At 49.9% G+C, this 57671-nt stretch carries 43 protein-coding genes (2 of these 43 cut by a window edge); 14 read left to right on the top strand and 29 right to left on the bottom strand.

The window, feature by feature from the left end; translation table 11 throughout:
• Together ligD and HPT30_RS24530 are read left to right on the top strand one after the other, a co-directional pair.
• A protein-coding gene (gene ligD, locus HPT30_RS24535; RefSeq protein ID WP_175373931.1) for a non-homologous end-joining DNA ligase crosses the window boundary here: on the top strand, positions 1 to 399 show its end. Its footprint begins 486 nt before the window's first position; the window shows 399 of its 885 coding nt (coding positions 487-885); the start codon falls outside the window, past its left edge; its stop codon occupies positions 397 to 399.
• A 190-nt stretch (positions 400 to 589) separates the two neighbouring features.
• Positions 590 to 2995 (top strand): S-layer homology domain-containing protein, encoded by a 2406-nt coding sequence (locus HPT30_RS24530; RefSeq protein ID WP_175373930.1) that lies wholly within the window; start codon positions 590 to 592, stop codon positions 2993 to 2995.
• A gap of 204 nt (positions 2996 to 3199) precedes the next feature.
• On the opposite strand, the gene HPT30_RS24525 is transcribed toward HPT30_RS24530, so the two are convergent.
• A complete protein-coding gene (locus tag HPT30_RS24525) occupies positions 3200 to 4102 on the bottom strand; it encodes a YitT family protein (protein ID WP_066377412.1) in 903 nt (300 codons plus the stop codon).
• Between the two features lie 162 nt (positions 4103 to 4264).
• Positions 4265 to 5695 carry a cardiolipin synthase gene (gene cls, locus HPT30_RS24520; protein WP_175373929.1) on the bottom strand — a complete coding sequence of 477 codons (1431 nt, stop codon included), beginning with the start codon at positions 5693 to 5695 and terminating at the stop codon, positions 4265 to 4267.
• A gap of 199 nt (positions 5696 to 5894) precedes the next feature.
• Between cls and HPT30_RS30500 the strand changes: the two genes are divergently transcribed.
• Together HPT30_RS30500 and HPT30_RS24510 are read left to right on the top strand one after the other, a co-directional pair.
• The gene (locus HPT30_RS30500) at positions 5895 to 7196 is read left to right on the top strand and encodes a M23 family metallopeptidase (RefSeq protein ID WP_281364533.1); all 1302 of its coding nucleotides are present in this window, start codon (positions 5895 to 5897) and stop codon (positions 7194 to 7196) included.
• 39 nt (positions 7197 to 7235) lie between these two features.
• Positions 7236 to 7682: a bactofilin family protein gene (locus HPT30_RS24510; protein ID WP_175373928.1), complete on the top strand. Its 447-nt coding sequence runs from the start codon at positions 7236 to 7238 to the stop codon at positions 7680 to 7682.
• Positions 7683 to 7692: 10 nt separating this feature from the next.
• Here HPT30_RS24510 and HPT30_RS24505 read toward each other — a convergent pair whose 3' ends face one another.
• From HPT30_RS24505 to HPT30_RS24485, 5 genes are all read right to left on the bottom strand, one after another.
• Positions 7693 to 8481 (bottom strand): ABC transporter permease, encoded by a 789-nt coding sequence (locus HPT30_RS24505; protein WP_175373927.1) that lies wholly within the window; start codon positions 8479 to 8481, stop codon positions 7693 to 7695.
• Positions 8474 to 9397: an ABC transporter ATP-binding protein gene (locus tag HPT30_RS24500; RefSeq protein ID WP_175373926.1), complete on the bottom strand. Its 924-nt coding sequence runs from the start codon at positions 9395 to 9397 to the stop codon at positions 8474 to 8476. Before HPT30_RS24500 ends, HPT30_RS24505 begins: the two co-directional genes overlap by 8 nt.
• A gap of 202 nt (positions 9398 to 9599) precedes the next feature.
• Complete coding sequence (gene gltB / locus HPT30_RS24495; RefSeq protein WP_175373925.1) at positions 9600 to 14195, bottom strand: glutamate synthase large subunit; 4596 nt, start codon at positions 14193 to 14195, stop codon at positions 9600 to 9602.
• A 374-nt stretch (positions 14196 to 14569) separates the two neighbouring features.
• Entirely contained in the window at positions 14570 to 16924 is a 2355-nt protein-coding gene (locus tag HPT30_RS24490; RefSeq protein WP_175373924.1) for a YhgE/Pip family protein, read from the bottom strand.
• A gap of 266 nt (positions 16925 to 17190) precedes the next feature.
• On the bottom strand, positions 17191 to 17766 hold the full coding sequence (locus HPT30_RS24485; protein WP_175373923.1) for a TetR/AcrR family transcriptional regulator: 576 nt from the start codon (positions 17764 to 17766) through the stop codon (positions 17191 to 17193).
• A gap of 272 nt (positions 17767 to 18038) precedes the next feature.
• Between HPT30_RS24485 and HPT30_RS24480 the strand changes: the two genes are divergently transcribed.
• The gene (locus tag HPT30_RS24480) at positions 18039 to 19226 is read left to right on the top strand and encodes an MGDG synthase family glycosyltransferase (protein ID WP_175373922.1); all 1188 of its coding nucleotides are present in this window, start codon (positions 18039 to 18041) and stop codon (positions 19224 to 19226) included.
• A gap of 122 nt (positions 19227 to 19348) precedes the next feature.
• Here the strand turns inward: HPT30_RS24480 and HPT30_RS24475 are convergent, their stop codons facing one another.
• From HPT30_RS24475 to thpR, 3 genes are all read right to left on the bottom strand, one after another.
• Positions 19349 to 20032: a metal-dependent hydrolase gene (locus HPT30_RS24475; protein WP_175373921.1), complete on the bottom strand. Its 684-nt coding sequence runs from the start codon at positions 20030 to 20032 to the stop codon at positions 19349 to 19351.
• A 74-nt stretch (positions 20033 to 20106) separates the two neighbouring features.
• A complete protein-coding gene (locus HPT30_RS24470) occupies positions 20107 to 21024 on the bottom strand; it encodes a cell wall hydrolase (RefSeq protein WP_175373920.1) in 918 nt (305 codons plus the stop codon).
• 82 nt (positions 21025 to 21106) lie between these two features.
• Complete coding sequence (gene thpR / locus HPT30_RS24465; protein ID WP_175373919.1) at positions 21107 to 21712, bottom strand: RNA 2',3'-cyclic phosphodiesterase; 606 nt, start codon at positions 21710 to 21712, stop codon at positions 21107 to 21109.
• Positions 21713 to 21796: 84 nt separating this feature from the next.
• Between thpR and HPT30_RS24460 the strand changes: the two genes are divergently transcribed.
• Positions 21797 to 22753: a D-2-hydroxyacid dehydrogenase gene (locus HPT30_RS24460; RefSeq protein WP_175373918.1), complete on the top strand. Its 957-nt coding sequence runs from the start codon at positions 21797 to 21799 to the stop codon at positions 22751 to 22753.
• 77 nt (positions 22754 to 22830) lie between these two features.
• On the opposite strand, the gene HPT30_RS24455 is transcribed toward HPT30_RS24460, so the two are convergent.
• The 3 genes from HPT30_RS24455 to HPT30_RS24445 all read right to left on the bottom strand — a co-directional run bounded on the left by HPT30_RS24455 (position 22831) and on the right by HPT30_RS24445 (position 27147).
• Complete coding sequence (locus HPT30_RS24455) at positions 22831 to 24618, bottom strand: methyl-accepting chemotaxis protein (protein WP_175373917.1); 1788 nt, start codon at positions 24616 to 24618, stop codon at positions 22831 to 22833.
• Positions 24619 to 24741: 123 nt separating this feature from the next.
• Positions 24742 to 25704, bottom strand: coding sequence for an MsnO8 family LLM class oxidoreductase (locus HPT30_RS24450; RefSeq protein ID WP_175373916.1), 963 nt, complete (start codon positions 25702 to 25704; stop codon positions 24742 to 24744).
• A 33-nt stretch (positions 25705 to 25737) separates the two neighbouring features.
• Positions 25738 to 27147: a deoxyguanosinetriphosphate triphosphohydrolase family protein gene (locus HPT30_RS24445; protein ID WP_175373915.1), complete on the bottom strand. Its 1410-nt coding sequence runs from the start codon at positions 27145 to 27147 to the stop codon at positions 25738 to 25740.
• 212 nt (positions 27148 to 27359) lie between these two features.
• Here HPT30_RS24445 and HPT30_RS24440 point away from each other — a divergent pair, with 212 nt between their 5' ends.
• From HPT30_RS24440 to HPT30_RS24420, 5 genes are all read left to right on the top strand, one after another.
• Positions 27360 to 27674, top strand: a complete 315-nt coding sequence (locus HPT30_RS24440) for a hypothetical protein (protein ID WP_175374050.1) — start codon at positions 27360 to 27362, stop codon at positions 27672 to 27674.
• A gap of 65 nt (positions 27675 to 27739) precedes the next feature.
• A complete protein-coding gene (locus HPT30_RS24435; RefSeq protein WP_175373914.1) occupies positions 27740 to 28363 on the top strand; it encodes a class F sortase in 624 nt (207 codons plus the stop codon).
• Positions 28360 to 29487, top strand: coding sequence for an amidase domain-containing protein (locus HPT30_RS24430; RefSeq protein ID WP_175373913.1), 1128 nt, complete (start codon positions 28360 to 28362; stop codon positions 29485 to 29487). The genes HPT30_RS24435 and HPT30_RS24430 overlap by 4 nt, the downstream gene beginning before the upstream one ends.
• A gap of 78 nt (positions 29488 to 29565) precedes the next feature.
• Positions 29566 to 31053: an oligosaccharide flippase family protein gene (locus tag HPT30_RS30730; protein ID WP_312876367.1), complete on the top strand. Its 1488-nt coding sequence runs from the start codon at positions 29566 to 29568 to the stop codon at positions 31051 to 31053.
• A 100-nt stretch (positions 31054 to 31153) separates the two neighbouring features.
• Positions 31154 to 31921: a polysaccharide deacetylase family protein gene (locus HPT30_RS24420; RefSeq protein ID WP_175373912.1), complete on the top strand. Its 768-nt coding sequence runs from the start codon at positions 31154 to 31156 to the stop codon at positions 31919 to 31921.
• A 94-nt stretch (positions 31922 to 32015) separates the two neighbouring features.
• On the opposite strand, the gene nikC is transcribed toward HPT30_RS24420, so the two are convergent.
• From nikC to HPT30_RS24380, 8 genes are all read right to left on the bottom strand, one after another.
• Positions 32016 to 32912 carry a nickel transporter permease gene (gene nikC, locus HPT30_RS24415; RefSeq protein ID WP_175373911.1) on the bottom strand — a complete coding sequence of 299 codons (897 nt, stop codon included), beginning with the start codon at positions 32910 to 32912 and terminating at the stop codon, positions 32016 to 32018.
• Positions 32913 to 32922: 10 nt separating this feature from the next.
• Positions 32923 to 33927 carry an ABC transporter permease gene (locus HPT30_RS24410; protein ID WP_175373910.1) on the bottom strand — a complete coding sequence of 335 codons (1005 nt, stop codon included), beginning with the start codon at positions 33925 to 33927 and terminating at the stop codon, positions 32923 to 32925.
• Positions 33928 to 33997: 70 nt separating this feature from the next.
• Positions 33998 to 35665, bottom strand: coding sequence for an ABC transporter substrate-binding protein (locus HPT30_RS24405; RefSeq protein ID WP_175373909.1), 1668 nt, complete (start codon positions 35663 to 35665; stop codon positions 33998 to 34000).
• A gap of 104 nt (positions 35666 to 35769) precedes the next feature.
• Positions 35770 to 36762 carry an ABC transporter ATP-binding protein gene (locus HPT30_RS24400; RefSeq protein ID WP_175373908.1) on the bottom strand — a complete coding sequence of 331 codons (993 nt, stop codon included), beginning with the start codon at positions 36760 to 36762 and terminating at the stop codon, positions 35770 to 35772.
• On the bottom strand, positions 36759 to 37748 hold the full coding sequence (locus HPT30_RS24395) for an ABC transporter ATP-binding protein (RefSeq protein WP_175373907.1): 990 nt from the start codon (positions 37746 to 37748) through the stop codon (positions 36759 to 36761). Before HPT30_RS24395 ends, HPT30_RS24400 begins: the two co-directional genes overlap by 4 nt.
• 249 nt (positions 37749 to 37997) lie before the next feature.
• Positions 37998 to 38963 (bottom strand): helix-turn-helix transcriptional regulator, encoded by a 966-nt coding sequence (locus HPT30_RS24390; protein ID WP_175373906.1) that lies wholly within the window; start codon positions 38961 to 38963, stop codon positions 37998 to 38000.
• Between the two features lie 219 nt (positions 38964 to 39182).
• Positions 39183 to 39875: a hypothetical protein gene (locus HPT30_RS24385; protein ID WP_175373905.1), complete on the bottom strand. Its 693-nt coding sequence runs from the start codon at positions 39873 to 39875 to the stop codon at positions 39183 to 39185.
• Between the two features lie 191 nt (positions 39876 to 40066).
• A complete protein-coding gene (locus HPT30_RS24380) occupies positions 40067 to 40750 on the bottom strand; it encodes a M50 family metallopeptidase (protein WP_175374048.1) in 684 nt (227 codons plus the stop codon).
• A gap of 199 nt (positions 40751 to 40949) precedes the next feature.
• On the opposite strand from HPT30_RS24380, the gene HPT30_RS24375 reads away from it, so the two are divergent.
• Positions 40950 to 41417, top strand: coding sequence for a hypothetical protein (locus HPT30_RS24375; RefSeq protein ID WP_175373904.1), 468 nt, complete (start codon positions 40950 to 40952; stop codon positions 41415 to 41417).
• A 53-nt stretch (positions 41418 to 41470) separates the two neighbouring features.
• Complete coding sequence (locus HPT30_RS24370; protein WP_175373903.1) at positions 41471 to 42175, top strand: AIM24 family protein; 705 nt, start codon at positions 41471 to 41473, stop codon at positions 42173 to 42175.
• A gap of 52 nt (positions 42176 to 42227) precedes the next feature.
• Here the strand turns inward: HPT30_RS24370 and HPT30_RS24365 are convergent, their stop codons facing one another.
• From HPT30_RS24365 to HPT30_RS24340, 6 genes are all read right to left on the bottom strand, one after another.
• Positions 42228 to 43142: a methyl-accepting chemotaxis protein gene (locus HPT30_RS24365; RefSeq protein ID WP_175373902.1), complete on the bottom strand. Its 915-nt coding sequence runs from the start codon at positions 43140 to 43142 to the stop codon at positions 42228 to 42230.
• Between the two features lie 40 nt (positions 43143 to 43182).
• On the bottom strand, positions 43183 to 45651 hold the full coding sequence (locus tag HPT30_RS24360; protein WP_175373901.1) for an EAL domain-containing protein: 2469 nt from the start codon (positions 45649 to 45651) through the stop codon (positions 43183 to 43185).
• 130 nt (positions 45652 to 45781) lie between these two features.
• Complete coding sequence (locus HPT30_RS24355) at positions 45782 to 46927, bottom strand: response regulator (RefSeq protein WP_175373900.1); 1146 nt, start codon at positions 46925 to 46927, stop codon at positions 45782 to 45784.
• Positions 46905 to 49994, bottom strand: a complete 3090-nt coding sequence (locus tag HPT30_RS24350; protein ID WP_175373899.1) for a histidine kinase — start codon at positions 49992 to 49994, stop codon at positions 46905 to 46907. The genes HPT30_RS24355 and HPT30_RS24350 overlap by 23 nt, the downstream gene beginning before the upstream one ends.
• 341 nt (positions 49995 to 50335) lie before the next feature.
• Complete coding sequence (locus tag HPT30_RS24345; RefSeq protein ID WP_175373898.1) at positions 50336 to 50791, bottom strand: Dps family protein; 456 nt, start codon at positions 50789 to 50791, stop codon at positions 50336 to 50338.
• Between the two features lie 238 nt (positions 50792 to 51029).
• Positions 51030 to 52502, bottom strand: coding sequence for a potassium/proton antiporter (locus HPT30_RS24340; protein WP_175374047.1), 1473 nt, complete (start codon positions 52500 to 52502; stop codon positions 51030 to 51032).
• A gap of 194 nt (positions 52503 to 52696) precedes the next feature.
• On the opposite strand from HPT30_RS24340, the gene HPT30_RS24335 reads away from it, so the two are divergent.
• Positions 52697 to 53869, top strand: a complete 1173-nt coding sequence (locus HPT30_RS24335) for a GNAT family N-acetyltransferase (RefSeq protein ID WP_175373897.1) — start codon at positions 52697 to 52699, stop codon at positions 53867 to 53869.
• Positions 53870 to 54491: 622 nt separating this feature from the next.
• Here HPT30_RS24335 and HPT30_RS24330 read toward each other — a convergent pair.
• Together HPT30_RS24330 and HPT30_RS24325 are read right to left on the bottom strand one after the other, a co-directional pair.
• Positions 54492 to 57038 (bottom strand): discoidin domain-containing protein, encoded by a 2547-nt coding sequence (locus tag HPT30_RS24330; RefSeq protein WP_175374046.1) that lies wholly within the window; start codon positions 57036 to 57038, stop codon positions 54492 to 54494.
• A 183-nt stretch (positions 57039 to 57221) separates the two neighbouring features.
• Positions 57222 to 57671, bottom strand: the end of a protein-coding gene (locus tag HPT30_RS24325; RefSeq protein ID WP_175373896.1) for a glycosyl hydrolase. It continues 1059 nt past the right edge of the window; the window shows 450 of its 1509 coding nt (coding positions 1060-1509); its start codon lies off the right edge, out of view; its stop codon occupies positions 57222 to 57224.

Raw genomic sequence — 57671 nt, 5'->3', positions numbered from 1 at the left:
AAAACTTCCGGGGCAACCGGCGTTCAGGTTATCGTTCCGATTACCCCGGGCGTAACCTTTGACGACCTTCGAAGGGTAGGACATTTTGTCGGACGTTTTGTGACCGAGAAGCACCCGGAGCTGTTCACACTGGAGCGGCTGAAGAAGCATCGTGGAGACCGGATTTATTTTGACTATCTTCAACATTACAGCGGCAAAACCCTTGCGGCACCCTATACCCCCCGGGCTCGTCCGCTCGCAACCGTCTCAACACCTTTAACCTGGGAAGAAGTTGAACGGAACGTCTCTGTTACGGATTATCATCTGCTCAATATTGAAGAACGCCTTACCCGGACAGGTGACCTGATTACCAGCGTACCCCCGCAGCCGGTGGAAGTCATTGCCCGGCAGCTTTCCTAAAAAGATAAAAATTTAAGAAGTCCTCCTTAAAAAGAGGGCTTTTTTGCGTTTCATCTTACGTCAAAATAACTTTCCTACCAGGGATTGTCCAGAATACGTTCAGCAGCGAGTTGTACAATTAGCCGTGCAGATATTGTCGACTTTTCGAGGGAATTGTCGCATGTAGCAATTTTAAGGGGGAAAGAAGGCTATGAGTAAGAAACAATCGTTAAAGAAGAAATCAATAACCATGTTATCTACCACTGTGCTGCTTGGTACTTTAGTACCTCACACATTTGCTTCGGCATCGTTTACTGATATCTCTAATTCTTACGCGAAAGATGCCATCTTAGAATTAATGGACAAAGGGATTATAAATGGAACAACGGATAGCAAATTTAATCCGACTGGCTTAATTTCCAGACAAGACTTCGCCATTATTCTGGCAAAAACACTGAATCTCGATCTGACTTCCCCGCCTGCATTAGCTACATTTAGTGATGTACCAAGTAATTCATACGCTTTCAATGCCGTGGAAGCTGCTGTGAAGGCAGGGCTCGTGAAAGGCATTGGCGGAGAGCTGTTTGGAGGTGCGAATACGCTGACCCGTGAACAAATGGCTGTTATTTTTATGAATGCCTTAGCTGTTGACATCACCGGAAAAGGCAGAGACTTAACCTTCAGTGACACATCTTCCATCTCTGCTTGGGCTAAGGATTCCGTCGCCGCTGCACTGGAATTAAACTTAATGAGAGGTAATCCTGACGGTTCCTTCCGGCCGAAGAGCAGCGCACTTCGTCAGGAAGTTGCTCTAGTCGCTTCTAAATTCCTCGTCGAAAAATCTAAACAGGATGCCGAGAACCCGAGCCAGCCAGCAACACCGGAACCGGTATTAGGGGTGGTCGTTCCACAATCCACACCAACTACCACCAGCACTAACAGCAGCAATTGGACTTCGCCAACGCCGGTGGCACCTGAGCCGACGCTGACGCCAACTCCAACATCGACTCCGACACCAACATCGGCACCGGAGCCAACGCCGACACCGACACCAATACCAACACCAACACCGACACCGACTCCAACGCCGACACCGACTCCAACGCCGACTCCAACGCCGATACCAACGCCGATACCGACACCGACACCAACGCCAACACCAACACCGACGCCAACGCCGACTCCGGCGCCGATCTACGAGACATCGTCTGCGTTTGCACTTAGTAAAAGAATCTACAATAGCAACTTTACGGAACAGCCAAAGACATTTACCGTTAGCGACGGTGTAAATACAGCTACGATCACAGCGGATCAAAACTATGAGGACATGAGAGATTTTGTGCGTGTCTTAAATGCGGCTTTGACCGAAGGTCATGTGAACGCCAAGGCATCGGTCGTTGATTTATTTAGCTTTAAAATTGTCTCAGATGTGACGGGACCAGAGGCTGTACTTTACATCGGAGGTGAAGATGCGTCATATGCGTTTAGGAAAGAGGAGTATCGCGGCTCAAATCTATCCGGCGTAAATGAAGCTCCGACCATTCAGGATTTGCAGATTATTTCACGAGATGAGCCTGCTGTGGGAGATCAACTCCTTGCTGATTTTGACTATATTGACACAGAGAACGATGAGGTTGATTCCTTGAATTATCAATGGTATCGCTCTGAATCCCTAGAGGCTTCCAACAAAACAGCCATCCCCGGAGCCACCAATCAATTTTATCAATTGACCGACGAAGATCTCGGGAGCTATCTCACACTTGAAGTTACGCCTATAGCCAAAACGGGAACGAAAACAGGAACCACCGCTACCAAAACACTGGATCAGATCATCAAATCAAATGTGCCAACGGTCGATATCTCACAATTTGAAGTGATTGATAACTACAAGGGTGAACAGGATCAAATTAAAGGCTCGGCTGGCGCGGTTAGTGAACCAGACGCTGTAGTAAAAGCTTATCGTTGGGAGGATCTTAACGAGAATGGCATCGTGGATGAAGAGGATCGCTTGGGAAGCCCGCTTAATCTCGGCTTAAGTCAGGCGGACGGATCACTCCCTGCCGCCAATATCGGAGATCTGGATGCAGGTGGATACAGCTATATCCTTACCTCCACGAATGATGATGGTAAAGAGTCTCCACTCGATGCTGAACATGCCTTTACATTCACTTTGCAAAAAGGAGCTCGTCCAGCCGTACCAACACTGCCTTCAACTTATTATGGGTTTCCTGACCCAGCCGCGTTCGTACCCTCCAAGTCATTTTTAGCAGGATCTCTTCCATTCTTGATCCGCTTTGACTATGTTATGGGGGAAGCTTATTCGAATGGAACCTTGGAAGTTACATTGGAAGGACTGACGTTCACCACAAATGATCTTATATTCGTGAACGGGTGGAGGAATATAGCCTCGGATCAATTAAGTAATGATGGGCACACCCTCACTATTAAAAACATAACAGGCCCTTCACAGGACATCGCCTTCGAACTGCATGATAAACGAATTCCGTCTGCCGGGGATTATCTTATTCGCTTTAGAGCAGATGCCGATGGCACAGGAACCCAGAAGTCTTTTTCCGAAGAACAACAGATTACATTGAAATCGGTACAACCGTCATAACAACACTATAACAATACAAAAAAGCGCAAGCCCCAGGATGCAGTATCCCTTTCAGCTTGCGCTTTTTCTCATGCCTTTAATAAAAAATCTAGAAGGTATTCTATATAAGAATACGGCACATAAAGATGGTTCCGCCGTATTTATTGAGCGATCGTTCGTAAATATACCTTCTTTCAGTGAGTTAAAGCCCGCACCCGAGCTTCGCTAATGGATGGATTTTTTCTTAAAGCGTCCACCCTTGACATCATGGATATTACCGATCGCAACGAATGCGTCAGAATCCCAATCCTCTACAATGGCTTTCAGCTTAGCTTCTTCCAGACGAGTAATAACAACAAAGATCACTTTCTTGTTCTCGCCGGAGAAACCGCCTTCTCCATCCAAATAAGTAACACCACGCCCAAGGCGCTCTGTCAGCGCTTCTCCGATATCACGGAATTTCTCGCTGATAATCCATACCGACTTCGACTGATCTAGACCTTCAAGTGTAATATCAATCAATTTGAACGCTATATAATAGGCAATAAGTGAGAACATTGCATTATTCCAGCCGAACACAAAGCCTGCACCCGATAGAATAAACAAGTTAAAGAACATTACAACTTCGCCTACAGAAAACGGTAATCTCTTGGCAACCAGAATCGCCACTATTTCCGTACCATCAAGCGATCCACCGTAACGGACAACCAGCCCGACGCCTACGCCCAGAATGATACCGCCAAAGACGGCAGCCAGTAGTGGATCCGAGGTGAAAGGTTTCACAGGATGCAGCAGCTGGGTTCCTATGGACATCAGGACTACGGCAAATAAAGTGGACAAAGCGAACGTTTTACCGATTTGCTTATAGCCGATCACCAGAAATGGGAGGTTAAGCAGCGTCAACAGAATACCGAGGGGAATATCAAAGATATGCGACAGCATGATCGAGATCCCTGTAATACCACCGTCAATCATCTGATTCGGTACAAGGAATATCTCCAGTGCAACCGACATCATCGCTGCCCCTATGGCCAGCATAACAACTCGTTGCGCGAGCTTCGCCGTCTTGATTGCTCCGGACTTTTGTGGTCTGCCTTCTTTCGCAAACAGTTCTTGACTCACATTCATAGAACTCCCCCTACAATTACAGTATAATTTTGAAACATAAGTTATGAGATTCATCTCTTACATTTCTGATTTGTACACTTTATTATATCATAAATAAACGTTCCATAATGAATGCTTCATGTAAAAAACGTTCAAGAATTTTGTTGTTTGTCACTTTTCCTGTCATAGAAGTGGTGATAACAACTGACAAATACCCTCACCCAGCTTGACAAGCCGGCCTCTCTCTCTAAATTGCTCCGGATTTATGAACTCACTGTGCTTCAAATCCCGCTGAAATCCATCTGCAACCGCTGATATAGCTTTAAGATCCAGCAGCACTGCTGTCAGCTCAAAATTGGAGTAGAAGCTCCGCATATCAAGGTTTACGCTGCCCACCGCAGCCAGCAATTCGTCGGCTACCATGATTTTGGCATGCATGAACCCCTTGGTATAGCGGTAGAATTTCACGCCTGCATCCTGCAGATTCTCCAAATAAGACAAGGATGCATAATAAACTACCCAGTTGTCTGGCTTCGCCGGGATAACAATCCTGACATCAACCCCTTTGAGCACTGCACTCTTCAGCGCCCGGCAAATGGCGGGATCGGGAATAAAGTATGGCGTGGAAATCCAAATCCGGCTCTTCGCAGCGCACAGGGCTCCAAAATACATCTCTTGCGAGGCATCCATTTGACCATCTGGTCCACTCGGCACAATCTTCACCGACTCCTCCCCCGCGCAGGCATGAACCGGAAACAGACGGGGATGGCTTACTCCTTCACCGGAGGCCAGCTTCCAGTCCTTTAAGAAGACGTATTGTATAAAATAAACAGCGTCCCCCTCCAGACGCAGCTGTGTGTCGCGCCAGTAGCCTATTTTGGGATCCCGGCCGAGATACTCGTCCCCCACATTCATCCCGCCGGTAAACCCCACTAATCCATCTATGATCAAGAGTTTACGGTGGTTGCGATAATTGAAGCGTCCTTCCAGCAGCGAAAGCAGTGGCGGCAAAAAGAAATGCACCTCGACACCGGCCCTGCGCAGCGTCTGGATATATCTGCGGCTTAGGGCATGACTGCCCATCCCATCACACAGCAGGCGCACCTTAACCCCTTGCCGGGCTTTGCGAATCATCACATCCTGGAACCGATCCCCGATCTCATCGTCCCGAAAGATATAGAATTCCATATGAATATGCTCACGGGCTTCTTCCATCGCTTCCAGCATGGAGGTATATGCTTCCTCTGTGCTGGAAAGCAGCCGAGTGGTATTACAGCCCGTAATTGGGCTTTTCGACAGTCCAGAAAGCAGAGATAACAGCTCTCTTTGCTGGGCGAACTCCGGGTTCCCGCATTCCTCCAGCTTTTTGACTACACGGCTTTTGCCGGAGACATGAGCGTGTATTTCAGGCTGCCGGGTAATGCACTTCCGGCTCAATGAGCTTTTTCTCCGAAAATCGCGCCCTAACGCATAATAGAAAAGCAACCCTAACGGGGGGCAGCAAAAAGTGAGGAACATCCAGGCTACTGCCCGCTGCGGGCGCCTAAATTCAAGCAGCAGAATTACAGCCAGCTGAACAATAAAGAGAACTAGAATTATGGCAAGCACCTTCATACAGCCGACTCCCCCTCAGTAATTAGAGCATAGCCAATGCGGCCAAAGCTCTTCTTTTTTTCAACAAACCATTGTCATGTTCCCGAAAGATATGGAATACATAGAGTAATAGGACAAATCGGATAGAACTGCGGAACGTTCCATTGCCTGCCCGCAGCAATACAGGAGCGGCTGCCTAAAGCCGCAGGAAGGAGACGCTATGAAAAGTCAGCCAGATAAGAGCGGGATTACACTGCTCGTTGTCCGGGATGCCGGGCGTCCGGTCCGACAGCTTCAGCTATCCAGGCCGATGGCGTTGGCCCTGCCGGCTGCAGCCGCTCTATCTATCTCCAGTCTGGTCACCTCCATGCATTTTCATGCATCGAAGTCGATTGCCGAACTGGAAGCAGAAGCTGCTGCGCTGTCCTTGAACAATCTTCGTATGGAAATGCAGGTCGCGGACAAAGACCAGACATTACTCCACCTGCGCAGTCAGGTCGCGGAATTGTCGGAGGAAGCTGAGAATATCAGGGACCGGTTAAAGAATGTAAGTGAACTGGAGAAGCAACTGCAGTCCCTTCTGGACAAAGAGAAAACTACGCCAGCTGGTGCACCGTCCGCAGCAGCCTCAGGGAGTCGTTCTGGGATGAATAAGGATAATTCTGTTGCTTCCAATGCGAATTCTTCCTCTGCTGCTACTGCGAGCAAAGGAAGCTCTGCCTCAGCTGCAGTTAATCTCAGCTCTGCATCCAAGGCTACTGCCAACTCGGTCAGTAAGACAGCGGGCAGTCGGCAAGAGGATTCATCCACTACTACAGCATCCTCTGTAATTTTCGTACCGGAGCCTGCTAATTCACCCGCTTCCACCGCTATCCGTTTCCGGATCGGAGCCATGAGCGGCATCATTGGCGATACGGTAACCCCACAGGTAGGCGGTGAATATATCGCCGTGCACCAGAATGATCCTTTTCAGCTGATAGAGGATACCAAGGATGATTTCGAGGAAATTCACAGTATCCTGGATGAAATGCTGGGCCGGATCTCCAATACCATTCATCAGGCTAAAGAAGCCAGTACCCAAGCCGCTCAGAAACAAGCCAAACAAGTGGAGGCCCAGAAGCAAAAACTGGATTCTGGGGTAACGTGGCCGACGCTCTCCAAAGTCATCTCCTCAAATTTCGGCTACCGCTCTGATCCTTTCAAAAGTGTATCTGCCTTCCATTCCGGGATCGACATCGCGGCTAAAACCGGAGATCCCGTCTTTGCAGCCCTCTCCGGCGAAGTTGTTGCGGTGGATCAGCAGAGCGCCAGAGGCAAATATATTGTCGTCAAACACCCGAACGGATTGGAAACATGGTATATGCATCTTAGCGGAATGAACGTCTCTCCTGGAGAGAAAGTAGCCAAGGGACAAAAAATCGGACTGGTAGGCAGTACCGGACGCAGCACCGGTCCCCACCTTCACTTTCAAGTAGTCAAACAGAACAGCCCGGTGAACCCGCTGACCTATGTAAAACCTTAAAACTGTGTATTCAGGCCATATGGAATGGGAGGAAATAAAATGTGGAACAAACGAGGAAAAGCTACACCCATCAAGGCTACGGATTCATTGATCGGGCACGGAGGCACCCTGGAAGGAAAGGTACATTGCGACACCAATTTACGGATTGAAGGGACCTTCAGCGGAGAGATTGAGTGCAGCGGTACAGTCACTGTGGGCGAACAGGGAACTGTTCGCTCCAGCATTACTGCGGAGGAGGTTATTATTGCCGGAAAAGTATACGGTGATGTCACCGCGAACCGCAGGCTCATCATGACGGGCAGTGGCCAGCTGCATGGCAATATTTCAGCCGCCACGCTTAACATTATGGAAGGCAGCCTCTTGAACGGCTCGGTAGACATGAAACAGCCCGCCCCGGAATCAGCGGGCGGGCAAGAACAGCAGGCAAAGCCGGACAAGGCCGCCGCACGTGCTGCCAAAGCGCAGAATGCACGTGAAGCTGGATGATCGCTTGGGCCTAAGCCGCTACATCCCGCTTGCGGAACACAATCCAGGAGATCAGCAGGAACAGCAAATAATACGCAGCCAGCACGGCAATCGAGAAGCCTAGTGTGACTCCTCCGGGACCAGTATCCGAAGACAGATATACCCGCAGGTCCATGTGGGTAAACAGCAGATACTTCGCCCACTCATATCGGTCTGGGTTGAAGATGATCACAATCAGATTTTTGGCAAATATAATAAACAACGATAGACCGATAGCCAGGCCGCTGGCCCGGAATACACTGGATACCATAAAGGCCAGCGTCGCGGTCAAGAACAGCTCAACATAACGGAACAACAAATCCATAAAGGAATAGGCTGAAGGACTCCAGCCCGTCAGGGAAGTCATAACGTCTCCCGTTTGAGAAGAGAACAGGTATGCAGAGCCCAGACCAAACGCAATCAGCACCACTGTACTTAGCAGACTGAATAACACCATGGAAATGTATTTGGATAGCAGTATTTTAGAACGGCTCCACGGGCGAATCAATAACAGCTTGATGGTCCCCCAGGAGAATTCGCCCGCTATGGAGTCTGAGGCCACAACAACTGTAAATATTGTATTCAGGAAAAAGGCCACACTCACAGTCATTTGGAAGGTCTCCCAAAGCCCCATGAGATGACTCTTGTCACTAGCTGAGAAGTAGAACAACACTGGCATCAGCGCACTCATGACTGCCAGAATCAACAGCATCACCCAGGTACGTGCTCTGCTGTAGATTTTGATATTCTCATTATGTATGAGCCCCGAGAATTTACCCAATGCCTTCACCTCCGGTCATTTCCAAGAATTGATCTTCCAGCGAACGGGACAAGGCCCTGATCCCGTACACCTTAACCCCACCGTTGACCAGCAGCTCGTTCAAGGCCGGAATTTCCTCGCGTGTTACTTCCAGCACAAGGCCTCCCTCCTTCACAATCCCCCGGCCAATCAAGGCCATTGCAGTTTCCGCCTGATCCACTTCGAACAAGGTTTCCGCCGCCGCTACCACTGTATCGCCTATATTCTTCAGCTGTCTAACATCCACCAGCCGGCCATTTTGAATAATGGCCACACTATCACACATCAGCTCCATCTCGGAGAGCAAATGGCTCGATACGAAAACCGTCGTCCCCTCCTGCTGGCATAACCGGCGAAGGTAATCCCGCAGCTCGCGGATGCCCTGAGGATCTAGTCCGTTAGTAGGCTCGTCCAAAATCAGCAGTTTCGGCCGATGCAGCAGCGCCTGAGCCACACCCAGCCGTTGCCGCATTCCCAGGGAGTAAGTTTTCACCTTATCATGAATTCGGTTATCCAGCCCTACCAGCTTTATTACCTCATCAATCCGCTGCTTCGTTACGCCGCTTACCATTCTCGCATATTGGCGGAGGTTCTGATATCCGGTCAGGAACTTGTACATCTCTGGATTCTCAACGATAGCACCGACATGGGACACCGCTTCTTCAAAATGATCTTTAATGCTCCGGCCGCAGATCAAAATATCTCCCCGGCTGATCGAAATTAAGCCTACCATCATGCGAATCGTAGTGGTTTTACCAGCGCCATTCGGCCCCAGAAAACCGAAAATCTGGCCTGCCGGGATATCCAGTGTCAGATCGCTTACCAGCGTCTTAGAGCCGATTTTTTTGGTCACACCCTGTAGCCTGGCAACCGGTTCGGCAAGTTCTGTCGTCAGCATAGTCTCACTTCCTCTCTCGTATAGAAATACCTTTTCTTTTCTAATTAACCATTCCAGTGTACCACATATCCCATTTTTCCTAAAAATGTAATATGATATGAAATTATAAAAAAAGGGATTTGGCCCCTCCTGCACTGCGGAGCAGGACCAAATCCCTCTATTATTTATTTCATCATTGCAGTTGCAGTGACCTGCATTCCCCTTAACCGCCTACACGGGCAAGCTCACGCATATTGGCTTCAAAAGCGGCCATCAGAGCAGCTTCCCCGGACAAGCCGGTCTGCTCCACCTTGCGAATCTGTTGCATCATCCGTTTGTAATCCTTCGGAATGACACGAACAAACTGCGGCAGATTGTCATTCCATTGCTCAAGAACCCGTGCACCAATCGCACTACCTGTCAGCTCATTATGACGGGAGATCAGATTGAACAATTCCTCAGCTTCCTCAGGCTCTTCTACCCGTTCCAGCAGAACCATCTCCAGGTTGCAGCGCTGGATGAAGCTATTGTCCGGATCGTAGACATAGGCAATACCGCCCGACATTCCAGCAGCGAAGTTGCGTCCAGTCTCACCCAGGACAACTACACGCCCGCCGGTCATGTATTCACAACCATGGTCACCTACGCCTTCAACCACTACATTCGCTCCGGAGTTACGGACCGCGAAGCGTTCACCGGCGATTCCGTTGATATAGGCTTCCCCGCTAGTAGCTCCGTACAATGCCGTATTTCCGATGATGATATTATCCTCAGCTGCAAAGGTAGCTTGCGGTGACGGCTTGATGATCAGCTTACCACCGGACAATCCCTTGCCGACATAGTCATTGGAGTCCCCTTCAACAGTAATCGTGATCCCCTTCGGCACAAACGCTCCCAAACTTTGACCGGCAGAACCGGAGAAGTGAAGACGAATCGTATCTTCCGGCAGACCCGCCGCTCCGTATTTACGGGTCAGCTCACTACCCAGGATCGTACCTACTGCACGGTTCACGTTCGTAATCGGCAAGGAGGCTTCAACTACAGTACCATTCTCGAGTGCCGGAGCTGCCAGTTCAAGCAGCTTGGAGACATCGAGTGTTTCATCCAGGCCATGGTTCTGATACTGGCTGCGGAAGCGCGTGCTGCCTTCTGGAAGCTCTGGTGTATGAAGCAGGCTGCTAAGGTCAACACCCTTCTTCTTCCAGTGGTACGAAGCCTTCACAGCATCGAGACAATCGGTACGTCCCACCATCTCTTCAATGGTACGGAAACCAAGCTCAGCCATGATTTCACGCAGATCCTGTGCTACGAAATTCATGAAGTTAACCACATGATGCGGGTCACCTGTGAAATTCTTACGCAGATCAGGGTTCTGGGTGGCTACACCTACCGGGCAAGTATCCATTTGGCATACACGCATCATGATACAGCCAACAGCCACCAGAGGCGCTGTCGAGAAGCCGTACTCTTCTGCACCTAGCAGAACCGCTACAGCAAGGTCACGTCCGCTAAGCATTTTGCCGTCCGTCTCCAGCACTACACGGTCACGCAGATTGTTCAGAATCAGCGTCTGGTGCGTTTCAGCAAGACCAAGCTCCCATGGGAGACCGGCATGACGGATCGAGTTCATCGGCGAAGCGCCTGTACCGCCATCATAACCGCTGACCAGAATAATATCGGCCCGGCCTTTGGCTACTCCAGCTGCAATCGTTCCTACGCCCACTTCGGAGACCAGCTTCACGTTGATATTTGCACGTGGATTAGCATTCTTCAGATCGTAGATCAGCTCCGCCAAATCCTCGATAGAGTAGATGTCATGGTGAGGCGGCGGCGAGATCAAACCTACACCTGCAGTGGAGCCACGAACCTCGGCAACCCAAGGATACACCTTGCGCCCCGGAAGCTGTCCGCCTTCACCCGGCTTCGCGCCTTGCGCCATCTTGATCTGAATCTCATCGGCATTCACCAGATAGTTCGAGGTAACCCCGAAGCGTCCTGAAGCGACCTGCTTAATCGCACTACGACGGGAATCACCGTTGCTGTCAGGAATGTAACGTGCCGGGTCTTCACCGCCCTCACCGGTGTTGCTCTTGCCGCCAATGCGGTTCATCGCGATAGCCAAAGTCTCATGCGCTTCCTTACTGATCGAACCGAAGGACATCGCACCCGTCTTAAAGCGTTTCATGATCGATTCTACGGATTCGACCTCTTCCAGCGGAACCGGCTCATAAGGGGAGTTGAACTCCAGCAGAGACCGGAGGGTCAAATGCTTCTCACTCTCGCCTTGAACAAGCGCAGCATATTTCTTGTACATCTTATAGTCACCACTACGCACAGAGTGCTGGAGAAGGTGAATAGTCTGCGGGTTGAACAAATGCTCTTCCCCGTCGCTGCGCCATTGGTAGTCACCGCCGGAATCCAGCACCTTGTCATTCCCGTCCTTCTCAGTGAAGGCCCGGTGATGATGAGCCAGTGCTTCCGCGGCCACTTCCTCAAGGCCAATACCGCCGATGCGGGAAGGCGTCCAGGTGAAGTAACGATCCACGAAATCGGAATTCAGACCGACAGCTTCAAAGATTTGCGCGCCACGGTAAGACTGGATGGTCGAAATCCCCATCTTGGACAGTATTTTAACTACGCTCTTCGTCGCAGCTTTGATATAGTTCTTCACGGCCTTAGCATGCGAGATGCCGCGCAGCAAGCCTTGGCTGATCATATCGTCCAGACTCTCGAACGCCAGATAAGGGTTCACCGCACTGACGCCATAGCCGAGCAACAGTGCATAATGGTGCACTTCACGCGGCTCACCGGATTCCAGCAGGATGCTAACCTTGGTCCGGGTGCCTTGGCGGATCAGATGGTGATGCAGACTTGCTACGGCCAGCAGGGCCGGAATCGCTGCATTCTCACGGTCCACACCGCGGTCGGACAGAATCAGAATGTTGTGGCCCTTGGCGATAACGCGGTCTGCCGCCTCAGCCAGCCGGTCAATCGCGATACGCATGCCTTCGGCGCCCAGCTCCGCCGGGAACAGAATCGGAATGGTCATCGACTTGAAGCCTGCACGGCGAACATGGCGAACCTTGGCAAAGTCTTCATTGGACAAGATCGGTGTCTCCAGGGAGATTTGCCGACAGCTTTCCGGTTCCGGCTTCAGCAAGTTGCGCTCAGGACCGATCGTAGTCGTCGTGGAAGTGACCAGCTCTTCACGAATCGCATCAATCGGCGGATTCGTTACTTGGGCAAACATTTGCTTGAAGTAATTGTACAGACGCTGTGGTCGGTCAGACAGCACCGCAAGCGGAGCATCGTAACCCATAGAGGTAACAGCTTCTGCGCCGGTGGATGCCATTGGCTCAAGCACCTTACGCAGATCCTCAAACGTATAGCCGAACGACTGCTGCAATTGGAGTACATTGTCATGCTTCGGATTAGGAAGCTCCGGCGCATCCGGAAGCTCATCGAGGCTAATCAGATGCTCATCCAGCCATTCACGATAAGGGCGTTCAGAGACGATGGCTGCCTTCACTTCCTCATCGGAAATGATGCGGCCTTCCCTCGTATCCACGAGCAGCATGCGGCCTGGCTTCAGACGATCCTTGTACAGCACGTTCTCTGCCGGGATATCCAGTACGCCGGCTTCAGAAGACAGGATAATCTTATCGTCTTTTGTAACGTAGTAACGCGCAGGACGCAATCCGTTACGGTCAAGCATAGCACCGATCTGCACACCGTCAGTGAAGCCCATTGCAGCCGGTCCGTCCCAAGGCTCCATCAGGGTGCTATGGTATTGATAGAATGCTTTCTTCTGCTCATCCATGGTGTCATGGTTGTTCCAAGGCTCAGGTACCATCATCATGGCTACCTGCGGCAACGAGCGGCCGCTCAGGTACAGGAACTCAAATGTGTTATCGAACATCCCAGTATCGGAACCATCCGGATTGATGACCGGCTTGATCTTATCGAGGGATTCGCCGAACACATCACTCTTGAACAGTGATTGGCGGGCATGCATCCAGTTCACGTTTCCGCGCAGCGTATTAATCTCACCGTTATGAATCATGAAGCGGTACGGGTGAGCGCGTTCCCAGCTCGGGAACGTATTGGTGCTGAAACGGGAGTGAAGCAGCGCGATTGCCGATTCCAGATTCTCATCCTGCAGATCAAGGTAGAATTGTCCCACCTGCTCTGTGGTCAACATTCCTTTATAAACGATTTTGCGACAAGATAAGCTTGGCAGATAGAAGGATTCTCCCTCTTCTGCACCGCTGTAACGGATAGCCAGCTCAGCCCGTCTGCGGATGACGTATAGTTTCCGCTCGAAGGCCAGCTCGTCGGATACCGCTGCGGAACGGCCGATAAAGACCTGACGCACATAAGGCTTGGCGGCTTTAGCCGTCTTACCCAGCATCTCGTCAAAAGTAGGTACGTCGCGGTAGCCGAGCACCTTTTGGCCTTCTTCGGCAATAATCTCGCTTAAGAGAGCCTCATGGCGGGCTCTGATCTCCTCGTTATGAGACAGAAAGATCATACCCACGCCATAATGGCCTTGCTCAGGCAGTTCAAAGCCAAGCTTCTTGGCTTCTAAGGCAAAGAAACGATGCGGGATTTGCAGCATAATGCCGGCTCCGTCACCGGAGTTCGGCTCGCTTCCCTGGCCTCCCCGATGCTCCATGTTAATGAGCATGGTCAAAGCATTGCTTACGATTTCATGGGACGGTACGCCTTTAATATGGGCGACAAATCCCATGCCGCAAGCATCTTTTTCGAACTGGGGATCATACAGGCCCTGTTTGCGGGGCAGTTCAGTGTGTCTCATCTTACGCAACCTTTCTATAATAAAGTGGGGCGGTATCTCGAGAAAATTCAACATATTAAAAATCTAAATAATTATTCCGCGGTGATTTGGTTTTACTAGTGTATCACCGGGGTTTATGCTGGGCAAATTATAGTTTTTTATGATGTTGATAACTATAGTTTTTGCTGTACAGCTTTACTTAACCAAAGATTTATTTGCATTTCCATGTAGAGTAATACATATTCTTTGCATTATTTTTTTCGCACTGAAAAATGTTTCATAAATTTTTCTAAACTAGCTCTTTTTTAACGAAAAATGTCACTTCTGAATGCGCAAGAAGCGCTCCACATGGGAGCGCTTCTTGTTGTATAGGCCAAACCTAAACAGCTTACCAATTATACAGTTAATACTTTTTCATTCTTCAAAGCCATTTCATTATCCTGGCTGCGTGTCATGAAGTAAGCGAGGGTAAGCAGCATGAAGATCACGCCATAGATAGCAAGTCTTCCCATATCGCCCCACATTGCACTGTAATCTCCGGTAGAGATCACTGCCTTTAATCCAGCGACACTGTATGTCATTGGCAGTATCGGGTTAAAGAACTGCATCCAGTCTGGAATCAATTCCAGCGGGAAGGTACCGGCGCTTGTTGTCAATTGGAAGATCAGAATGACAATGACAATGAAACGACCCGGGTTAGCCAGCCAGGTTACAAGCGCCTGGATAATCATCATGTAGGCAAGACTTGTGATGAAAGTGAACAGATAGAACAGAGGTACACTCTGTACTTCCAGACCCAGGCCATACAGGACAATCATAGCCGCCATCAACGACTGAAGCAGACTCATCATCGAGAATGTCAGTGTGCGGCTGATAAAACGGTTGAACCGGGTTGCTTCTGCAACCTCCGATTCACGCGTAGGAATAACCAGCGTGCAGATTAGTGCCCCTACGAAAAGACCAAGCGACAGGAAGTATGGTGCAAAACCTGTACCATAGTTAGGTACTTTGTTGATTGCATGATCTTCGATAACTACAGGCTCAGCAAACATTTGAACCATAGCATCTGTTTTGCTCACGGCACTTGTCTTCTCCGCAGCATCATCCAGTTTGGTAGCCAGTTCATTGGAACCGGATTTCAGATCAGCCATCCCGTTCTTAAGTTCCCCGGCACCGTCGGCCAGCTTCTTGGAGCCATCTGCTACAGCGCTGATGCCGTTACCCAGCTCGCCAACTCCGTTCAGAAGCTTCGAAGTACCTGCGCCCAGCGCTTTGCCGCCATCGGCCAGCTTGCTGCCGCCGGCTGCTGCTTCACTCAGCTTCTCGCCAAACTGCTTCATACCAGCGGTCAGCTTATCGCCGCCCGCTGCCAGCGCAGAAGCGCCTTGCGCCAGCTTCTGCTGTCCTTGCAGCAGCTGTGTGCTGCCTGCGTTCAGCTGCTTGGCACCGTCATGCAGTTGGCTTACGCCGCCTGCCAGCTGCTGCGAGCCCGCGTTCAGCTGCGCCGCACCTTGGGCGAGCTGTTCTTGGCCGCTGTGCAGGGCGCTTGCGCCCTGTGCCAGCTGCTGCTGGCTTTGCTGAAGCTGTGCGTTGCCGTCAGCGACCGCTTTACTAGCGGCGAGCAGCTTTTGCACTGCCGGATTCTCCGCAAGCTGCGGATTCGACTGGGCCAGCTGTTGCAGGCCGTCAGATACTGCTTTTGCGCCTTCAGTGACTTTGGCGCTGCCTTCTGCGGAAGCCTTCAGACCGGCTTCCAACTGCGCGCTGCCTTCTGTAGAGGAGTTCAATCCCGCCTGCAGCTTGCTGCTGCCGTCAACCAGGGATTGTGCGCCTGCTTGCAGCTTGCTTGTGCCGTCTACAGCGGCCTTTGTTCCTTCTTGCAACTTCGTTGTACCAGTAACGGCCTGCTGGAGACCGGTGCTGAGTTGCTTGCTACCGGACGAGCTTTGGTTCAAGCCGTCTTGAAGCTGCTTCTGTGCAGCGGACAGCTGCTGCAATCCGCCAGCCAATGTGCTTGTGCCTGATTCCAGGGCAGCTGCACCAGTGTTCAGATCAGTGACGCCTTTAGTCAGAGGCTCTACGCCATCTTTCAATTTGCCTGTGCCATCGGTCAGCACCAGCAGGTTCTCTTTCAATTTTAGCGCGCCGTCATCCAGCTTGCCTGCGCCGTCGGCAATCTTGCCCGCTCCCTCTCCTGCGTCACCAAGACCGCTGGAGATTTCAGTGATTTTATCAAAGACGGATTCAGTATAAGCTTCGGTAATCTTAGCAGATACTTTCGCCTTGATTTCCTTCACGGCCGTTCCCCCGATTTGTCCAGCCAGGAAGTTGTAGCCTTCATTCGGCTCATAAATAATTTTGGCCGGCTGCGGATTTTTATCCAGCAGCGTTGTTGCCTTTTCGGAGAAATCCTCAGGTACGATAATGGACATGTAGTACTTGTTGTTCTTAAGACCGGCGTCAGCTTCTTCACGACTTACAAAATTCCACTGAAAGCCATCCGTCTCCTTAAGTACTTCTATCATGTCACTGCCGGCTGTCAATTTTTTTCCTTCATAATTGGCGCCCTTATCTTGATTCACCACGGCGACCGGCAGTTCATTCATTTTGCCGTACGGGTCCCAGAATGCCTTCAGGAACAATCCGCTATACATCACCGGAATGAAGAGGACAACTATGATCGGGATCAGCAACTTAGGATTTCTAAGAGCCGCACCAAGGTCCTTGATAAACACGGATAATGATTTCATTCTGGTTCTCTCCTTTTGAACATATGCTCTTTTTAAATGTGTTTGTTGTGTTTCTTTAATGCTGTACGTATGAAATATTGCTGTAACACCAAGTGACTGTTTTCCCCATTCAGTCACTCAAAGCCATAAAAAAAGCACCATCTCGGTGTGCTTGCGACGAAGCAGGAAACCTTTTTGCAAAAAAATTATGAACATACAAGGTATGAGGAAATAGATGATAGGGAAAGCAGATATGAGGAGTGCCATCCCTATGCCGATTCTAAACATTACTGTGCCAGCCCTTCAGCGAGAAACAAACGAAAGTAGTCCTTAATTTGCTCTTTGTCCAAAGGCGTGTGCGTTTTGTTCAGCTCGGCAGTCAGCACAATGTACAGCCTGAACATTACCACCGATACAATTTTAGGGTCGCAGGGCTTGATCTCACCCTGTCGGATTGCGAGTTCCACCTCCCGTTCGATATATTCCAATACTACGCTCTCGATCTTATCGAGTCCTTCTTGAGCCTGCGGCGTTCCGAATTCGCGATTTTCCTGGGAAAGCTTGATGAATAGCTCGTGTTCGCTTCGAAATTCCAACAAGGCATCCAGCACGCGGTGCAGGTTATCAAAGAAGGGCTTGTCGCGCCTGATCTCCCGCTCGGCAATCATCTTCATCTCAGTCATCATGTCACGCAGGATTTCATCAAACAGCTGTTCCTTGTTCGTAAAAAAGGTGTAGATGGTTCCTTTGCCGACATTCGCTATCTTGGCCACCTGATCCATCGTGGTCGCTTTATAGCCGAATAATGAAAATGATTTGGTCGCGGCCTGAAGCACCTGCTGCCTTCGATCTACCACAGCCACCCGTACACATCCCTTCTCAAGAAATAATGGTTACCATTGAACTTCTGACCATTTTACTAATACGGTCAATTGGTCATTTCCTACTTTAGCACTTTGCCTATATATTTGCAATACCTTAAGGCTAAACATTTTATTTTTTTATTTTATTGCAGTGTTTTAACTTTCTATTTACGTCTTATTTGTATAATGTGAAAAGAGTGAGGATTTGCCACGTATATATTATAGATAGATTGCCGCAATTCTACTCATGAAGGAAAGTAGCAGGTGAACTTATGCGAAAGAAAAGAGTACTGCTGTTTTCGGAAGGCTTTGGAACAGGCCATACAGGGGCAGCCTATGCTCTGGCCGAAGGAATAAAGCTGCTGAATCCGGATGTGCAATGCCGGGTAATCGAGCTGGGCAGATTTCTTAACCCAACGGTCGCTCCTTGGATTCTTTCCGCTTACCGAAGAACCGTCAGCAGCCAGCCCAAACTGGTCGGCATGATGTATAAGACCCAATACAACAAATCACTGAACCGGTTGACCAAACTAGCCCTTCACCGGATTTTTTATACTCACGCTGCACAGGTCATTGAGCAGCTCAAGCCTGACCTGATTATCTGTACCCACCCCATTCCGGCTGCCGTCATCTCCCGCCTGAAGCGACAAGGTCTTAATGTGCCACTGTATACGTTGATTACGGATTATGATGCGCATGGAAGCTGGGTGAACGACGAGGTAGACCGCTATCTGGTGTCCACTGCCCGTGTTAAGGCCATTCTTACCGGCCGCGGCATTCCTGCCGAGTATGTGACCGTGACTGGCATTCCGGTGCATCCCAAGTTCTGGGAAAGATCGAATAAGACCCAGCTTCGCAAAGAACTCGGCCTCGCTGACATCCCCACCGTACTGATTATGGGCGGCGGCTGGGGTCTAATGTTCGGCAAGGATGTCATGACCTCGCTCACCTCACGGATGAACGAGATTCAGCTTATCTTTTGTATGGGCAGTAATGACAAGCTCGTGTCCAAAATGCAGAGCAACCCGCTGCTGAGTCACCCTAATGTCAAGATTATCGGCTACAGCAAAGAGATCAACAAGCTGATGGACGCGTCCGATCTGCTGATCACTAAGCCCGGTGGCATGACCTGCACGGAAGGCCAGGCCAAAGGCATCCCTATGCTGTTCTACAAAGCGATTCCTGGTCAGGAGGAAAAGAACTGCCAATACTTCGTGGAACTGGGGCTAGCGGAGGTCCTGGACGCCGCAGTCGTGGACAAATGGTTCACCCGCATGATCCGGGAGAGAGGCTCGCTGGAGGAGCAGCGGAAGCGCCGGCTGGCTCCTGACCGGCACCAGCCGCGTCACTGTGCGGCCACGGTCCTGGAGATGCTCGGCAAGCCGGCAATCGGCCTGTCAGAGAGCCGGGGATCACGATCACAGTCTAGAAGCGAGGAGGCCGTTCTGCTGACGCCCTGAGCGGAAGCAGCTACTGCCTGCTCGACTTGGCTGTCTCGCATATTATAGAAACGAAACAATAAGAGGGTGTCCGGCAAGCCATTGGCTGCCGGCACCCTCTTATTGTTGTGCAGAAGCTGAAATTATATATCGACACTCTCTCCCGGTTTAAGCGGAAAGCCTGTGATCCCTTCCTGGCGCAGCCGATTGCAGAAATCGTCGCCGTCCTGGGCAATGGCAGGAAACGTATTGTAATGAAGTGGAATAACTTTATCTGCCCGCAGCCAACCAGCGGCCAGCAGCGCATCGTCAGGACCCATGGTCAGCATATCCCCAATTGGCAATGCAGCCAAATCAATGTGATTGCGCTCCCCAATCAGGCGCATATCGCTAAATAGTGCGGTATCCCCGGAATGAAACAGCGTCTTGGCGTCAGTGGTCAGCAGGATTCCTGCCGCTTCACCTCCGTATATCCATGAATCCCCCTCTGCAATCGAGGAAGAATGAATGGCCTGGGTGTACTTGACGGTAAACCCGCCGTACGTATGACTGCCGCCAATGTTCATATGCTTAACCTCTGCTCCCTTGGAACGGCAATACTCCGCCAGCTCATATACAGCAAAGATAGGACATTGATTACGCGCAGCAATAGCGAGCGCATCGCCAAAATGGTCGGAATGGGCATGGGTAAGTAAAACTGCATCTACCGTAATTTCATCGGGAGAGATACCGGAGTTTGGATTCCCTGACAGAAAGGGATCAAAAATAACTTTGCAGCTTTCGGACTCTACCAGCAAGGCTGAATGTCCATAATAAGTGATTTTCATGACAACAGTTCTACCTCCAGGTTCATAATAGACTACTTACCCTATAATGAGCCGAGGTTCCCAAAAAAATCAAATTATTTATAAAAAGTATGATTGCCGATTGTTTTGACATACTTCTGGGTATGATGTACCGTCAAATCTTGCGCAAGTTTTAGCGACAAAAAGAAGTAGGTGTCGTCTGCAACCTCCTTGATTCCCGATAGTGCGGCGTTAACAGCCTTGATACAATCCTCATTAGGCTTCACGCGATTAAGACGACCGTTCGCCACTGGACTGAACTGTCTCTTCTGATAGATTACTTTATGCATCGTGTCGGGGAATTTGGCTGACCGTAGCCGGTTCAGAACAACGTTGGCAACTGCCACTTTGCCCTTGTACGGTTCGCCTTCCGCCTCTGCCATGACGATTTTTTGCAGCAGAAGCAGGTCTTCTCCGGAAACTGTGTAGCGCCAGGTTGCTTTATCTTTCTGTTCCTGGCTTAGTAGCTCCGTCCGGGAGAAGTACAATATGATGGGGGGATGTTGCTGAGTTGCCGCGACCTTCTTTGCTTCGGTCTGACTCCCCTTTGATGCCGTTGCCGTTTTTTGCAGCGTATGTTGCACCGCTGGTGTGACTGGTACAGCTGCAGCCTTTGTTTTGACGGCGGCTTCCTTGACCACAGCAGTTTTAACCGTGTCTGCTGCGGCAATGGTTTGTCGGTTTAACCACTCAGCCTTCTGCTGAAGGCTCCACTCTGGCTTGGGTTGTATCACAGCACTGCTGATCACCGGATGTATCGTGCTTTGTATCTGTATCCTCGTATGGTTAGAATCTGTTGTCTTTGGTGCCAGCTCCAGCGCCGAGGTCACTGGGGGCGCACTCAGTTTGCCCTGGACTTTAGTTAACTTCCCTTCTGTCGTTGGTTCGGGATGCAGCAAGTTTATCGCTGAGAAACTCACCAGTATCACGCCAATAAGCAGCGCAATATAGCGGTTTTGTTTATAAATAACCATAATTCTCCTCCTATATCACGGCACATTCCTATTCTATGTAACCGAAAATGGAAGATTTGAAAACTGTCCTTTGTCGAATTTTTTAGAAGAATGTCATGTTTTCAACATTTTCATACATAGGAATGGCACACATTCTGGTAGCATACAACACAAGGCTATCTACCGTCCAGTGTCGAATAGAGGACAAATGTTCCCGTTTTTGCCGTAAAACCTCCGAAAATTCGACAAATTCGGCCTTATAAGGGATGTCACCGCGATATTTCCGGGCTAACGTCAAATGCGGCTTATAGGATCTGTCCTCTGCCACAAAGCCTAAAGGCACTGTAGCGGTAGTTACCGCGCTCTGTAGAGCATTAAGTTTCTCTAATTCACCGCTGAGGCCCGCCCATAATACACGTGGTGAAGCCGGGAGGCCAAAAGTATCAAAGCCCTCCAGAGAAAGTTCAAACGGGGTCCCTGCAGCGGCAACTTTTTTAAGGGCTGCAATCAAACCCGGGATGTCCTGCTTCGCTGTATCTCCCAGAAATTGCAACGTAATATGATAATCTTCGGGGTGTGTCCATTTGGCAAATGACACTTCCGTAGCAAGCGACTGACACAGACTCCCGAGAGATTCGCGAATCGCCGGGGGCACAGGAACTGCAACGAACAGGCGCTCTTTATCGTGGCTTTCCTTCTCATTCTTCATGGTCATTTCACCTTTCGTGGTAGATTTGTTATCCTTAAACATATCTATTCGTTCAACCATAGAGCATAACGGGAGGGAACCAACATGACTAAATCCATTGTATGTCTTCAGCCCCTGACACCTAGCCAGCAGGCAAAAATCAGAGAGGCCGCCCCGGGCTATACACTTGAATTGGGAAGCGCCAAGGAACCAGACCTTCAGCAGCTCGCGGGCGCCGAAATCGTTATTGGCTGGGCTAAGGGAATCGGAGAGGCTCTGCTTGACGGAGAATCGCAGCTGCGCTGGGTACAAAGCTGGTCTGCCGGCATCGATAAAATGCCGCTACCACGCCTGCAGGAACGCGGTGTCCTTCTAACCACAGCTAGTGGCGTACATGCCGAACCTATCGCAGCCGTGATCTTCGGCTTCATCTTGAGCTTCACCCGAAACCTGCACAAGGCTGTGCTTAACCAGAGCAAGCGTGAGTGGCATTCCTATGGAAATGAAACCGAATTGTCCGGCAAGACAGCAGTCATCTTCGGCACCGGAGCGATCGGAGGCGAAACGGCGCGAATCGCCAAAGCCTTCCGTATGAAGACCATCGGTGTCAGCCGTACAGGCAAGCCGGCAGCAGATTTTGATGAGGTCTTCCAGATCAGCCAATGGCAGGAGGCAGTTAGCCAAGGCGATTTTGTGATCAACACATTGCCGCTTACAGACGATACACATCATTTATTCAACGCTGCCCTCTTCTCGGCCTTCAAGGAAGGTTCCTATTATATCAATATCGGCCGCGGAGGCACCACACATACCGGCGATCTGATCGAAGCCCTACAATCGGGTCATATCCGCGGTGCCGGTCTGGATGTATTCGAGACTGAACCGCTGCCGCAGGATCATCCGCTGTGGGGAATGGAGCAGGTGATCATTACACCGCATTCTGCCGGCAATACGGATCGCTATGCCGACCGCATTGTTGATATTATCACCGAGAATCTGAAATCCTATATTGCTACAGGTTCACCTTCTCTCAATAAAGTTGACTATAGTCAACAATACTAGGTCTGCATGCTCAATTAAGCCTCCGCATTACTCTTTACAGACTTCGTAAAGGGTGCGGAGGCGTTTTTTAATACTAATTACACTTGAAATCTGGAGACAGACTCCTTCAACTCACTAGACAAAGATTTGAGATATTCAACACCGGCAGCGACCTCGCTTGTGGCGCTTACCTGCTGCTGGGCTGAAGCCGAAGTCTCTTCCACCGAAGCAGCCGATTCCTGTGACAGCGCCGAAATATGCTGGCTAAATTCATGCATCGTCTCACTGGACTGCTTCATCTGCCTCAAATCGTTTCCGATTTCCTCCATCGTTTCAGCCATTACCTGAACCGATTGATTAATGTCTGACAACGCAGCCCCGGTCTCCACAATTTGCACATTGCCTTCTTCGGTCTTTACCACCCCGTCCTGCAAATATCTCACTACTTCCTTGGAGTCATGCTGAATCCCTTTCGTAATGCCGGTAATCTCCGTTACCGTCCGCTGTACATCCTCAGACAGCTTACGCACCTCTGTGGCAACCACTGCAAAGCCGCGTCCACTCTCACCAGCTCTTGCTGCTTCAATAGCTGCATTAATGGCCAGCAGATGGGTCTGCTCAGCGATATCACGGATCGAACCCACAAGCCGGAAAATCCCCTCATTTTTCCTATTGAGTTCTTCCAGGGTAGCCATAGACTGCAATACTGCCTCTGTGATCTGTCTCATATATGTAACAGAGCTTTCCATCAGAACTTTGCCACGTTCGCCTTTATGTAGTACTTCCAGTGAATATAGTCCCAGCTCATGACTTTTCCCAGTAAAATCTTCAATCAGCTTGTTCAGGTTCTCAATCGCTTTGGAAGCATCCACTGCGGCCTCAGCCTGACTTCCGGAAGCCGTTGCAAGTTCCTCCATCGTAACGGCAATCTGCATGCCGCCCTCTTTAGTCTCGGTGATGGAGCGAACCAGCGTTTCGCTCTGATCACCAATGATCTGGGATACACTACGGATTCTTTTAACAATATCAAACAACGCATGATTCATTTCATTCACGGTATTCGCCAGCACGCCGATTTCATCCTCGTTGCCAATCAAAGTGTCCTCGACCTGCAAATCTCCGGTAGCAATTCGTTTCAAATGCACCGTCACTTTCTTCAGAGGAACAATCATCGCCCGGTTGATGACCAGATTAATGATCCCGATCACTACAAGCACAAGCAGCATGGTTATGATCGTCACCATAACGGAGCCCTGGAAAATGTTTGCCGAAATCTTATCCTTGGTGTTACCTTCTTCCACGCTGTGTTTTACAAGGGCTTCCATATCCTCTTGCATGTTATTAAAAGCAGAAATACCCTTCCGGGACACTTCCAGCGCTAACTGGTCATCGTTCCCCTGACTTAGTTTCAGTACCTGGTCATTCATCATCATATATTCCGTCCATTTGCTGCTTAGGGACTCGAAGCGTTTGGTCTGCTCCTCACCTTGGAGCTTGCTCTGATAGCTCTTCATGGCAGTAGCTACTTTACGGATATACGCGTCGCGTTCCTCCTCCAGCTTGCTCATCTCTGTCTTGTCAGAGCTTTGGATATGCTGCAAAGTAAGCGACATAATATGCTCCGTATAATAATTGATGCTGTGAATCTCGTTTAATTCGGGGATTAGACCTCTTATGATTTCACTGCTATTTGACTGCATCCGGTTCATTTGAAAAAGAGAGAGTACCCCACTGATCACCACCAGCAGTGCCAGAGCCACATAAGCCGAGGTGAATTTAAAGCTGATGCTTCGTTTGCCGTTGGATATGATTGTCTTGAGTCTGCCTGCCGGCAAGCGGGAAGCCGAGTTTTTAATTGTATCCTTGAATCCTGAAGCTTTGTCCATACCCTTGAGCCCCCTCATCTTTTTTCAACATTTTACATTCTGTTTACAATACTTTCTTTTCATTTCAAAAATGACGAAAAAAAACGCCCCTCCCTATATTTTCGGCAGGTGGCGTGCATTAATTTATATGGTTTTACCCGGGGATAGTACACTTTCTGCAAGCAGGCGATAAGAAGCCCGCCGCTTCTCATAGTCTTGGAGTGGTGTGAAAATCAGCAGCTCACCAGTGCCGCACCGATGGGCCATCTGCTCCAGATTCTCCTTAAGCTGCTGCGGTGTACCGCTTAGCAATGGCGGTCCCGATTTGTCTTCGCCAGTGCCAGCTCCTCTGTCACCCTGCTCCGCATGATCTGGCCATCTGCTCTCTTCAGCCAGCAGCGCAGCTTCCTCCGCGCTACTTGCACATATCACAGCCACCGCAACCATGCTACGCGGCTCTGGCATCAGCAGCGAAGGCTCAAAATTACGCCGGTATTGTTCCAGTACCGGCTCAGCTTCTTTGTCGCTCATGTAGCTGCCAAAAACATAGCCCGTCCCAAACCGGGCAGCATATTCCCCGCTGCGCACACCTGTGCCGAGCAGCCATGGCACAGGTGGCACGGCTGGCAGCGGCCGGGCGGTAACGGGCTGCCCCTCATAAGCGTAGCCGTCCTGAAGCAATTCCATGACCGCCCTGATCGTCTCGGGCAGCTCAGCTACTGCTTTCAGGAAATTGCCGCTCAGCGCCATCGATGCATGCGGCGGCCCACCCGGTGCCCGACCGAGACCAAGCTCGATTCTGCCCGGGCACAGCGCTGATAGCAGGTGGAACGATTCCACGACCTTCAGCGGGCTGTAATGGGGCAGGAGCAGCGCGCCGGAGCCAAGCTGAATCCGGGAGGTCAAGGCGCCAATATGCCCCAGCAGCACTTCAGGCGATGGACAGGCCAATCCCTGAATATCATGATGCTCCGCTACCCAATAGCGATGATAGCCCCAGGCTTCTGCTGACTGAGCCAGCAGCAACGCCTCTCGCAATGCTGTTTCCGCGCTAATCCCAGACAAACGCGGAGCCAAATCCAGCACGCCCAGCCGCAGTGATTCCATAACTGCCTCTCCTTTCAAATTCCTGTACCTCTCCTAATCAAGATCATAAATCGAGCCGACCTTAAGACCGTACAATTCGTTGTATATTTTCTCGGCAAATGCATCTGTCATGCCGGCGATATAATCAATGACCATATGCTCCCAGGTCCAGATCGGCTTCGCCTGCCGCTGGTCCTTCTCGAAGCGCTGCAACCAGTCGGATGGAATTATCGCTTTAGAGGTATCCGGGTCCAGGAAGGCTCCCCAGAGCCGGCGAAGAATCCATTCACTTCTTTTTTGAAGCCGCTGCACCCGCAAATCGCGAATCATGGTGACCCATGCGAAACTTTTCAGGACACTGACTGTACGCAGCATATCCGTATCCTCCTGCCCCTCTTTAATGAAGGTAACCTTCTTCCAGTCTCCATCCGTGATCACGCCAAGACTGGCCACAAAGGTGCTTACCCAGTAGGCCTTTACTTCCCGGCGGGTTCTGGAATAATCATTCTCACAGGTCGGCAGCTTCTCCTTCCAGACACGGAGGAATGCACTGAGAACCTCCTCCACCTTAGCCCGAATGCTCTCGGTCTCCCAGCCCTGCCAGAAGAAATCCTCCAGCGTAGTGATCTTCTCGACAATCAGACGCTGGATATAGTCATCATGCATGAAGTGTTCATGTACTTCGATCTTACCAGCCTTAATGCCATCCTCAAGATCATGTGCAGAGTAGGCTATGTCGTCACAGAGATCCATGAGCTGGGCCTCCAGTGTTTTCTTACCAGCAGGAATTCCCCAATCGCTGCGGATTTCAGAGATGTATTCCCATTCATGCAAATACAGGCCTTTCTTCAATACTGTACCTGGAAAAGGATATTTATTAATGCCCAGCAGTACAGCATCGGACAAGTTTAAACCGTCAATGTTCTCCCGCTTTTCCAAGAACATAATCAGACGGAAATTATGAGCATTCCCTTCAAAATGCTCGTAGCGCTGCTTCATCTCATCCTGAATAAACAGCTTCTCTGCAGGATCAGCACCTGCCAGACGGGCTGCTTCATTCGTTTTATTCTCGATCAACTGCTGCAGAATGCTATCCAGCACCTCTTCTCCTTTATGTCCAAAGGGCGGATGGCCAAAATCATGAGCAATCGCCGCGCACTCTACCACCTCCGGATCAATCACCAGACCGGGATTGTCAGCCTGTCCGGTCTCCACTTCCGGATAGGATCGCAGCAGGCTTTTAGCGGCCTCGCGAGCAATCTGGGCGACTTCCAGCGAATGGGTCAAGCGTGTACGGTAATAATCACCAGTGCCTGCGCCGAAGACCTGGGATTTGCCCTGGAGCCTTCGAAACGTCGGCGAATGAATCAGGCGGGAATAATCTCGCTCATAAGCAGCACGCGACGTCTCCAGGCGTGTAATCTCCGGATACTGCCGGTGTTCTCTTTTATCAATCAGTGTCATGTTCCCCACCCTATCCTGTAATCTTTATTTAGTAATTTATTATAGAACATATTACCCCGAACTTTCACCTATATAAGCCAAAGATAAAAAAGTAACAAGAAGCGAGATGGTTAGGAATTAACAACTGGAAACAATTTAACAATCTAATAACTATGCGGTCTGGAAATATTACTGTGCAGGGGAAAAACACATTTTGAGGAGGAAATACATTGATGAAGAAATTAGCTGTTGCCGCCATTTCTGCCTGCTTGTTGATGTCCGCTGTATCAGCTGCTAGTGCGGCTCCGGTTGAGCCTACGAAACATGAGAAGAAAGCACATGCTCAAACCAAACACAAAGCTAAGGCACACCATAAAGCTCATGCCAAAGGAACACATGCGAAGAGTCTAAAAGCCAAAAGCTTGGGACACAAAACTTTAAAAATCAAGAGCCTGAAAGCCAAGAGCATTAAGACAAAAGGCATTAGCACCAAAGCCACTAAATTGCCGAAAACAGGCTTCGGCGGCGCGAGCGAACAAACGGAGTAAGGAGGACGAAAGGGGGAGGACAACTCCCTCTTTCTCTTATAATTATGAAAAGATGGATCCTTGTCTTGCTACTCACCAGTATCGCCTTCTATGGCTGTGGTTGCGCAGCAACAACGCCCGCACCTGCACCTAAAGAAAATCTTCATACAAAATCACAGACGAATACAACCGAAAATGACATCACAGTTGAACCAACCAAAGAACCCATACCGGTCCATTCCGCTCCTCCACTACCTGAAAAACCTTTTATGCCGACCCGGCTTTCCATTCCCGTTATAGAAGTCGCTGCAGAAATTGAACCGGTGTCTGTTTTACCAAGCGGGCAAATGGGCGTGCCAGAATCAACTGATCTGGTTGGGATTTCTTATCCAGGCGTCCTTCCGGGATCAAAGGGCAATGTGGTATTGGATGGACATGTGGACAGCTATACCGGTCCTGCCGTTTTTTTTAAATTAAAAAAATTAAAGCCAGGCGATAGCATTATTGTCTCAAACAACACACACAGGCTTACTTACACAGTCGAATCTGTTGAGATTTACCCCACCGAACAGGCCCCATTAGAACGAATATTCGGGGATACCGCGGAACACCGGTTAACCCTTATCACCTGTACAGGGAAATATAGCAGAAAGAAAAAAGAACATGAGAAAAGGCTGGTCGTTTTCACGAAGCAGAAAGGTGAGTTATGATTGTGCTTAAAAAAACCAGGATCCTGTCCCTCATCCTTATTCTTCTGACCTCCTTTTCTTTGCCCTCTGCTATGGTGAATGCAGAGGAAAGCAAAGAAAATCAAGAGGTAGATGCCGCATTAAAGCAAATCTTCGCAGATCGCGCACAGACGCTGACCGACCAGCAAACGGAACGGTTAAAGGACGTTTATCTGACACAACAGACATTAAGCAAAAATGCCTACCATAACGAGAGCAACCGAACCGCTTATATTAACGCATGGGCCGCGAAAAGGTCCGTTAAGCTGGTCAAAGCCAATAGTAGCATTCGAATCATACGCCGGAATGTAAACGGAGATACGGCCAAGGTGTCCCTGGTGCAATCACTCAAGCTCAGTTATGTGTATTTAAATGAAGTGATTCCGCCACAGTCCTTTGGCATCGGCACACGACATTTTATGACCCTGAAGAAAATCAATGGAAGCTGGAAAATCGCCCGCGAATGGTATTTGGACCCGCTGGACGAGAATCCAGATACGATTGCCGACAGTCCAGACGGGTTGGCCCCTTCTGTAAAACCTGCGTCAGCCGCATCGGGTAAAAGTCGCTATAATCGTTCTCGTGCCGTAGCTTACGCGGATAAATATGCAGGAACCGCATGGGGGGCCGGCAATCATCATCGGTATAACCGCAAATATCTCGACTATACAGGTAAAGGCGGCGATTGCACTAACTTTGCCTCTCAGGCGGTTGGTGATCCTGAGGAAGGCGGAGGATTGCCGATGAAGTTGGGCTGGCGATATTTCTATCAGACCGGGGGGACGCAAACTTGGGTGCAGACTGATGCCTTCCGCAACTTCCTGCTACGCTCCGGCTATGGCACTATGGTCGCCAAGGGTACCTATAAGGAAATAGTAGCCCCTTCCAGAAAACATGCTCATGGTGCCATCTCCCAGCTGCAAGCCGGTGATCTGATCGGCTATATTCTGAAGCATAATGATACGGATCATTTTTCAGTTATCACAGGCTTTGATGAATATGGGTATCCCCTGGTCAACTCTCATACGGCAGACCGTTACCGTGTTCCTTTCGACCTTGGATGGGACAAGTACACCAAATATGAGCTGATCCATATCAGAGATTAAGCTTGTCAGCATAACGCCATTTCAATGTCATACAATTAAAGATCACGACATTGAATACGTTACGCTGGAGGTAGCGCTGTGCCCCATCTATTCAAGCAATCTGCCATCCGGGCGGCTGCCATGGTTGCGGTCAAGCTGTTCGGGCTGGCGGGACGAATCATCCTCACCAGAATTGCTGGCGCGGAAGGAATCGGGCTGTATCAGATTGCCTACTCCTTCTACGGCTTTATATTGATGCTGGCCGGAGGGCTGCCCACCGCGCTCGCTCTGGAAACCGCCAGAAAACCCGCACAGGGCTGGCAGTTTCTAAAGATTGTTGCTGTGCTTCTGATGTTTGGAGGCGGAGCCGCTAGTCTGGTCGTTTTCCGGTACTCGCCATCCCTCTCCACTTTGCTTGGTAATCCCGGTCTGGAGCATGCGCTGCACAGCCTGGCCCCTGCCCTGTTTGCTGCTCCATTGCTCGGATTACTGCGAGGTTATTTGCAGGGACTGGGACGTATTAGCATCATTGCTTTATCAGAAGTCACTGAGCAAGCTGTTCGCGTAACCTGCATGGTGCTAATCACAGCACAGCTCCTGCCGCTCGGCATGAACCAGGCTGTGGGTGGAGGATTATACGGCACCTTTCTTGGTGCATTTGTCTCTTTTTCCCTGTTAACCATATACCTTTCATTGGACACCCATTCGCCGCGCCCGCAGGGCCGCTCCAAAGTATTGCCAGTTACGATATTCTTTAAAACTTCGCTCGTCATCTCCATGACGCGTATGTTCATCCCGGCTTCGGAATTTATTGACGCTTTGCTAGTTCCCAGCCGTCTGCTCGCAGCAGGCCACAGCACTTCCGAAGCAACCGCCATGTACGGCGTTATTTACGGGATGGCCGCTATTGTCGTTTATGCCCCTACGCTCGTAACAGGAGCACTCAGCCATACGCTATCGGTCCGTATCGCAGCTGAATGGCAGCAGGGCACTTTGGAAAAATTCAATCATCTGGCAAGCCTGGCCTTGAAGATTTCCTGGTTGTGGGGAATCGCCTCCGGGCTGTTTCTGTTTGTTCATGCTGACATGCTTTCCATCCTCATCTTTAATACGACGGCAGCGACTGCACCGATCAAATACCTGGCCTCTATCCCGCTTCTGGTAGGCTTCCGCGAACTGACCACCAGCATTCTCTGGGCACAAGATGTCAAGAAGGCTCCCTTCTGGGGTCTGCTTTCAGGACTGGCCTGCTCCACTTTTACGCAATATATGCTCGTAGGCATTCCCGGTTTTGGGTATGCCGGAGCGGCAATAGCCATTGTATCCATGGAGCTGGTGTCTTCGCTCTGGAACCTGAAAGCTCTACATATTCATAAGCGGAAGCTTCACGGGATCCTGCTTTTGATGCTCTGTGACATCGGAATTCTACTCCTGGCTGCGGCGGGGGCTTCACGCTGTCGGCAGCTGTTGCAAGGTCTATTTTCCGAACTATGGATCTTTATGCTGGAGAGCATCTTATTCTTTCTCGTTGCGGGTTTATATTTTTATCTGCGCTGTTTTTACGGCGGCAAGTTCAGAAGGTCCTGATCCAGCACAGTTTTTCCCATCTCGCCCTCCCTCTGCATATTTCCTCCTGCCAAAGGTGCATTCTATATAACTGAACCTAAGAAAAAAAGGGGGGGCATCCATGAAAAGAGCGTATAGGGTCATTTCGGCTGCATTAGCCCTGCTGCTCTGCTGTACGCCATATACACTGGCCAGCCCGATAGTCAAGAACCGCTACTATTTTGAGAAACGGGGCGACATGATCTGGGAGGTACATACCAGTCAAAAGGTGATTGCCCTCACCTTCGATGACGGTCCGGATCCAGCGGAAACCGAGCTAATTCTGGATTTGCTGCAGCAGTACAATGCCAAGAGTACATTTTTTGCAATTGGAAAACGGATTGCTGCTTATCCCGATATCGCCCGGCGGGTGGTTGCCGAGGGTCATGAACTGGCTAACCATACTTATAATCACGTGTATTTCAAGCGGCCTATTTCCGAAAAGCAAGTGCACGAGGAACTGGATCTAACGGAGAAAGAAATTATCAAGGTCTCGGGCAAGCGAAGCAACCTGTTCCGTCCGCCTGGAGGAATGTACGATGAGACTCTGATTAATGTGTCCAATCAAATGGGGCTGAAGCCCATCCTCTGGTCCTGGCATCAGGATACCCGTGACTGGAACAGACCGGGGGTCTATGCCATCTCGAACAAGGTGATTCGGAATGCCCACAACGGCGATATTGTGCTTTTTCACGACCACGTACATGGAAAATCGCAGACAAGACAGGCGCTGAAGATCATTCTGCCAGAGTTGGAAAAGCAGGGGTACCGGTTCGTCACCGTCTCCGAATTAATCAAGCTCTCCGACACACAGCGGGCAGGCAAGCAGCAGGTCGGACGAAACCCCTGATAGATAATAAAAATCTTCTACTATATAGGAAGCTCAATTTGAAGTATAAAATAGCCCTTTCGGTAATGCGCACCGAAAGGGCTTGCTTCATAGTTTATTTTTTCATTCTGGGGTCCAGCACATCACGCAGACCGTCACCTATAAGGTTGAAGCCCAGCACGGTCAGCATAATGGACAGACCCGGGAAGATGACTGTCCACGGCGCTTTCTGAATAAACTGCCGAGAGTCGGATAGTATCTTCCCCCACTCCGGATCAGGTGGTTGGGCTCCTAGACCCAGAAAGCCAAGTGCGGCAGCTTCAATAATCGCATGTGCGATACCGAGGGTACCCTGCACGATAATCGGTGTAAGACTGTTCGGCAAGATATGGGTGATCAGAATGCGACTATCCTTCATGCCTATCGCCCGAGCTGCGGTGATATACTCTTCCGTTCTCAGACTGAGCACTTTGGCTCTCACTAACCTCCCATAGGTTGGGATGTTGACGATGGCAATGGCATATAACGCATTTTGCAAGGAAGGGCCCAGAATCGCCACAATGGCAATAGCGAGCAGGATGCTCGGAAACGCCAGCAGAATATCAAACATACGGGAAATCAACATATCGATCCATTTTCCGTAAAAACCTGCGAGCACCCCCAGGATCGTTCCGGCAATCATGGAGCCGATGACGGAAAAAAAACCAACCCATAAGGAAATCCGCGCTCCATAGATCAATCGGCTGAACAGATCCCGGCCGAGATCGTCGGTACCAAGCCAATGTTGGGCCGAAGGTGGCTTCAGACGGTTCACCAGTTCCTGCTCCTTGTAGTCATAGGGCGCAATCCACGGCGCCAAGAGCGCAATCATTACGAAGAATAGGATGATCCCCAGTCCCAGCATCGCCGTCTTGTTCTTACGGAAGGCCCGCCACGCATCGCGCCAGGGGCCGGATGCCTCCTTAGCGGGAACATTACTGGGAGACGTTGCATGGATTGTTGGCTGTGACATAGATTCACCCTCACTTGTAATTAATGCGCGGATCAATAACGGCGTATAGCAGATCGACCAGCAGATTAATGATTACGAAAATAAAAGCAATCACCAGAATCCCCGTCTGGATGACAGGATAGTCGCGTGAACTGATGGCTTCAAAGATGTAGCGCCCTACACCCGGCCAGGCAAAAATGGTCTCGGTGAGCACCGCACCGCCCAGCAGTGCGCCTGTCTGCAAGCCGATTACGGTCAGTACAGGAATAAGCGCATTCTTCAGTGCATGCTTGTACACGACCAGAAACTGCGACATGCCTTTCGCCTTGGCTGTGCGGATATAATCGGAATTCATAACCTCAAGCATGCTGGAACGGGTCATCCGGGCAATAATTGCCATCGGAATCGTTCCGAGTGCCATACTAGGCAGAATCAAATGCTTGATGACGGTCCATAGCTGGTCCCAGCGTCCTGCCAGGATCGTATCGATCACATAGAGATTGGTGATGCTCTCCACCGGATTACGCTGGTCCATCCGCCCAATCGAGGGAAGCCATTGGAGCTTCAGGGCAAATATTAATTGTTCCATGAGCCCTAGCCAGAAGATCGGCATGGAGACCCCGATGAGCGCAATAATCATGGCGCTGTAATCAAACCACGAGTTCTGTCGCCAGGCACTAAGGATACCTGCATTCACGCCCACCAGGGTAGCAAACAGCATGCTGGCTACCGTTAATTCCAGCGTTGCCGCCAGATAGGGCAGAATCTCCTTCGCAATCGGCATTTTGGTGCGGATCGAGGTACCGAAATCTCCCTTCACCAAATCTCCCATGTAATTCAAATACTGCTGAAACCAGGGCTTATCGAGACCGAGTTGATCACGCAGCGCCTGCTTGGACTGTTCCGTAGCCTTCTGGCCGAGAATCGTCTCGGCCGGATCACCGGGAATAGCATGAATAATAGAGAATACGATAATCGTCATGCCAATCAATACTGGAATTAAAACCATGACTCTTTTTAATAGGTAGGCATTCAAAGTCGGCTCACCTTCCAAAGGTGTAATGGTACTCTAACGACGGTTAAAACCATGCACAGATTTAATACAGCTATTCGAAGTACACTTCGCTGTAATATTCCGTGCCTGTCGGACCCGGTACAAATCCCTTCAGATTAGCCTTGCCGGCCAGAAGCGGTGTCGTGTGCACCAATGGAACCCACGGAGCATCGGCTTTGATTATTTCCTGTGCCTTCTGATATAAGTCGGAGCGCTTGCCCTGATCCGTTTCCTTCTGAGCGCCAACTAGCAGGGTATGCAGCTCTTCATTGACATAGAAGGTCCGGTTATTGCTTGGAATGGCGTCTTTATCGAGCAGAGTGTAGATAAAATTATCCGGATCGCCGTTGTCTCCGGTCCAGCCAAGCATATAGATGTCGTCTTTCTCGCCCGCCTTAGTATCATCCAGATACGTAGCCCATTCTGGTGATTCAATCACAGTTTTCACACCAATCTTCTCCCAATCCGCCTGAATGGCTTCTGCTACCTTCTTGCCATCAGGCATATAAGGACGAGGCACAGGCATAGCGTAGAAGGTTACAGGGTCAGGCAGACCATTCGGATACCCCGCTTCTGCAAGCAGTGACTTCGCTTTGTCCAGATCAAATTCATAATCCTTCACGCTGTCATTGTAGCCCCACAGTGAAGGCGGCATCGGGTTCACGGCCGGCTTGGCCTGGCCAGAGAAGAAAGCATCGATAATAGCTTGTTTGTTCACCGCATGATTCAGCGCTTGTCTAACTTTTACATTGTCAAACGGCTTCTTCTTGAAGTTAAAGCCTAGATAAGAAACATTAAACGGCGGACGCTCAATTTTTTGCAGATTACTGTTGCTCTCCAGCGTAGACAGATCATCTGGACTTAAGTCTTCCATCAGATCAATCTCGCCGTTTTGCAAGGCCGTGAACCGGGCCGAATTGTCCGGTATGGACCGCACAATGACTTTGTTCAGCTTCGGCAGTCCCGATTTCCAGTAGCCGGCATTCTTCTCCAAGGTGATGGAATCATTGCGTTTCCATTCCTTGAAAACAAATGGCCCCGTGCCGACCGGCTCATTCTTGAAGTTCGCCTTCTTCTCCTTGATCGCTGTAGGGCTGGCAATCCCAAAGGAGGTCATCGCGATGTTCTGCAAGAAAGGCGCCTGCGGCTGGTTCAGAATAATTTGCACCGTGCCGTCATCTACTGCCTTAACTTCTTTAATGACACGGCTGCCTTCTGGACCGAACATAGAATCATAATAATCGAACGAGTCGCCCTCGAATTTGAATTCACTCTTCGGATCATTCCAGCGTTCGAAGTTAAACACGACAGCTTCGGCGTTAAGATCGGTGCCGTCATGGAACTTCACCCCGGGGTGCAGCTTGAATGTATAGGTCAAGCCGTCCTGAGTCACTTCCCAGCTGTCAGCGAGGGAAGCCTGAACTTCGGAAGTACCCGGCTTATATTCCAGCAAAGAGTCGAATACTTGATGGGAGATCTTCAGGGACTCGCCATCAGTGACAATCGCCGGATCGAGCGAAGCAGAATCTCCACCTCGTCCCAGAACTAACGTATCCTGAACCTCTTTGGGCTTGTCCGTGGCCTCAACCGGAGCATTGGTTGCTGCTGCGTTGCCTCCAGTATTGCCGTCCTTACCCGCATTGTTGCTACCTCCGCAGCCGCTCAGCGTGAATGCCAGACTAAGCGTTAAAACCAGTACAAGACTACCCCATTTCTTCATCTCATCGAAAACTCCCTTCTGCTATTGAAAGTATTAAAGTGTTTATATAGAGCTGTGCCAAAGCGCAGCCATAAACCGGTATCTATGCTTTCTAAGCTGTCGGATTAAGCGAGCTGTGAGTGGATTGTTCCGTCATACAAGTGACAAGCGGTGAAATGGGCAGAGTCCGTCTCCAGCAGCGGTGGTCTTTCCTTGCGGCATACCTCCATCGCCTGTGGACAACGGGTATGAAAAGAGCAGCCAACCGGCGCATTAGCCGGGCTTGGCACCTCCCCCTGGAGAATGATTCGCTGCTTGCGGATATCAGGATCAGGTTCGGGAACAGCAGATAACAAAGCCTTGGTGTAGGGGTGCTGAGGGTGGGCGTATAACGAGTGTTTGTCCGTGATTTCAATGATTCTACCCAGATACATAACGGCAACCCGGTCGCAGATATGCTTGACGACACTAAGGTCATGGGCAATAAAAAGATATGTCAATCCAAATTCATGTTGTAAATCCTGCATGAGATTAATGACCTGAGACTGTATGGATACATCCAGCGCAGAGACCGGCTCATCGGCCACAATCAGCTTGGGCTGAAGCGCAAGCGCCCGGGCAATACCAATCCGCTGTCGTTGCCCGCCAGAGAACTGATGCGGATACCGTTGCAATTGACTTTTCGCCAGTCCCACCACATCAGCGAGCTTGTCCACGGCGGCACGGCGTTCCCTGGCATTGCCGGTACGGTGCACAATCATGGGCTCCTCTAGAATCCGCTCTACGGTGTGCCGGGGATCAAGTGAGGAGAACGGGTCTTGGAACACCATCTGCATCTCGCGGCGCTGCTTGCGCAGTTCTCCAGCAGAGAGCTTTGTAATGTCCCGGCCTTCAAAAAGAATCTCCCCCGCCGTCGGCTCCATGAGCCGCAGCAGCGACCGGCCTGCGGTCGATTTGCCGCAGCCGCTTTCTCCTACGAGTCCGAAAGTCTCTCCTCTGCGGATGGAGAAGGAAATATCATCGACCGCCTTCACGTACCCCGCTGTAGAATTTAGAAATCCTTTTTGCACCGGATAGTATTTCTTCAGTCCTTTGACTTCCAGCAGATTTCCGCTCATACCGCATCCTCCTGACTTCTTTCATGCAGCCAACAGCGGCAGCTGTGCTGTTCTTCCTGCTGAGTGAGCTGCGGAAGCGACTGGTGACATATCTCCATGGCCTCCGGGCATCGCGGTGCGAACCGGCAGCCCTGCATCTCTGTACTGAGTACAGGCACATTGCCCGGAATGGAGTATAGGCGCTCGCGGGTCTCGTCCATTCTCGGTACGGATTGAATCAAGCCACGTGTATAAGGATGCAACGGGCGTTTAAAAATATCATGCACACTGCCCTCCTCCACTACTTTGCCTGCATACATAACGGCCACACGATGGCACATCTCCGCAACTACACCCAAATCATGGGTGATCATCATGACAGCCGTTCCCTGCTCTTCATTCAGCCTGCGAATCAAGTCCAGGATCTGGGCTTGGATTGTCACATCAAGTGCAGTGGTTGGTTCGTCGGCAATCAGCAGCTCCGGATTGCAGGAGATTGACATTGCGATCATCACTCTTTGGCGCATACCGCCCGACAGTTGATGGGGATATTCGTCAATAATGGACTCTGGTCTTGGAATGCCAACATTGCGCAGCATATCAACGGCGTGATCCCGCGCTTGTCTTTTCGACATCCCCCGGTGCAGACGTACAATCTCAATGATTTGCTGCCCGACAGTAAATAGTGGATTAAGCGAGGTCATCGGCTCCTGAAAAATCATCGAAACCGCATCTCCGCGAATCTTGCGCATCTCCTTTTCCTTGAGCGTTACAAGATCCTGGCCTTTCAGAAAGATCCGGCCTTCTATAATCCGGCCAGGGGGACTGGGAACCAGCCTCAACACGGACAGCGAGGTTACACTTTTGCCACAGCCTGATTCTCCAACTACACCCAGCACCTCGCCAGGATTAATGTAAAGATCAACGCCATCAACAGCCGGAATTTCTCCGCGATCCGTAAAAAAATGGGTATGCAAATTCTCAATTTTTAAAATGGGTTCAGACAAAGAATGATACCTCTCTTCTGTTTAAAAATTGAACAAAGGTCAAATAAGGGTGAACAAAATAAAAGAGAATCGGGAAGTTTAAGTAACCTGAAGTTAACATTTCGTGGAAGAATAAGGTCTTATGAAGTAATTATATCTAATTAATGTATAACATTACTATATAAACCCAAGGTATACAAGAAAAATTTGTTATATAAAATTACCCTATAAGGTTAGTCAGAATAGATCTTATGCAAAAAAAAGACTGCGCTATTTATACAGCGACAGCCCTTTCTCTAATTGATGCCGCATGACTTCACGGTAATATGAAGGTTCCACAATCTCTGCTTCCTCTTCAAAACTGAGAATCCAGCGGACGAACGTGTATTCCTGATCCACCGACACTTTAAAATGATAACAGCGGTTGTCTCGATCTACCTTGGCGGGCTTTACCAGCAACCCCTCTTCCCTAATCCGCTCCATGGACCATTCAGAAAATTTAATTTTAAATTCCACCTGCAGGCTATCCTTGTCCAGGGCCCATTTATGTTTCATAAAAGCCTGCAGATCAAAATTGTCTTTGGAAAATCCGTATTTGAGGGGTTTCACATTAGAGAGACCGTTCGTATGAAAGGTACGCATGACCCCAAATTGCTGACAATAACCAATTAAGTAAAATCGATTTTCCAGCAATATAATATAATAGGGATCAATAGCGATCCCCTTTTCTTCGTGCGCATTCTCGCTATAATCGGCCTGGATGCTTTTCTGCTTCAGCATGGCGACGAACAGCTCGATCAAAAAAGCAGGCTGCTCTGGCTGCAAGCCGCTCCTTTCCATCCAAGTGTTCCCCACCTCTCTTCCCACGATCTCCATCTTCTCTTCTTTTTCAGCTCTATGCTTATATTCAGCCGCCATCACTTTCTCATAGGCACTCTCAAAGCCCGAAGGTAATAGCGGTTTAATGTCATCCATAAGGTTGCGAAGCTGGGCAAATGCCATCGCTTCTTCGTCTGACCAGTCCAAGGGGTACAGCGCAAAATTACCGATAAAGGCATATCCTTTCCCATGACCCAAATGAGTGATCGGAATATGCATGGCACTGAGGGCATCCATATCCCGGTAAATCGTCCTTTCACTGTTGCCGCATCGTTCGGCTAGCTCCCGGGCCAGAATGCCCGGTTTGGCCTGAACCAGCGTAATAATGCGCATCAGCCGGATTAATCGGTCTGTCATATTCAGTTCTCCTTGATTCATGGTAAAATAGACCCATTATTTTTGAATTAATTAGTCGTATATATCTAAAAACCAAGGAAGTAATAACCGAGATTAGGAAAATATAATAGAACTATTTTACTATTTTACCGCAATTATATATCACATTCCCGGTTTTCCGTTCGTGAAAACTTAATAAGTAAAACTATTTATGTATAGATCATTTTGCGTATATATGCATCATCTATGTTCTGTTCCGGCATTTTCCCCCTGCGTCTGCAGCTCTCTGTCACTCTGTTTGTACAACGCTTCCGCTTCCCTGAGCAGAGACAAATCACCGGATCTTGCGGCCAACAGCAGCAAATTATCGGCATGACGGCGAAGGTGCTCTGCAGCCTCGATGTACTGTCCCTTGTCCTTTAGAAGCGCGATTTCTTCAAGCATGTTGGGGATTTTCAACAATTCCAGATGCTTCTCTACATGAAAGCAGACGGTGTCTCTGGCAACAGCTGTATGACGACTATATTCCAGGCTTAATTTCTGCAAGGGCAGTTCGCGTATTCGTCCTCCTGGCGGCTGTTTGTAAAGCCACTGCACCCATAAAGCATCATGCTTACCGGCAGGCATAGGGCTGGTTGAAAATTCCAGAGCCAGATACTTGTGCTGTCCGCAAAGAATATTTCCCAGGTTTAGCAGCAGTGAACGTCCTTCTCCTGCTTCTGCCCTGCAGCCATGGCATGCGGTGAGGTTCAGGTGGGGTTCAAGCCATATTCGCAGTTCGATGTCACGTGCGGCTATTTTATGGCTTCGTTTACGAAGTTGATCTTCTTTTACAATACCTCTCCATTCCACCAGCAAAACAATATTACGGGTCCCACCTGCAAAAATATGTTCTTGACTCCAAGTAAATATCGGCTGAATACTTGCTTGCATATTTCCACCTCTTTCTTTTTTTGGTTCTTCTATTAATGTACCAATAATGGCGGACAACTCCTTGTCATGGAATATATGTTCGGGTTATAAAATCGACAAAAAAAGAGCCAACTCCGTCAAATAGACCAGGTTGCCCCTTAAAAGTGAAATTTCAAATGTCGATATATGTAGAAAAATATTCATCCCTACCGCTAGCCTTTTCTTCCTGTACGCATCCGCTGGGCTTTAAAGAAAAACTCCAAGGCCCACTTCGCGCACAGCAGGGAGAACAGAAAGAACAGCGCCGCCCAGAAAATCGACGGAACTCCCGTTAACCTTGCCAGGTTGCCAGCATCACCAGCACGGGACGGTGAAGTCACCGATGCGGTCACCAGATAAAGAGTCCCAGTCACGGACTCCTCCAGAGTAAGGAACGCCAGCAGCAGATAGTAATACTTGCTGACTTTGTCCCAGAAGAATAGCATAACGATGTTCAAGGCGATAAATCCGCCCAGCCACAGCATGCCGAAGCTGCTCCGGACATACAACAGCAGCATAATTAACGCTACACCGGTAGCCAAGCCCAGACCGAAGCGTATCTTTCCTTTTCCATAGAGAAAAAACAGCAACAGCGCAAACAAAGACGCCAGCGGATATCCCGCCAATGCCACTCCAATCGCCCGGCCTCCCGCCTGGATTGCAGAATAGGTTACTCCACTATGATCAGCATACAACTCAATGCGTAGCACCTTGCCCGATAAGAGCAGCGTGACCAGCGCATGGCCGAATTCGTGAATCATCGTGTCCAGGTTACGGAACAGAGACGAGAACGGAATGAACCGTGTCAAGAAAGCCGATCCGGCCAAGATTAGCAGTGTTTTCACCCATTTATTCATCATGCACCTCCTCTTCCCGTCCACAGTATACGATAAACCCCTGCTGTTCTCAATGAAGGATGCTCAGCCAGGAAACGCTTGTCTTCTCTATACGTATTATCGTTTAAAATGTCTGCCGCTCCCTGCTGTAAACTGTCGAACACTGTAATGCTATGGTAAAATAAAAGAATAATAAGCCTATTCAGGTGGTGATGCAATAATGAGAAAAAAGATAACACACCAAGGATTTAGACTGTTATGCTCAGCTCTGCTGCTGCTCGGAATTCTCATATCTCTTCCGGCTCCTTCAGCACAGGCTAATTATTTCAGCGATCTATATAATGGATTCCAGAAGTTCTCCGAGCTTCCCGGAGAGGTCAATAAGTTGCAGGAAAGCTACCGTCAGACGGTGGAAGAGCTAGAACGAACCAAGAACGAGCTCGGCGAAGCTAAGGATCAGCTGGGGGCAACCGTATCACAGAATGCCGCCCTCCAGGAGCAGAACCGTCAGCTAAGCCAAATGGTCAATGAGTTAAGGGATGACCGCCAGGCGCGCGACAACAACTTTAATCGAATTAAGGTTACTATTATTACAGGACTGTGCCTGATCCTGGGCTATTTCCTGCTAATTCGGATGGTTCGCCTAGGGATGCGGAGCCGCTCCAGAAGAAGTGACCGCCTCAGGTAAAGCAGGAATGAAGAGTATGTGAATAATGATACAGAAGCAAGGGGGAAGACCCTATGAATATTGATGTCCAGGATGAAGGCAATAACACCAGCGGACAAGCCCTGTCCTTCTCCGTCGGTGAGAATGAAACGGTACATGTGCTACATCCACAGCAGATCATAGCTTATCAAGGGCCCTCGTCAGGCCGGGCGGACCGGCTAATGGATGTGAAGGGGATTTACCGCAAGCGCAAGTTGATCCGTTCCGATATGTCCGGACCCTGCCGCTTCGTAGCGGCACTGCCCCCGGGCTACCGCGTTAAGACGCTCGAACTGGAAGGTAATAATGATCTCCTCTACGATTTCAGACACCTCTTCTATTACAGCGAAGGCATAACTATGCAGACACGTGTGCTCAGCATGAAGAATATGTTTATCACACGCGACATCGTTAAGATCAAATTCTCTGGCATAGGAAGCATCGGCATTCTAACGGAAGGCACAGTATGTGAAGCCGAGCTGCATCCTTATGACCCTCTGTATGTAGACGCAGGCAGCATTATCGCTTACCCTGAAAATGCCAAGCTGGAGCTTACCGTGTACGGTAATCATCTCGCCAGCCAGCATATGAGCTACCACTGGAAAATGACTGGTCATGGACCCGTGCTATTTCAGGCTGGAGTCCAAAACCGGCGTTTTGAACGCGACAACAACGATGACGGGATTATTAAACGCTTCTTACGGGAAGCCTTGCCGTTCGGCGGCGTCTTCATTAAGTAGCCTGGAAGTTGGGGCTATTCATATGCAATTGTGCAGAGCCGGCCATAGTCTCTTAGACGATATGGGTCACATCACCCGCCTTGGAATCCAACTGCTGCGCAGAGGACAGTATGTTACTGAATTCATTCATGGCAACTTCAATCTGCTGTTGGCTCAAGCTCACGTAATGCTGCACCTCCGTCGTCCCTTTGGAGATCTTCGTTATTTCCCGCGCAATTCCCTCAACACTGTCTCTGATCTCAATGATGGACTCATGGGCCATATTCGACAGTTTCCTCACTTCCTTGGCGACTACATCGAAGCCCCGGCCATATTCTCCGGCATGTGCAGCTTCAATAGCGGCATTCAGTGACAGCAACTGGGTCTGGGAGGCGATGTCACGAATCGTCTGCACCACTCTCTGTATGGATTGTGCTTGTGACCGTAAACCTGCCAGTGTTGATGTATTATTGGAGGATACGCCAGCAATCACAGAGATACTGTCCAGCAGTTCCTGGCTGCGTTCAATCCCCTGCTCGGCCCGAGTATTCAGGCTGCTGGACATCTGCTTCAGCTCTTCCACAACAGTGGAGATATGATTTTGACGGTTCGTAATATTAGTCGCAATCTTGCATACTCCCAGCATGTGTTCGCCAGCATCATCATAGATTGGCATGTACGTAGCCTCCAGCCAAATAGGATGACCTTTGGCATCTCTACGTTCAATCTTGTCCTGAAAGCTTGTACCACCAATGATGCTATCCCAGAATTGTTCATACTCCGGACTGTCCGTGAACTCAGGAAAGCACAATTCCCGGTGCAGCATCCCTTGCATTTCTGCTGGTGTATACCCCATGGTCTTGGCGAATAATTCATTTACATACGTCACCCGGCGCTGCAGATCGAAGCGGATCATCGCCAGATTACGATCCAGCGCCTTGATTATATTTGCTTCATTAATTGAATCCTTAAGTTGTTCAATGCTCATTTTTAATCTCTTCCTCCATACCTCAAATCCAAATGATTTGTTAGCCTCTGTGCTGCTCTATTAATTCAGCCCCTGCCCGGCTCGGGACAAAAAACTGCTGCTCCACATCGATAGCGGATAAAGGACGGCTGTAAAAATACCCCTGAACTTCATTGCAATCCTGTTCGGCCAGGATGTCCAGTTGTGCTCTGGTTTCAATTCCTTCCGCAATAACGTCCATATTTAACTGTCTGGCCATCGTAATGATCGTGGAGACAATCGCTTTGTCATTTGAATTCACGGCCAAATCCTGAATGAAGGAACGGTCGATCTTCACCTTATGAATCGGGAACATTTTAAGATAGCTAAATGAACTGTAGCCTGTGCCAAAATCATCCAGACTGATCCGAATGCCATGTTCGGTCAACTGATTCAGAATATCGAAGGATAGCTTCGCGTCCATCATCATGCTCTCCGTAATCTCAAGTTCCAGATATTGCGGGGAAAGTCCTGTCTCTGACAGTATTTGCTTGATCTGTTCTACCAAATTGGGCTGATGAAACTGCTGGGAGGACAGGTTTACCGCTACTGGAACTAAGGGCCCGCCAGCTTGGTGCCATTCATGCATTTGGCGACAGGCTTCATACAGCACCTGATTCCCCAGCTCCATAATCAGCCCTGTCTCTTCTGCCAGTGAAATGAATACATCAGGCGACAATAATCCGCGTACGGGATGATTCCACCTCACCAATGCCTCAACGCCGACCATGTGGACATCACCTGTCCGAATCTGCGGCTGGTAGTACAGTACAAGTTCCTTACGCTCCAGCGCTTTTCTCAGATCGGCTTCGAGCTCCATTCGTTCCTGGAGAACAGCGTACAACTCCACGGAATAAAATTGATGGCCGTTTTTCCCATTCTTCTTGACTTCATACATCGCCGTATCAGCATTCTTCAACAGCTGTACGACATCTTGACCATGCTCCGGGAAGAGCGCGATCCCAATGCTAGCCGTGACGTAAAATTCATTATCCTTCAGGTAGTACGGTTGTCCAATCTCCTGAATGATCTTATCCGCCAAAACTGCGGAGTTCTCCACGTCGGTATCTGGATAAAACAATACTGCGAACTCGTCTCCTCCCATGCGCGCCAGCATCGCCTGATCACTATTTACAATTCGCAGAATCCGGCTGCTGACTTCCTGTAAGAAAAGATCCCCATAGATATGCCCCAGTGAATCATTGATTATCTTGAACCGGTCGATATCCATAACCATCACGGCGAAGGGCTTCTGATCCTGACTTCGGACTTCTATCATTTCCGATATGGTCTGATTGAACTTGCGCCGGTTAGGCAGACCCGTCAATTCATCATGAAATGCGAGATAAAGATGTTTCTCCTCAGCCCGCTTCTCTTCAGTAATATCGCGCAGGATAATGTAGCTCCCCACTACCTGCTCATCTACAATGACAGGCGCCAGTACGACACTGACATGAATTCTGTCGTGACTACCATGCCTGAGCACAGTCTCGTAACGCACTGCTTCACCATCAATCGTTCGCAGGAAGAGCTCCCGGATACGCTCCTGTTCTTCTTCGACGACCAAAGTCAGGAGCGACGATGCGGGCTTGTGCCTGAATTCCTTCTCACGAACGCCGGTTATCCGCGCAGCTGCAGGATTGATACCGATAATCTTTCGGTGCAGGTCAATGGAGACGATGCCGTCCTGATTATGCTCATAAAGCGACCTGTACCACTTCTCATTCTCCTGCTTCTCTAGCGCCTGTTTGGAAAAGAGCCTGGAGATGTAGAGCCCGATCAGCGACAAGCCCAGCGTAAACAAAGTGCCGGCAGCAATGATATAACCTAATTTTGTCTGGTCCAGGATCTGACTGAGGGGCGATAACATTCGATCCGCAGACGCCTCTGTCTCAAAATGGGCTGCCAGCATCCCGGTATAATGCATACCAGCAATTGCCGCCCCCATGATCAAAGCACTGCCGAACTTCTTTATAAAACTACTCCGTCTACCCTGCTGGACAAAATAAAGGGAAAGCCATAACGCAGTAATGGATGCCACAAACGCAACCAATATAGACAACGCCACATAGCCGATGTTATACGAGATATTGACTTGCATGGCATACATGCCGATGTAATGCATGGCTGAAATCCCGAATGCGAATAACGAGGCTCCCCCGAGCAATTGGCCCATAGACAGCTTTTGCCTCCCCAGAATTAACAAAGCCACGAAGGATGCTACAACTCCCACTGCTACCGAGAGAAGTACAACCGACAGGTCATAATAGACAGGAAACGGCAGGGTCATGGACATCATTCCAACAAAATGCATGGACCAAATCCCCATCCCCATAACAATGGAGCCGAAAAAGTGCCATAGCCAGCGCCTTCTTCCCTTGGTGTTGTTAATCCCCTCCGCCAAATCCAAGACATTAAATGAAGCGGCAACGGCAATCAGATAAGAAATGGTCACCAGCATGTAATCGTGCGAACTGTGAATATGATTCATCGTTAGGCCTCTTGTTTTCTTAATAATTATCAACATTATAAGGGATCGATTTGAAAGATTTCTGAAATTGTATCCCCATGCCAAAAAGACCCGCTTACCAAACAAGTGGGTCTAAAACCTAATGCATACACTATTCCGTGTCAGCATCTACCGGCCCTTCCCGTTTCCACGCCTCAAACCATCGCTGCACCTTCGGATGCGGCACCATATCCATGTCCCTGCGCAGCATCCCGGCCAGCAGTCCGTACTGATATTCAACCGAACGCCGCTCCCCCATGACGTTGTATAGATGCATCAATTCGAAGTAAATGCTCTCTTCATTCGGCAGCACCCGTTGGACTTTAAGATACAGGGAGACTGCCTCCTCATGCTGCTGTGTATCCATATAATAGCCTGCCAGCTGACGGATGTGCCGGACCCAGAGGACACGCAGTCTTGTCTGCTCCATCTCGGCCCATTCATAAGCATAATCACCAAAGTAGTCTCCCTTGTACAGCGAGGCAATCTGTAAGTGAGCAGGCAATGTGGATTCATTCAGAGCCGGTGCCATGGCCATCTGTTTTTCCCAAATCTCAATATCCACTACGGCGCCATTGAGTTCAAGCATGTATCCTTCCTCCAGATTGGAGATCTGAATATTAATATAATCGGTCTGCAGTTGCTTGCGAATCTGGTAAATGGCTGTGTAGAGCTGCGTTACACCACGCTTCCAATCAACACCCGGCCACAACCGTTCCAGTAGCACTTCCTTTCGGACAGGCTTGCCTCTATTTTGAAGCAAAAAGCAGAACAGCTCCTGAGCCCTGAATGTTTTCCAGCGCACGGCTGCCGGAGGCTGACCGGCTCGTTCAAACTTCAGGGGACCGAAGCAATGAATTTTAAATACCGGGTCGGTTGCAAGAGCTGTACCGGTTGCGATCTCAGTTGCGGCCAGCCGCGAAATCGTCTTGGCTAACCGTTCAGTCTGGAGCGGCTTCAGGAGATAATCCAAAGAATTCAGCTCGAATGCTTTCACTGCATATTCATCGAAAACCGTGACAAAAACAATGTGTATATGAGGAAGCTGCTGTAAAATATGCTCGGCTAGATCAATTCCGCTCATCTCGGGCATCTCGATATCCAGAAAAACAACCTCCGGCTGTTCCTGGAGAATATGTTTCAAGGCCTGCTTCGGGCTTCTAAACGTTCCGATAATCTCAATTTCACTTAAACGCTGCAGCTCCTCCGCCAGATGTGTCAGAGCAAGGGGTTCATCATCTATCAATATGGCTCTCATGGATACCCACCTTTTCGACCGGAAGTCGGATTTGAATTTCTGTTCCCTTATCAAGCTCGCTATGGATGAGAAGTCCATATCCGAATAGCTGCTTGAGCCTGCGATCAATATTGCGAATGCCTATGCCCCCTTCTCTGGAGGCTGTATCAAGCAAACTAGCTACCGTTTCCGGGGTCATTCCTATCCCATCATCCTTGATGGAGATCCAAATGTACTCGATGTCACGACTGACTACAATCCAAAGGGTCCCTCCCTCAGACCGGCGCATGATCCCATGCCGCACTGCGTTCTCCACAAGCGGCTGAATCGTCAGCGGCGGAATCCGGAATTGGGTGGATGTGAACAGCTCAATCTCGAATTTCAGCCAATCCTCAAAGCGGACCTTCTCAATATGAAGATAAGATTGGACAAGCTTCAATTCCCGTTCAAAGGGCGTCAACGGCTGAGAACTGTCAAACCGGAAACTTTCCCGCAAATAATGTCCTAATTCGGCCAGCAGCTGATTCATCTGCTCTGGTCTGCGCTTGCTCAGCGCAGCGATAGAGTTTAGGGTGTTAAACAGAAAATGCGGCTTGATCTGCGCCTGCAGGAAACCCAGCTCCATCCGGATCCGTTCAGTCACCAAGCGTTTCATCTGCACAAGAGTGCGGACACGGACACGCAGCTCGGAGGCCTCAAGCGGTTTTTTCAAAAAATCGTTAGCTCCGGCCAGGCCCGCTTCTATTGCTTGGTCCGCATGCCCCGGGGAAGTCAACAGGAGAATCGGTAGTTCGAACAATGTGTATTGCTCACGAATGGCACGACAGATCATAGATCCCGAGGTGCCCGGTAAAGTACGGTTAACGATTACCAAATCTGCCTTGGACAACTCGTGGAACCGGGCCCTCAACTGCTCGGGGTCTCTTATTACGGTAATCCGGTGTTGATCCTGTGCAAGGATAGCACGTACAAGTCTCAAATTCAGCACATCATCATCGATCACAAAAATGCTGCCTTCAGAGAAATCCATCTCGCTATCCCGATCCTTCTTATGAACGTCCCAAGGACTGTCCATCATAACGGCTTCGTCCTTAGATTGAAGCGTAGACAGGCCAGTGATTAACATATCAACCTCATTTCTCCCCACCAACGGGAACGTGACGATGAACGTGATCTCCTGGTCAAATTCTGTAACAATCCTTGACGTCCCCTTATGTAAGTCAACAAGTCTTTTAATCAGAAACAGACCGAGGCCGTCATTACTCTGCATGAAATTAGCATCCGCCGCCTGGCTCCATATCTCCCTGACCAAGGATTGTTCTACAGAGGTGATGCCTTTGCCGTGCAGATGTATACGCATTTCGGTAAATTCCTCGCGGGAAGTCCCATCAACGGTAATGGAACCCTCCATAATAAGCTTGATTCCCTGCTGAAGAAATCCCGTCAAAATCTGATACAGCCGCTGTTCATCGGCAATCATCGGAGACATCGTCTTCTCAATACGATTGTTCATCGTAATCGAATCGTTATAGATCATGTAGCGGGTGCGTTCCATAACCTCATCCATCACTGCGTACAAATCCACTGGACGAAGATGTAGTCTGATCTCCTGCTCCTGCAGGCGGGAGAAATCCAGTAGATCGTCAACCAGCCGCCGCATCGTCCACCCAACTGATGTTACAAGCTGCAAATCCGCCCTTTGTTCCGGGGTCAGCCGTTCATCGGAATGCAATCTGGCATCGGCGATACTGATGACCGCATTCAGCGGTATCATCATCTGTTCTGATACACTCGCAGTGAATTCATTCTTTAACCGTTCCACCCGCTTGATCCCGGAAGTCAGCGTCTTTAGCTTGCGATAGGCCAGCAGAAATTGATGCATAAACATCAGAATGAAAAAGCTTGTGAACAGGAGAATCTGCAGGAAATACCACACACCAATATGATTAACACCAATCTGCACCAGCATGTTGGAAAAACAATGCGCAGCAAATAGAAAAAACGACAAGAATTTATACATACTATATCGATCTTCATTCTTCATTCCGCGCAAAAGGATGAATAGAACATAAGCAAAAACGGCTATCGTTTCTAAAATTAACACCGGAATAAGCCGGGTTAACACCGCTAGCGGAAGCCCTAACATCAGACCAATAAACAGGACATTAAAGATAATAATCCCACGTTTAACCCACTGGCTTGTCCGCATGCTTTCCTGACTGTACACGAACATAAACATCCAGAAGGTGATGCTAAAGATAGACAGCCAATAGAGTATCAATATCATGCGGAATGAAATTCCCGGCCATATCGTAAATATCCATCTCGTCCCTTGGAACACGATTGGGAATATTAGACTCAGGAAAAACAGAGAAATATAGATCCATCCATTCCGCGGGGCTTGAAAGTGCATAAATCCGAAGAAAAAACTTAGAAAACCAAAGATAACGACTATACCGAATTCCAAAGCGGCGTCTCGCTGCTCTCCCTTATACAAGGAATCTAGCGTCCCCATCTGAAAGGGCAGAATAATTCCCCCACTGAATGAAAAATCATAGTTAGCCACCTGGACGTACAAATCCAGAATGCCACCTTTAAATTCAGTATGTGTTATGTATGGTTTGACACCGGACTTGTAGCCTTTTACCTCTGAAGAAACAATGCCCTGCGAGCCAATCTCCCGTCCATCTATGAACAAACGATGGGATGCACGGATAAGCGGAACCCGAAAACCAATCTCATTCTCGCCATCTTCCAGCAGTATCTGCAGCCGGTACGTGCCATATCCCAGTGCGTTCTTATGAAAAATAGGGTCGACGGCTTTCCTCCAGTTTCCAGGTACCTGAATGAAGTGCATATTAGAGTCTGTCGTCTCTTTCTCTGCTCCGGTTAAGAGTTGTCCAGGGTAGAACATCCACTCTCCCAACAGGGCAGTACTTGCACTGTTCAGACCTTTCCCTGACCGCAAATCCAATACGCCCTTTCGGGCCACTACCTGATCTGTGGGCTGGAGACAAGATAAAACAATCAACCCAAAAAACAACGCAACAACACCCACTATAAACCATCTATATTTTGCACGACTCAATAGGCTAACCCCATCTAGTAAAATATATTTATCGTATGTTTGCGTACTTATGAAAGTATCGTAACACAAATAAAGAGCCTGTTCATTAACAGACTGCACCATAGTATACTGCCAGCGGCTCTTGAAGTGCTGTCTGGAATAGGTTCCTTACCTTTAAGTCAACCTCAATAACTATATTGTAACAGTCATCTGCTCAAAAAATACCGTCATTGCAACTCTGAGATTTATAAATGCCCTCAATTCACGACAATCCCATTACTTACTTGTACGCAGCAAAAAACGCCCGTGCGCATAAACATCCGCAGGGCGCTTACTTGTTTATAGGAATTACAGCAGCAAATTTAGCCAAGATAAGCGTTCAGCATCCATGCATGCTTCTCTACACTGCTTCTGATACCAATCAGCAGGTCCGCTGTTGGCTGATCGCCAAGTTCTTCCGCAGCGTTAATCGCTTCCTTGGTCTCTTCCGCGATGGAAGCAAAGTCCTTGACCAGCTCTGCTACCATATCATGGGCATTCTCGCCGCCACGTGCTTCATCCAATCCGGAGAGGGCCAGGTATTGCTTCATCGTCGAGGCAGGTTGTCCACCGATAGCTAACAAACGTTCCGCTAATTCATCCACATATCCGGCTGCCTCATTGTAGAACTCCTCAAACTTTTCATGCAGGGTGAAGAAATTCGGTCCGCTCACATACCAATGATAATGATGCAGCTTCACACCAAGCAGGGTCCAGTTGGCGGTCTGACGGTTCAACGCTGCTTGCAGTTCCGTTTGATTCTTCAATTGTGTGCTCATAAATAAAACCTCCCAAATTATTAATTATATTTAGACTCGTTCTAAATCTATATTTAATTTAACATATCTTTAATGCTTTTGCAATCTATTCTCCTAGCTAACACCAAACGTAGCATAACTACCATCCATCGCATATTATTTGCGTCACACTAAAGAAAAATCCTTCCATTTTAAAAGTAAACTTAGGGCAATCCTATTGAGCTGGTCTTTGAGGATTAAACCCGGTGAGCAGTCCAATCTATACTGTACGCTCTCCAGCCGTCTTTCTCGGACCGCAGCGGAAAAGAGCCCGCATCTCCTCCCGCTTGGCCTTCGGACTAAGCACATATACCGTATCCCCGGGTTGGATCGTCGTGCTGCCATGCGGGGTCACGATGTTCTTGTCCCTAATAATCGCCGTAAACAGAATATCCTCCGGCAGGCCCATATCGGCGATCTGCTTGCCGGCAATGGGCATCAGTGAGTCGATCCCGATGTGATTGAACTCGCAATCCGTTCTTCCTAAAGCCACCAGTTCCATAAGCGAAGGCTGTGTGTTATCGTCTTGTCCGATCAGCTTCAGCCTTGAGGCCAGTGGAGAAATCGTCGTCCCCTGTATAACTGCTGAGGTCAGCACAACGAAAAAGACGACATTAAAGAACAAACGGCCATGATCAAGGCCAGCCAGCAGCGGATAGGTAGCGAGCACAATGGGGACCGCTCCGCGGAGTCCTGCCCAGGAGATTAGCGTCTTCTCCCGCAGGGAAAACTTGGCGAAAATCAGGCTCAGGAATACCCCAATGGGCCTCGCGACGACCATCAGAATGACGGACAGCAGAATACCCTGCCAGGCGATAGATGATAGCTCCTCCGGGAAAACGAGCAGCCCCAGCAGAATAAACATGGCAATCTGCATCATCCAGGCAAACCCGTGATTGAAATTCATAATGGTCCGGTGATACACCAGATCAGAGTTGCCTAAGGTAAGGCCCATGACATAAACAGCCAGCAGACCACTGCTATGCGTCAATGCCGCTACGCCATAGGTAAGTACGGCAAAGCCGATGGCCAGCACCGGGTAGAGCCCGGAGGATTCCAGGTTAATCCGATTAATGAGATAGACAGCCAGCTTGCCGAGCAGAATCCCCACCAGGAGGCCCAGCCCCATTTCCCAGATAAAAGAAAATATCAGACTCCACCACGCCGCATTCGGATGCTGAATCCATTCAATCAGTGTCACCGTCAGAAATACGGCCATAGGATCATTGCTGCCTGACTCTGCTTCCAGTGTAGAGGTAAGGCGTTTGTCGATGTTTTTCCCGCCAAGTACCGAAAAAACAGCGGCGGCATCCGTGGAACCTACGATGGCTCCGAACAGCAGGCTTTCCGTCCAGGGGACATCAAGGACAAGTCTGGCAAATACGCCAACTACGCCGGTAGTCACCAGCACCCCAATTGTAGATAACGACAGGGCAGGCCAGATCACAGGCCGGATATCTTTCAGACTCGTCTGCATGCCCCCCTCGAATAGTATGACAACCAGTGCAAAAATACCGGCAACCTGTGTCAGTGATGCATTGTTAAAATAAATGAAATGGCTCAGGACCATTCCTGCGGCAATAAAAAGCACAAGCGCTGGCATGCCAAAGCGTGTGGAGAACTTGGTAGACAGCACCCCAATCAGCAGCAGCGCCGCCAGCAACATAATAATTTGATCCGCCAGATGACTCATCGAGATCTTCACACCCCTCCTGTATTCGGCAGGCCGCACGGCTGCGGCTGTATCCTCCCATTATTACCCGCATATCCGTCTACTTGAGACACTTGGTAGTATGGACAAGACTGGATATTAAATCTCACTGTCCTTATACTTTAATTATTAAATTGCACCGATTACTTCATTCCATACCAGGGGGCAGACGATAAATGCAACTAAGATTAATCAGAAACAACGAGCTGGATCAAGCCGCGGCACTGGCAGACGCCATTTTCCGAAATGACGGTGATCTCTCCATGAAGCAGCTGTTCCCGGCGATCTTCCAGCCGGGAATCAGCCATTCTTATGGTGCTTTTACCAGCGACGGGACACTGGCGGCGTTCATGGGGCTTGTCCCCTCTGTTATTCAGGCAGAGGACATCCTTTTGGAGGTCTTCTCCATCGGGGCGGTGTGCACTGCCCCGGCTTATCGGGGAGTCGGCTTGGCCGGACAGCTGCTCAAGCTGTGCCAGGCCCATGCGGCCAGAGCCGGAGCGTCGCTGATCTTCGTGTCCGGCGACCGCTCCCTGTATGAACGCGCGGGCTGCGTACCCTTCGGAGCAGCCGTGCATGCCGAGCTGACGCAGGACTCGGCACAGGCCCTGGCCGCTGCGGCCGGGGACGCTTGGACGCTGCGGCCGATGCAGCCGGGCGACCTGCCCGCGGTCAACCGGCTGCTCCTGTCCCGGCAGGCCGGACATGTCCACAGTCCGGCCGAGCTGGGTCTGCTGCTGGGCGCCGCGGCTTATGCGGGTGTGCTGGGCTTGCCCCAGCGCACCCTCGTCGCCGAGCGGGACGGCAGCATCGAGGGCTTTGTCGCCGTTGCGGTGGCGCCGGCGGCGGGGGATGGCGCCGGGGCGGTGCAGCCAGCGGCGGGCGGTGGCGCCGGGGCTGCGCTGCCAGCGGCGGGCGATGGCGCCGGGGCTGCGCTACCGGCGCCAGAGAGTGACGCGCCGAACCAAGGGACGGCGCTGGAATGGGCCGGGCGGCCGGAAGCGGTAGCTGCGCTACTCGCCAAGGCCGCCCTGTGCACGGGCACCAGCAAGCTGCAGGTGCCCGTGCCGTGGCAGGAGCGCAGCCTGCTGTCGCTGCTGCGCGATGCCCGCGCCGCTATGACGGGCGGCGCGAACAGCGGCACGGTCTGCATCGCTGACCGTGGAGCCTTGCTGCGGCAGACCGAGGCGTTCCGGGCAAGCCGGAACATCGGCCTCTCCGCCGCAACAGACGACCGCGGGCTGATCTCATTGCTCTTCGATCCCGCCAGCCCGCTTCTCCCGGCTGGAACTCCGGAAGGGGACGCTACGCTGCCCCTTCCTTATATGGCTGGGCTGAACTTTATTTAACCCGGGATAAGGTTACCGGCCACGTTGTCCCTGCATTCAATCCAGCGTGCTAAATACAGCACGATCGTGATACCAAAAACAAATAAGCCTCCGATCCGCAATCTGCGGATGGAGGCTTGTTCGTTTTATTATAATGATATTTAAAACGCATCTAAAAACACAACGTCATTTCGAAAATAGACATCGACATCTAGATAACACGCTCTTTTGTCCTAAGGCATAAAATGAGACCTTGATTTACAAGAATTCCATTCTTTCAGGTGACAATTGCACCGAAAAGCCCGACTTTACTCCATAGGGCATGGGAATAACGGGAATGATTCCTGTTATTTTGATTAAATCCTCTTCTTTTTTTAAAATAACTGGAAAAACTCCCGTTAAATCCTCTGTAACTATGCAATAACGGAGCTAAGATGCTTTTTAACTGGAGAAATTCCCTTTATTTTTCACAAATAAGGTGTAAGAAAATAATTAAAGGTATATTTTCCTGTTATCAAAACCCAAAGCCCCTCTTATTCTCGAACGTGATGCCTCAAGTTACACCTTTGTATACCAAGAGTTTCTTCCTATCCATGATGTTAGACTGTTAAGTTCGTACTATATAGAATAATTTCGCATTGCTTTAATCTCTCGAGTAAATTTGCAGCTCGTGAATCGACCAGTAGTTTCCACCGCTGCCTGTCTGCAAGATCTTCACATAGCGTGCCTGGGTCGGAGTAAAGGTAATGGTCGTTGCTTCTGTTCTGCCTTTGCCTGAAGCAATCCTGCTCCAGTCCGCTCCATCTTCCGAGACATAGACTTCATAACCTCTAGGGTAATCATAAGGGGACAGGGTGTTATCAAGATCCAGTCTTTCAATCCTGTGGACCTCGCCCAGATCCACCTGATAATACTCTCCCGAGACTTGGTGTTTGCCGGTGTCCCAGCGGGTCCGGCGATCACCGTCAAAAGCGCTTCGCGGATTAGAAGTCCCGCCGCTTGCGTTAGAGGAAGCCTGCCATCCGCTACTGTCCAGCGGTACCAGTCCGGTAGCCGTAATCTGGACGGGTTCCGACATTACCGTGGAGCCGGTAACACGTACCTTGTAGGTATACAGAGTGCCCTCACGTAATCTGACATCCGTATACTGCGTGCTCTGAACACCGGAAGCGATGACCTGCAGCGCACCGCCGGAGCCTTCGCCCCGCAGCACTTCATAACTTGCACCCGGCGCTTCCAGCCAGTTCAGCTGGACGGCAGGGCCTTTGAGGGCAACGGCCTTCAGCTTCTGTGGCGCTGACGGTTTCACCTCAGCTGAAGGCTGCAAAATATATTGCACACCCTCCCCAGGCGCCAGCGTCTCCTTAAAGGTCAGTACCGGAGATGCTTTTTTCCCCGTTACATAACTCCGAGCTTCTTCATAGGTATTCCCGTTGCCGAACCGCTCTCCCTCATAGATTACGGCCTTCGGCATAGTCACATTCACGGACACCGTCTGCACCGTGTTCTCGAAATTCACGAGGTTCACCAGCACCTTGTTCGAGGTCGCCCCACTACCGGCAAGCGGGTCCAGCGTAGAGGTATCCACAGCACGGACGTAGACAAGTTTATCCGCAAGAGCTGCTTTATTTGTAACTTCATAGGTGAGTGGAGCCCCGTGTGTGGCATAGGCCAGACTCAGACGACGCATAATGCTGACCCGGGAGTCCTCATTATTTTTCGTATAATAAATCTCCGTCTTGGCAGGGTCATGCTCTTCTAGATTAAATCCGTATTTGAACAGGCTGAAGTCCTTGAAAAATGCAGCGTGCTGGATGAACATATCCGCATAACCGATATGCGCCCGCATTATCCGGTCGAATACGGCAGCCGTCCGCTCGGTCGCACCATATTGGTAGGCGTCCACATGACTGTCCGAGGTGCCAAATTCGGTGGTCAGCATTTTTTTGGCCAGACCGTCCGCAGCTCCGCCAAAGGTTTTCAAATTTTCCGTGAAGCTGCCGCCGTTGCTGAAAATATAAGAATCTCCATAAGAATGTCCATTCGTCAGATCCGTTACTTGTTCCAGCTCCAGCCGCTGTTTGGGATCCCGTTCCCACCCATCCGGATCTCCGCACTCGCGTACTCCCCCCTTCTGGTTACCGCAGGAATTCTGCTGGTATTCCGGCCAATACGCCCAGCCTGGGGCTACCGTCTTCAGGTACGGTGCTATCTCTTTCCCTTTAGTATTCAGCCATTGGGCGACAGCCAGGTTAACAGCCTTGGAACGATTGAACAGCCCCGGCTCGTTATCGACTTCATAATATTGAAAATACGGGCTATACTGGCGGAAATAATCCGTCAATTTCTTGGCCGCTTCATCGGACAGAGAACCATCGTCCTTCAGCTTGATGTCGCCGGTGTATAAATAGAGTGCAACTGCCTGCATGTTGTAATCCTTTAGCACCTTATAATACTCCTCCATGTTGGAGCAGGACCGGCCGACGTCGCTAGCGCAGCTGGCACGCATGATGTTTCCGCTGTAGGCCACTCCCAGCCATTTCATAACATAAGGCAGATGCGCAACCGCACCTTCGTCAAAATAAAACTGCTTGTTGTTCACCATCGTTCCCGTAAGCGTATAGCTGCCATGAATCGGTTCCTTAATCGGCTCATTCAATGACTCCAGACTAAGGTCATCCCAAGTCCACCAGTTGAACTTATCCTCTGCACTAGAAGAATACAAACCACGGGTCACCTGAAGCTTCAGTTCATTGCTCCCGACCTGTAGCTGTTCCTTCGGGATGTACAGCTCATAGGTTTTGCGGAAATTGTATTGCTCTTCTGCTCCCGCTACACCGGCAATCTGAATAATGCCTGACAACTGCAGATTGGAAAAGACGCTCATCTGCGGAACGGCTTTGTAGGCATCCAGGATACTAACGCGAAACAAGACCCCGTTCATCGGGATCTTGTCCAGTTGGTAGTCGATGCTCAGTTCGGGCTCTGTCGTCCCGTCCAGACCGGAGGGAATGCTCTTCAGCGACGTCGCCCTCACTCCGGAAGAAGCTACCTGGAACTCCGCTTTGGCACCGGATGAACCACTGACGGCGAATTCACGCGCCGAACCGTCATGCTGACCCAGCCTCCAAATTAAAGTGCCATGGGGAATTACAGGACCAGTATCATTGGCGGCGGTAAGCTTCGACATATCGACCTCCACCTCACCGCTGCGCGTGCCGTCCTTTCCAAACACAGAGACAGACAATAGAAATAAGACCGTCAAGGCAATAAATTTTAGTATGGCAAGTAAAGGTTTGCGGGTTGATCTTGTTACGCTCATTCCCTTGTCCTCGCTTTCTTTAGGTGATGTGCCCTGAAAGCTCTGCTTCCATTATGGTAAGAACAATGCATTCTGCGGTACAACGGCTTCTTTCAGGTGCGGTCCTGCCCACTTCAGAGAGATGCTGGCATCTCCACGATTCTCATAATACTCCACCTTAATATCATATAAAGTATCTTTGCGCAGCTTCATGCTGCCGGTCCGATCCATTCCGCTCCGGTTCTCCCAGCTGTCTATGATCAGCTTGCCGCCGACCCAGAGTCTGACCCCATCATCTGCGGACACCGAGAAGGTGTAGTCTCCACTGGATGGTGGTTTGATCTTCCCTTTCCAGCGTACAGAAAAGGTATCAGAGCCAATACCTGCCGCTGGAGAGCCTCCATGCCAATTAAAATCTATCACGCTGTCTTGGCGAAGCAGCACCGGCTTTCCCACCAGCTCTGCATTGTTAAAGTATGCTCCGCTCAGACCATTTGTCGCAGTGAGCTTCTCCGACACCGA

The organism is Paenibacillus agri, from assembly GCF_013359945.1.
Taxonomy (GTDB): domain Bacteria; phylum Bacillota; class Bacilli; order Paenibacillales; family Paenibacillaceae; genus Paenibacillus_AQ; species Paenibacillus_AQ agri.
The sequence above is the reverse complement of the archived record's forward strand: the minus strand, read 5'-3'. Positions and strand labels throughout refer to the sequence as shown.

Excerpts from the sequence above, each read along its gene's own strand:
- HPT30_RS24380 (WP_175374048.1), bottom strand. The coding sequence starts at position 40,750 with ATGAATAAATGGGTGAAAACACTGCTAATCTTGGCCGGATCGGCTTTC.
- HPT30_RS24455 (WP_175373917.1), bottom strand. The coding sequence starts at position 24,618 with ATGGACAAAGCTTCAGGATTCAAGGATACAATTAAAAACTCGGCTTCC.
- HPT30_RS24375 (WP_175373904.1), top strand. The coding sequence starts at position 40,950 with ATGAGAAAAAAGATAACACACCAAGGATTTAGACTGTTATGCTCAGCT.
- HPT30_RS24475 (WP_175373921.1), bottom strand. The coding sequence starts at position 20,032 with ATGAAAATCACTTATTATGGACATTCAGCCTTGCTGGTAGAGTCCGAA.
- HPT30_RS24510 (WP_175373928.1), top strand. The coding sequence starts at position 7,236 with ATGTGGAACAAACGAGGAAAAGCTACACCCATCAAGGCTACGGATTCA.
- HPT30_RS24330 (WP_175374046.1), bottom strand. The coding sequence starts at position 57,038 with ATGTCGAAGCTTACCGCCGCCAATGATACTGGTCCTGTAATTCCCCAT.
- HPT30_RS24390 (WP_175373906.1), bottom strand. The coding sequence starts at position 38,963 with ATGACAGACCGATTAATCCGGCTGATGCGCATTATTACGCTGGTTCAG.
- HPT30_RS24525 (WP_066377412.1), bottom strand. The coding sequence starts at position 4,102 with ATGAATGTGAGTCAAGAACTGTTTGCGAAAGAAGGCAGACCACAAAAG.
- HPT30_RS24500 (WP_175373926.1), bottom strand. The coding sequence starts at position 9,397 with ATGCTGACGACAGAACTTGCCGAACCGGTTGCCAGGCTACAGGGTGTG.
- HPT30_RS24340 (WP_175374047.1), bottom strand. The coding sequence starts at position 52,502 with ATGAGTCATCTGGCGGATCAAATTATTATGTTGCTGGCGGCGCTGCTG.
- HPT30_RS24440 (WP_175374050.1), top strand. The coding sequence starts at position 27,360 with ATGAAGAAATTAGCTGTTGCCGCCATTTCTGCCTGCTTGTTGATGTCC.
- HPT30_RS24490 (WP_175373924.1), bottom strand. The coding sequence starts at position 16,924 with ATGAAATCATTATCCGTGTTTATCAAGGACCTTGGTGCGGCTCTTAGA.
- HPT30_RS24355 (WP_175373900.1), bottom strand. The coding sequence starts at position 46,927 with ATGAGAGCCATATTGATAGATGATGAACCCCTTGCTCTGACACATCTG.
- cls (WP_175373929.1), bottom strand. The coding sequence starts at position 5,695 with ATGAAGGTGCTTGCCATAATTCTAGTTCTCTTTATTGTTCAGCTGGCT.
- HPT30_RS24405 (WP_175373909.1), bottom strand. The coding sequence starts at position 35,665 with ATGAAGAAATGGGGTAGTCTTGTACTGGTTTTAACGCTTAGTCTGGCA.
- HPT30_RS24385 (WP_175373905.1), bottom strand. The coding sequence starts at position 39,875 with ATGCAAGCAAGTATTCAGCCGATATTTACTTGGAGTCAAGAACATATT.
- thpR (WP_175373919.1), bottom strand. The coding sequence starts at position 21,712 with ATGAAGAATGAGAAGGAAAGCCACGATAAAGAGCGCCTGTTCGTTGCA.
- nikC (WP_175373911.1), bottom strand. The coding sequence starts at position 32,912 with ATGTCACAGCCAACAATCCATGCAACGTCTCCCAGTAATGTTCCCGCT.
- HPT30_RS24460 (WP_175373918.1), top strand. The coding sequence starts at position 21,797 with ATGACTAAATCCATTGTATGTCTTCAGCCCCTGACACCTAGCCAGCAG.
- HPT30_RS24335 (WP_175373897.1), top strand. The coding sequence starts at position 52,697 with ATGCAACTAAGATTAATCAGAAACAACGAGCTGGATCAAGCCGCGGCA.
- HPT30_RS24365 (WP_175373902.1), bottom strand. The coding sequence starts at position 43,142 with ATGAGCATTGAACAACTTAAGGATTCAATTAATGAAGCAAATATAATC.
- gltB (WP_175373925.1), bottom strand. The coding sequence starts at position 14,195 with ATGAGACACACTGAACTGCCCCGCAAACAGGGCCTGTATGATCCCCAG.
- HPT30_RS24400 (WP_175373908.1), bottom strand. The coding sequence starts at position 36,762 with ATGAGCGGAAATCTGCTGGAAGTCAAAGGACTGAAGAAATACTATCCG.
- HPT30_RS24420 (WP_175373912.1), top strand. The coding sequence starts at position 31,154 with ATGAAAAGAGCGTATAGGGTCATTTCGGCTGCATTAGCCCTGCTGCTC.
- HPT30_RS24530 (WP_175373930.1), top strand. The coding sequence starts at position 590 with ATGAGTAAGAAACAATCGTTAAAGAAGAAATCAATAACCATGTTATCT.
- HPT30_RS24445 (WP_175373915.1), bottom strand. The coding sequence starts at position 27,147 with ATGACACTGATTGATAAAAGAGAACACCGGCAGTATCCGGAGATTACA.
- HPT30_RS30500 (WP_281364533.1), top strand. The coding sequence starts at position 5,895 with ATGAAAAGTCAGCCAGATAAGAGCGGGATTACACTGCTCGTTGTCCGG.
- HPT30_RS24345 (WP_175373898.1), bottom strand. The coding sequence starts at position 50,791 with ATGAGCACACAATTGAAGAATCAAACGGAACTGCAAGCAGCGTTGAAC.
- HPT30_RS24430 (WP_175373913.1), top strand. The coding sequence starts at position 28,360 with ATGATTGTGCTTAAAAAAACCAGGATCCTGTCCCTCATCCTTATTCTT.
- HPT30_RS24360 (WP_175373901.1), bottom strand. The coding sequence starts at position 45,651 with ATGAATCATATTCACAGTTCGCACGATTACATGCTGGTGACCATTTCT.
- HPT30_RS24370 (WP_175373903.1), top strand. The coding sequence starts at position 41,471 with ATGAATATTGATGTCCAGGATGAAGGCAATAACACCAGCGGACAAGCC.
- HPT30_RS24480 (WP_175373922.1), top strand. The coding sequence starts at position 18,039 with ATGCGAAAGAAAAGAGTACTGCTGTTTTCGGAAGGCTTTGGAACAGGC.
- HPT30_RS24470 (WP_175373920.1), bottom strand. The coding sequence starts at position 21,024 with ATGGTTATTTATAAACAAAACCGCTATATTGCGCTGCTTATTGGCGTG.
- HPT30_RS24450 (WP_175373916.1), bottom strand. The coding sequence starts at position 25,704 with ATGGAATCACTGCGGCTGGGCGTGCTGGATTTGGCTCCGCGTTTGTCT.